Annotated in this window: 50 protein-coding genes and 3 pseudogenes (1 of these 53 running past the window's edge); 32 read left to right on the forward strand and 21 right to left on the reverse strand. The window is 41.2% G+C overall.

What is annotated here, in order from left to right:
- The first annotated feature begins 440 nt into the window (after window positions 1-440).
- Window positions 441-638, forward strand: a complete 198-nt coding sequence (locus V7K89_RS01105; protein WP_335183906.1) for a hypothetical protein — start codon at window positions 441-443, stop codon at window positions 636-638.
- A gap of 5 nt (window positions 639-643) precedes the next feature.
- On the opposite strand, the gene V7K89_RS01110 is transcribed toward V7K89_RS01105, so the two are convergent.
- Window positions 644-1,441, reverse strand: coding sequence for a hypothetical protein (locus V7K89_RS01110; protein WP_335183907.1), 798 nt, complete (start codon window positions 1,439-1,441; stop codon window positions 644-646).
- A gap of 353 nt (window positions 1,442-1,794) precedes the next feature.
- Between V7K89_RS01110 and V7K89_RS01115 the strand changes: the two genes are divergently transcribed.
- Window positions 1,795-2,241 (forward strand): TOBE domain-containing protein, encoded by a 447-nt coding sequence (locus tag V7K89_RS01115; RefSeq protein ID WP_335183908.1) that lies wholly within the window; start codon window positions 1,795-1,797, stop codon window positions 2,239-2,241.
- Between the two features lie 267 nt (window positions 2,242-2,508).
- Here V7K89_RS01115 and V7K89_RS01120 read toward each other — a convergent pair whose 3' ends face one another.
- Window positions 2,509-2,805: a hypothetical protein gene (locus tag V7K89_RS01120; protein WP_335183909.1), complete on the reverse strand. Its 297-nt coding sequence runs from the start codon at window positions 2,803-2,805 to the stop codon at window positions 2,509-2,511.
- A 228-nt stretch (window positions 2,806-3,033) separates the two neighbouring features.
- Between V7K89_RS01120 and V7K89_RS01125 the strand changes: the two genes are divergently transcribed.
- A complete protein-coding gene (locus tag V7K89_RS01125) occupies window positions 3,034-3,279 on the forward strand; it encodes a hypothetical protein (protein WP_335183910.1) in 246 nt (81 codons plus the stop codon).
- Between the two features lie 103 nt (window positions 3,280-3,382).
- On the opposite strand, the gene shc is transcribed toward V7K89_RS01125, so the two are convergent.
- Window positions 3,383-5,299 (reverse strand): squalene--hopene cyclase, encoded by a 1,917-nt coding sequence (gene shc, locus V7K89_RS01130; RefSeq protein WP_335183911.1) that lies wholly within the window; start codon window positions 5,297-5,299, stop codon window positions 3,383-3,385.
- 124 nt (window positions 5,300-5,423) lie between these two features.
- Here shc and V7K89_RS01135 point away from each other — a divergent pair, with 124 nt between their 5' ends.
- The 4 genes from V7K89_RS01135 (at window position 5,424) to V7K89_RS01150 (ending at window position 8,917) form a co-directional block, all read left to right on the forward strand.
- Window positions 5,424-6,647 (forward strand): glycosyltransferase, encoded by a 1,224-nt coding sequence (locus tag V7K89_RS01135; RefSeq protein ID WP_335183912.1) that lies wholly within the window; start codon window positions 5,424-5,426, stop codon window positions 6,645-6,647.
- Window positions 6,648-6,799: 152 nt separating this feature from the next.
- The gene (locus tag V7K89_RS01140; RefSeq protein ID WP_335183913.1) at window positions 6,800-7,510 is read left to right on the forward strand and encodes a TonB family protein; all 711 of its coding nucleotides are present in this window, start codon (window positions 6,800-6,802) and stop codon (window positions 7,508-7,510) included.
- A gap of 394 nt (window positions 7,511-7,904) precedes the next feature.
- The gene (locus V7K89_RS01145; protein WP_335183914.1) at window positions 7,905-8,141 is read left to right on the forward strand and encodes a hypothetical protein; all 237 of its coding nucleotides are present in this window, start codon (window positions 7,905-7,907) and stop codon (window positions 8,139-8,141) included.
- Entirely contained in the window at window positions 8,138-8,917 is a 780-nt protein-coding gene (locus tag V7K89_RS01150; RefSeq protein WP_335183915.1) for a nucleotidyl transferase AbiEii/AbiGii toxin family protein, read from the forward strand. Before V7K89_RS01145 ends, V7K89_RS01150 begins: the two co-directional genes overlap by 4 nt.
- A gap of 38 nt (window positions 8,918-8,955) precedes the next feature.
- Here the strand turns inward: V7K89_RS01150 and V7K89_RS01155 are convergent, their stop codons facing one another.
- Window positions 8,956-9,306: an ArsR/SmtB family transcription factor gene (locus V7K89_RS01155; RefSeq protein ID WP_335183916.1), complete on the reverse strand. Its 351-nt coding sequence runs from the start codon at window positions 9,304-9,306 to the stop codon at window positions 8,956-8,958.
- 80 nt (window positions 9,307-9,386) lie between these two features.
- Between V7K89_RS01155 and trxA the strand changes: the two genes are divergently transcribed.
- The 6 genes from trxA (at window position 9,387) to V7K89_RS01185 (ending at window position 14,730) form a co-directional block, all read left to right on the forward strand.
- On the forward strand, window positions 9,387-9,710 hold the full coding sequence (gene trxA, locus V7K89_RS01160; protein ID WP_335183917.1) for a thioredoxin: 324 nt from the start codon (window positions 9,387-9,389) through the stop codon (window positions 9,708-9,710).
- Window positions 9,711-9,847: 137 nt separating this feature from the next.
- Window positions 9,848-10,642: an SDR family NAD(P)-dependent oxidoreductase gene (locus V7K89_RS01165; protein ID WP_335183918.1), complete on the forward strand. Its 795-nt coding sequence runs from the start codon at window positions 9,848-9,850 to the stop codon at window positions 10,640-10,642.
- A 183-nt stretch (window positions 10,643-10,825) separates the two neighbouring features.
- The gene (locus tag V7K89_RS01170) at window positions 10,826-11,938 is read left to right on the forward strand and encodes an alkene reductase (protein WP_335183919.1); all 1,113 of its coding nucleotides are present in this window, start codon (window positions 10,826-10,828) and stop codon (window positions 11,936-11,938) included.
- Between the two features lie 118 nt (window positions 11,939-12,056).
- The gene (locus V7K89_RS01175; RefSeq protein ID WP_335183920.1) at window positions 12,057-12,488 is read left to right on the forward strand and encodes a YybH family protein; all 432 of its coding nucleotides are present in this window, start codon (window positions 12,057-12,059) and stop codon (window positions 12,486-12,488) included.
- 98 nt (window positions 12,489-12,586) lie between these two features.
- Window positions 12,587-13,252, forward strand: a complete 666-nt coding sequence (locus V7K89_RS01180; protein WP_335183921.1) for a nitroreductase family protein — start codon at window positions 12,587-12,589, stop codon at window positions 13,250-13,252.
- A gap of 188 nt (window positions 13,253-13,440) precedes the next feature.
- The gene (locus tag V7K89_RS01185) at window positions 13,441-14,730 is read left to right on the forward strand and encodes an MFS transporter (RefSeq protein WP_335183922.1); all 1,290 of its coding nucleotides are present in this window, start codon (window positions 13,441-13,443) and stop codon (window positions 14,728-14,730) included.
- Between the two features lie 771 nt (window positions 14,731-15,501).
- Here V7K89_RS01185 and V7K89_RS01190 read toward each other — a convergent pair.
- Window positions 15,502-16,608, reverse strand: a complete 1,107-nt coding sequence (locus V7K89_RS01190; protein ID WP_335183923.1) for a T3SS effector HopA1 family protein — start codon at window positions 16,606-16,608, stop codon at window positions 15,502-15,504.
- A 36-nt stretch (window positions 16,609-16,644) separates the two neighbouring features.
- Window positions 16,645-17,778 carry an aminoglycoside phosphotransferase family protein gene (locus V7K89_RS01195; RefSeq protein ID WP_335183925.1) on the reverse strand — a complete coding sequence of 378 codons (1,134 nt, stop codon included), beginning with the start codon at window positions 17,776-17,778 and terminating at the stop codon, window positions 16,645-16,647.
- 232 nt (window positions 17,779-18,010) lie between these two features.
- Here V7K89_RS01195 and V7K89_RS01200 point away from each other — a divergent pair, with 232 nt between their 5' ends.
- The gene (locus V7K89_RS01200) at window positions 18,011-18,898 is read left to right on the forward strand and encodes an NAD(P)-dependent oxidoreductase (RefSeq protein ID WP_335183926.1); all 888 of its coding nucleotides are present in this window, start codon (window positions 18,011-18,013) and stop codon (window positions 18,896-18,898) included.
- Between the two features lie 131 nt (window positions 18,899-19,029).
- On the opposite strand, the gene V7K89_RS01205 is transcribed toward V7K89_RS01200, so the two are convergent.
- On the reverse strand, window positions 19,030-21,717 hold the full coding sequence (locus V7K89_RS01205; protein WP_335183927.1) for a PAS domain S-box protein: 2,688 nt from the start codon (window positions 21,715-21,717) through the stop codon (window positions 19,030-19,032).
- A gap of 560 nt (window positions 21,718-22,277) precedes the next feature.
- Here V7K89_RS01205 and V7K89_RS01210 point away from each other — a divergent pair.
- From V7K89_RS01210 to V7K89_RS01225, 4 genes are read left to right on the forward strand one after another with little or no spacing between them, the layout of a single operon-like run.
- Window positions 22,278-23,858, forward strand: a complete 1,581-nt coding sequence (locus V7K89_RS01210; protein ID WP_335183928.1) for a DEAD/DEAH box helicase — start codon at window positions 22,278-22,280, stop codon at window positions 23,856-23,858.
- Window positions 23,788-25,002: a DUF790 family protein gene (locus V7K89_RS01215; RefSeq protein WP_335183929.1), complete on the forward strand. Its 1,215-nt coding sequence runs from the start codon at window positions 23,788-23,790 to the stop codon at window positions 25,000-25,002. Before V7K89_RS01210 ends, V7K89_RS01215 begins: the two co-directional genes overlap by 71 nt.
- Window positions 25,003-25,017: 15 nt before the next feature.
- Complete coding sequence (locus tag V7K89_RS01220) at window positions 25,018-25,260, forward strand: hypothetical protein (protein WP_335183930.1); 243 nt, start codon at window positions 25,018-25,020, stop codon at window positions 25,258-25,260.
- A complete protein-coding gene (locus tag V7K89_RS01225; protein ID WP_335183931.1) occupies window positions 25,241-25,693 on the forward strand; it encodes a type II toxin-antitoxin system VapC family toxin in 453 nt (150 codons plus the stop codon). Before V7K89_RS01220 ends, V7K89_RS01225 begins: the two co-directional genes overlap by 20 nt.
- A gap of 187 nt (window positions 25,694-25,880) precedes the next feature.
- Here V7K89_RS01225 and V7K89_RS01230 read toward each other — a convergent pair whose 3' ends face one another.
- Window positions 25,881-26,570, reverse strand: a complete 690-nt coding sequence (locus tag V7K89_RS01230; protein WP_335183932.1) for a PD-(D/E)XK nuclease family protein — start codon at window positions 26,568-26,570, stop codon at window positions 25,881-25,883.
- Between the two features lie 98 nt (window positions 26,571-26,668).
- Here V7K89_RS01230 and V7K89_RS01235 point away from each other — a divergent pair, with 98 nt between their 5' ends.
- Window positions 26,669-27,103 carry a hypothetical protein gene (locus tag V7K89_RS01235; protein WP_335183934.1) on the forward strand — a complete coding sequence of 145 codons (435 nt, stop codon included), beginning with the start codon at window positions 26,669-26,671 and terminating at the stop codon, window positions 27,101-27,103.
- Between the two features lie 75 nt (window positions 27,104-27,178).
- Window positions 27,179-29,254, forward strand: coding sequence for a tetratricopeptide repeat protein (locus V7K89_RS01240; RefSeq protein WP_335183969.1), 2,076 nt, complete (start codon window positions 27,179-27,181; stop codon window positions 29,252-29,254).
- Window positions 29,255-29,908: 654 nt separating this feature from the next.
- Here the strand turns inward: V7K89_RS01240 and V7K89_RS01245 are convergent.
- From V7K89_RS01245 to V7K89_RS01260, 4 genes and pseudogenes are all read right to left on the reverse strand, one after another.
- Window positions 29,909-30,208, reverse strand: a complete 300-nt coding sequence (locus V7K89_RS01245) for a type II toxin-antitoxin system HicB family antitoxin (RefSeq protein ID WP_335183935.1) — start codon at window positions 30,206-30,208, stop codon at window positions 29,909-29,911.
- Window positions 30,209-30,330: 122 nt separating this feature from the next.
- Window positions 30,331-30,719: pseudogene (locus V7K89_RS01250) on the reverse strand (PIN domain-containing protein).
- Window positions 30,706-30,951 carry an AbrB/MazE/SpoVT family DNA-binding domain-containing protein gene (locus tag V7K89_RS01255; protein WP_334819823.1) on the reverse strand — a complete coding sequence of 82 codons (246 nt, stop codon included), beginning with the start codon at window positions 30,949-30,951 and terminating at the stop codon, window positions 30,706-30,708. Before V7K89_RS01255 ends, V7K89_RS01250 begins: the two are co-directional and overlap by 14 nt.
- A 398-nt stretch (window positions 30,952-31,349) precedes the next feature.
- On the reverse strand, window positions 31,350-33,113 hold the full coding sequence (locus tag V7K89_RS01260; protein WP_335183936.1) for a Rieske (2Fe-2S) protein: 1,764 nt from the start codon (window positions 33,111-33,113) through the stop codon (window positions 31,350-31,352).
- 501 nt (window positions 33,114-33,614) lie between these two features.
- On the opposite strand from V7K89_RS01260, the gene V7K89_RS01265 reads away from it, so the two are divergent.
- Window positions 33,615-33,752 carry a Y-family DNA polymerase gene (locus V7K89_RS01265; RefSeq protein WP_335183937.1) on the forward strand — a complete coding sequence of 46 codons (138 nt, stop codon included), beginning with the start codon at window positions 33,615-33,617 and terminating at the stop codon, window positions 33,750-33,752.
- Window positions 33,753-33,984: 232 nt separating this feature from the next.
- Here V7K89_RS01265 and V7K89_RS01270 read toward each other — a convergent pair whose 3' ends face one another.
- Together V7K89_RS01270 and V7K89_RS01275 are read right to left on the reverse strand one after the other, a co-directional pair.
- Window positions 33,985-34,392 (reverse strand): hypothetical protein, encoded by a 408-nt coding sequence (locus V7K89_RS01270; protein ID WP_335183938.1) that lies wholly within the window; start codon window positions 34,390-34,392, stop codon window positions 33,985-33,987.
- 325 nt (window positions 34,393-34,717) lie between these two features.
- On the reverse strand, window positions 34,718-37,171 hold the full coding sequence (locus V7K89_RS01275; RefSeq protein ID WP_335183970.1) for an ATP-dependent Clp protease ATP-binding subunit: 2,454 nt from the start codon (window positions 37,169-37,171) through the stop codon (window positions 34,718-34,720).
- Window positions 37,172-37,477: 306 nt separating this feature from the next.
- Here V7K89_RS01275 and V7K89_RS01280 point away from each other — a divergent pair, with 306 nt between their 5' ends.
- Window positions 37,478-37,774: a DUF3288 family protein gene (locus V7K89_RS01280; protein WP_094353136.1), complete on the forward strand. Its 297-nt coding sequence runs from the start codon at window positions 37,478-37,480 to the stop codon at window positions 37,772-37,774.
- A gap of 253 nt (window positions 37,775-38,027) precedes the next feature.
- Here the strand turns inward: V7K89_RS01280 and V7K89_RS01285 are convergent, their stop codons facing one another.
- Complete coding sequence (locus V7K89_RS01285; protein ID WP_335183939.1) at window positions 38,028-38,249, reverse strand: neutral zinc metallopeptidase; 222 nt, start codon at window positions 38,247-38,249, stop codon at window positions 38,028-38,030.
- 784 nt (window positions 38,250-39,033) lie between these two features.
- Between V7K89_RS01285 and V7K89_RS01290 the strand changes: the two genes are divergently transcribed.
- On the forward strand, window positions 39,034-39,996 hold the full coding sequence (locus V7K89_RS01290) for a hypothetical protein (RefSeq protein ID WP_335183940.1): 963 nt from the start codon (window positions 39,034-39,036) through the stop codon (window positions 39,994-39,996).
- Window positions 39,997-40,452: 456 nt separating this feature from the next.
- Here V7K89_RS01290 and V7K89_RS01295 read toward each other — a convergent pair whose 3' ends face one another.
- Window positions 40,453-41,967 carry an MlaD family protein gene (locus tag V7K89_RS01295; RefSeq protein WP_335183941.1) on the reverse strand — a complete coding sequence of 505 codons (1,515 nt, stop codon included), beginning with the start codon at window positions 41,965-41,967 and terminating at the stop codon, window positions 40,453-40,455.
- An 84-nt stretch (window positions 41,968-42,051) separates the two neighbouring features.
- Window positions 42,052-42,834 carry an ABC transporter ATP-binding protein gene (locus tag V7K89_RS01300; protein ID WP_335183942.1) on the reverse strand — a complete coding sequence of 261 codons (783 nt, stop codon included), beginning with the start codon at window positions 42,832-42,834 and terminating at the stop codon, window positions 42,052-42,054.
- A gap of 664 nt (window positions 42,835-43,498) precedes the next feature.
- Between V7K89_RS01300 and V7K89_RS01305 the strand changes: the two genes are divergently transcribed.
- From V7K89_RS01305 to V7K89_RS01315, 3 genes are all read left to right on the forward strand, one after another.
- A complete protein-coding gene (locus V7K89_RS01305) occupies window positions 43,499-44,536 on the forward strand; it encodes a threonine aldolase family protein (RefSeq protein WP_335183943.1) in 1,038 nt (345 codons plus the stop codon).
- A gap of 176 nt (window positions 44,537-44,712) precedes the next feature.
- Window positions 44,713-47,097 (forward strand): single-stranded-DNA-specific exonuclease RecJ, encoded by a 2,385-nt coding sequence (gene recJ / locus V7K89_RS01310; protein ID WP_335183944.1) that lies wholly within the window; start codon window positions 44,713-44,715, stop codon window positions 47,095-47,097.
- Entirely contained in the window at window positions 47,042-47,209 is a 168-nt protein-coding gene (locus V7K89_RS01315) for a hypothetical protein (protein WP_335183945.1), read from the forward strand. Before recJ ends, V7K89_RS01315 begins: the two co-directional genes overlap by 56 nt.
- A 24-nt stretch (window positions 47,210-47,233) precedes the next feature.
- Here V7K89_RS01315 and V7K89_RS01320 read toward each other — a convergent pair whose 3' ends face one another.
- On the reverse strand, window positions 47,234-48,580 hold the full coding sequence (locus tag V7K89_RS01320) for an NAD(P)/FAD-dependent oxidoreductase (protein WP_335183946.1): 1,347 nt from the start codon (window positions 48,578-48,580) through the stop codon (window positions 47,234-47,236).
- A 189-nt stretch (window positions 48,581-48,769) separates the two neighbouring features.
- On the opposite strand from V7K89_RS01320, the gene V7K89_RS01325 reads away from it, so the two are divergent.
- The gene (locus V7K89_RS01325; RefSeq protein WP_335183947.1) at window positions 48,770-49,024 is read left to right on the forward strand and encodes a GlsB/YeaQ/YmgE family stress response membrane protein; all 255 of its coding nucleotides are present in this window, start codon (window positions 48,770-48,772) and stop codon (window positions 49,022-49,024) included.
- A 318-nt stretch (window positions 49,025-49,342) separates the two neighbouring features.
- Here the strand turns inward: V7K89_RS01325 and V7K89_RS01330 are convergent, their stop codons facing one another.
- Window positions 49,343-50,581 (reverse strand): nucleotide-binding protein, encoded by a 1,239-nt coding sequence (locus V7K89_RS01330; RefSeq protein WP_335183948.1) that lies wholly within the window; start codon window positions 50,579-50,581, stop codon window positions 49,343-49,345.
- Between the two features lie 158 nt (window positions 50,582-50,739).
- Here V7K89_RS01330 and V7K89_RS01335 point away from each other — a divergent pair, with 158 nt between their 5' ends.
- Both V7K89_RS01335 and V7K89_RS01340 read left to right on the forward strand, forming a co-directional pair.
- Window positions 50,740-51,570 carry a metallophosphoesterase gene (locus V7K89_RS01335; protein WP_335183949.1) on the forward strand — a complete coding sequence of 277 codons (831 nt, stop codon included), beginning with the start codon at window positions 50,740-50,742 and terminating at the stop codon, window positions 51,568-51,570.
- A 220-nt stretch (window positions 51,571-51,790) separates the two neighbouring features.
- Window positions 51,791-52,624 carry a metallophosphoesterase gene (locus tag V7K89_RS01340; protein ID WP_335183951.1) on the forward strand — a complete coding sequence of 278 codons (834 nt, stop codon included), beginning with the start codon at window positions 51,791-51,793 and terminating at the stop codon, window positions 52,622-52,624.
- A 613-nt stretch (window positions 52,625-53,237) separates the two neighbouring features.
- On the opposite strand, the gene V7K89_RS01345 is transcribed toward V7K89_RS01340, so the two are convergent.
- Window positions 53,238-53,993 carry a hypothetical protein gene (locus tag V7K89_RS01345; protein ID WP_335183952.1) on the reverse strand — a complete coding sequence of 252 codons (756 nt, stop codon included), beginning with the start codon at window positions 53,991-53,993 and terminating at the stop codon, window positions 53,238-53,240.
- 775 nt (window positions 53,994-54,768) lie between these two features.
- On the opposite strand from V7K89_RS01345, the pseudogene V7K89_RS01355 reads away from it, so the two are divergent.
- The 3 genes and pseudogenes from V7K89_RS01355 to V7K89_RS01365 all read left to right on the forward strand — a co-directional run.
- Window positions 54,769-55,188, forward strand: a pseudogene (locus V7K89_RS01355) (ABC transporter substrate-binding protein); the annotation flags it as partial.
- A gap of 160 nt (window positions 55,189-55,348) precedes the next feature.
- Window positions 55,349-56,437 carry an iron ABC transporter permease gene (locus V7K89_RS01360; RefSeq protein ID WP_335183953.1) on the forward strand — a complete coding sequence of 363 codons (1,089 nt, stop codon included), beginning with the start codon at window positions 55,349-55,351 and terminating at the stop codon, window positions 56,435-56,437.
- A pseudogene (locus tag V7K89_RS01365) lies at window positions 56,434-56,844 on the forward strand (ATP-binding cassette domain-containing protein); the annotation flags it as partial. The gene V7K89_RS01360 and the pseudogene V7K89_RS01365, both read left to right, overlap by 4 nt.
- A gap of 187 nt (window positions 56,845-57,031) precedes the next feature.
- Here the strand turns inward: V7K89_RS01365 and V7K89_RS01370 are convergent.
- Window positions 57,032-57,671: the 3' end of an ATP-binding protein gene (locus tag V7K89_RS01370; RefSeq protein ID WP_335183954.1), read on the reverse strand. The gene runs 2,189 nt beyond the window's last position; 640 of the gene's 2,829 nt are visible here — the last part of the coding sequence; its start codon lies beyond the right edge, outside the window; the stop codon is at window positions 57,032-57,034.

Consider the following 57,671-nt stretch of genomic DNA (forward strand, 5'->3'; position numbering starts at 1 on the left):
TGAATTTACTACTTATTCCTTTCTTTCTTCTGCCTTCTGCCTTCTGCCCTCTGCCTTCCCCTAACCTAGATCACCAAAAGTTGCCAAGAACCAATAGTTGCTTCAAAATTGCGTAGGCGAACGCGAGTGCGTCTCCAAGAGTTGCCAGTCGTAGACATTGCAGATTGAAGTATTGTCTCTGAGTCAATTAGAGGATTTAAGAGGTTGTTTGAAAAGTGCTTTCTGTGACTTTAGGCACTTTTAGATTCCCCCTAACCCACTTTAAAAAGGGGCGAACCAGAATCAAAGTTCCCCTTTTTAAATGGGATTTAGAGAGCTAAAACTTTTGATAACGACAACAGAACTTTTCAAACATCCTCTAAGCTCGACTTTATTCAAAATTAAGAACTTGGTTCTCCTTATAGAGTAAAAACCCTAGCTTTTTAGCAAAAACTTTTTCTATGTCACTGATTCATGGTGAAATCGAAAAAGTAAAACTAAGACTCCATACAGGTTTTAGCCTTAGCGTTCGTGCAACGACTCCGCAGGGGTATCGCGTTGCGAAAAAAATGGATAAAGTTAAGCTAAGTGAGGCGCTATTAGATTTATCGACAGTAGCGGATTTGATCGGCTGGTTCAATAGTGTTAAAGAAAGCTGACCAATTTACTCAACTTCTTCACAATGAATTAACAGCTTTTCCATCGCTTCTGCTAGAGAAATCAATTCTGTCCAAGAGGAACCACTAACTAAATTTTGGGCGTGAGCTAATCGGTTTCGCAACTGTTCAGCAGACTTGAGGAAACGTTCGCCAAATCGCTTTGATTTTAGTCCTAGTTGCTGGAGAAGTTCTGGTTGATTTAAAATCAACTCTCGCTTATCACAGAATTGCAGATAATCTAACAAATCGGTGGCTTCGTTTCTTTCCTGACTTTCTCGCCATAGTCGTTGAGCAACTTCTAAGCGCTCAGGTTTAAGGACTTTTTGCCAAGAATCTTGGGGATAGTAAATCCGCACCAGCCGCAGCAAATTCATTTCTAGCAGCGTTACTAAGCCAAACAGTAGCATTCGCACGGGTGCTTTCTGCAAATCACCACAAGTAACAATACCACTGACCTGATTGCAATCTAAGACAAACAATCGCGGAGTTTGTTGCAAAATGGGTAGCAACTTTATCAGTGGGGTGGAAATGGTAATTAGTTCTTTGGGATGAAACACCCGTTGATAGTCGCTACATTTACCTTTTTTGTCTGGAATCAAACTAGAGCGTTCTACATAACCGCTAATAATATCTCCCGTCTCAATGCCGATAACATCAAAATTTTGTGCTTGCATCCAATGCAGCACTTCTTTCGCCTCCGCATCAGCTGACATAGCTTTCAGGGGTTCTGCCACGTATTCAATGGTGATATTGTTCTCAAATAAACTCCGCAGGTCTTGAGAACGTGATTTTAGGTGTTTCATCCCCCAGATGTGAACTCACGTTAAATAATCCTATGGCACTGACGCGATCACCAGTGGAATTTTCTGCTAGATTATCCTTGCATAGCCATCGCTATCCCAACAAATACCATAAACTTCACGTTATACCATCTTAGTTGGTAATAATTTAGTGATGATTTAGACAATTTCAAGTAACAAAATATTTCGCATATAGAAAAAAATAAATATATATGTAGTTTACTATATGAGATTAATTGATTAATTTGCGATTAAAATGCCGAAAACCCTGACAAAAAAATGTTATTACTAAAACGACGTAACGAATTGATACTTGGTAGAATTTTACCAAGATAACCAAAATTGATAATATTATTATGCCAAGAAAAGAACAAGGATGGGTTACATTTCAAACCTCAGAGGACGAGCGGAAGATTCTAGAGGAGTTCTGCGAACAGTCTCAACGCACTAAGACTGAGATTCTGCGGGAACTTGTGCGTAGTCTCACTCAGCATTCCTCAACATCAATATCACCAGCAACTCAGCAGGAACAACAGGAAGATATTGACTACACTCAAAAGCTTAATATAGAAAGTAGTATTCAAAAGAAATCATTAAAAGTTAGCTCTCGCAATATTCTTAAAGGTGTGGTTAAACGAGTTGTTTATGGAGCAGTTAATAGTGAGGTTACTTTGGAAATTATTCACAAAGTAGAATTAACTTCGATTATCACCAGAGCTTCCGCAGAAGAATTGGAATTATCTGAAGGAAAAGAAGCTTATGCAGTTATTAAATCTAACGATATTGTTATTGCTAGAGAATAGAAATACATTGATTTTGGGTGTTAAATATTAAGAGAATAAGTTTTTTTTACTAAGATTTTGAAGAATTGAGTATATATAGTTGATGCGATCGCTGATGTAATAGCTATTTTTGTGTAAATGTAATACAGCATAGGATATCATAGCTGTGCTGACCTACTGAAGTTGACACAGATAATTGTCCTCCATAGCCCAATACATTTGAGTTAAGCATTTTTTCTTTTCTTTCTGTTTCGTGCCAGTTGCTTCTCCCAAGGGGTGACGCTCTTGCTAGCTTGCTTCCCCGGAGGGGTACAAGTCGGGGAACCACAAGGGCGCACTGTCTTCTCTGCGCCTTTGCGATAGCCTACGGCAAGCCCTCCGAGTGACGCTCCTGCGTCGAAGAGGCTGCGCTAACAGCAGTCGCTTATTGCTGACTAAGCTGTTGAATGTGTCATTATTAATGACAAAGCTATTAGTGCCATCTAGAGATGAGGGTTTGAGGCTGCCACCAATGCCGATATTCGTCCCTCCAAACACCACATAACTTGTCCCATATCCCCCAATAATTAAATCGTCAATGCGCACTTTTATATGAAATTTCTTAATCAGGATAAGTGCGATGTCTATGACAGGCTATGACGCTTTTGCGTCCCTAACGCTATGCTATTGGTGACGCTAATTATCTACTAGCTATATTTCCGCTGATTAGTTTATATCGCTTTTCCAACTGTTACAATCAGCTTTTTCATAACTTTATGAAAACAATATACATTATCTATACAAAAAACATTCTGTAATAATACTAGTTTAAAAATGTTTGCGACAGATACCCCACCTGCGCTAACACGCACCCTCCCTTTACCAACTACGGTGTACAACACACAAATCTCTTGCCCTGCAATGGCATTGCATCGACTAACAATGGCATTGCATCGATTGACAATGGCATTGCATCGACTAACAATGGCATTGTATCGATTGACAATGGCATTGCATCGACTAACAATAGCATTACATCGACTGACAATGTTATTTCTCTCGTTCCCATACTTTGTATGAGAATGAGTCAAGCCTTATCAAGCTAGATTTTTAGAACTTGTGTGTTAACCGTAGCTCTTACCAAGGGGAGGGTTAGGGAGGTAGGGCAAACGCATAATTACTCTTAACCTTTTTGAATCGCTGCTTGATAGCGACCTAGCGCAATTAAAGGAAAGTATTGTTGATACAGATGATACTTAAGATAAAAATGGCAAGGGAAGCCAGTACCTGTAAAGTCAGCCTCAAACCAAGTACCATCTGGCTTTTGAGTTGCCACTAGGTAGCCAATTCCCCGTTCAACGCCCTCAAGAGCTAATTTACCTGTTGCTTCAGCTGCTGCTATTAACCCAATTAAAGCCCAAGCAGTTTGAGATGCAGTACTATTTCCTTTTCCTTTGAGACTAGGATCGTTGTAGCTACGGCAAGTCTCGCCCCAACCACCATCTGGGTTTTGACATCCAACTAACCAAGCTGCTCCCCGTTCTATACTGAGTTTATGTCTTTGAGGATCGATTAACGCCAAAGCTGATAAAACGCCACTGGTGCCGTAAATATAATTTACACCCCAACGACCAAACCAACAGCCTTCAGTTTCTTGTTCGCGCAAAAGATAAGTAAGCGATCGCTCTAAATTATCACTATCAATTGTCAAATCACAAGCACCCAGCATTTCTAGTACTCTAGCCGTAACATCTGCGGTGTTAGGATCGATCATTGCTTTCAAATCGCCATAAGGAATCGAGTTGAGCCAATCTTGATCGTTATCTAAATCAAAAGCAGCCCAACCGCCTGGTTTACATTGCATAGATGCAATCCAATTTAAGGCACGCGCGATCGCAGCCTGCTTAATTTTTTCATTCGGGAGTTTTACCAAATGTAGAGCCATCACCACCACCGCCGAGTCGTCTACATCGGGATAAAAGCGATTCTCAAACTCAAACGCCCAAGCCCCTGGTTTTCCTTGACGATTTTTGACAGCCCAATCTCCGTAATCTAAAATTTGTTTTTGCAACAACCATTCTCCAGCTTTTACCACAGATGGATGATCTGCTGTAAAGCCAGATTCTATCAAAGCACGCATCGCCCAAGCTGTATCCCAAATGGGTGAAATACAAGGCTGAATTCGATAACTATCCTCTGTTTCAATGGCAAAGTTATCAATTGCTTGCAAACCACGTTCTACAATGGGATCGCTTTGGTCATAATCTAGAGACCGCAAAGCCAGCATCGAATTCAACATCGCCGGAATAATGCCGCCCCAGTCGCCTGTAGCTTCTTGGCGCTCTAAAATCCATTTTTCGGCAGCTTTGATGCCTTCTTGGCGGAAGGGTACTAAATTCAGGCTTTCTGCTAACTTGAACCCCCGATCTAGAGTGAGGAATAAATCTGTCCAATCGCCACTTTGCGGTAATTCCCACCGGACTTGATCGATACCTTCAGTGTATAGCTCATCTAGGTTGATAGTTGGGTTGGTGATATAAACAGGTTTGCGATCGCATACAATCAATAATGGTACGGTGCTGGAACGTGCCCAGCTAGACATCTCGTAGATATTCACAGGGAAAGCATTTGGCAACAACATCACCCAAGCTGGTAGTGAGGGAATACCGCGCCAGTTGTAGCAGCCAATCAAGGCTAAGTGTAACTTGGTAAAAATCCGAGTTTTGCTGATACCACCTCGTTGGAGAATAAAAGCTTGCGCCCGAATCATCGCCGGATCGGTTGCTGGTACACCTAGCAGTCTTAGCGCCATGTAGGCTTCAACCGAGGTGCTAAGTTCTCCGCCATCACCGTAGTAAAGTTCCCAGCCGCCATGCTGCCGTTGCTCTTGACGCAAATATGTTTCAACTTTGTGTAAAGGTCTGGTTTGGTCTGTTCCCCAAATTTTATGCAGGAGGACAACTTCAGCAGTAATTGTGACATTAGATTCTAACTCTGCCCACCAATAACCTGCGGGATTTTGAATCGAAAGCAGATATTCTTGGCTAGCTGCGATCGCATCTGCGACTTGATTGACTTTTACTCTATCTTGTGTTTGCATGAAAAACTATTTAACCTCAACACCCAACTCTAGATATGAATACTGTGTTACAACAAAAAAATTTTTTTTCCTCTATCAATAGACATAGTATTCTGTCTGAGTCACTGATAATTTGCAATAGGTCATGGATGTAATTGTATTAGGATTTATGCTCTTATCCTTGACAATTTGGTTGGGATTACTGGGTTTTTGGGGACAGTTTTGGCGGACAGACCAGCAATTGGAGTTTACAGAAACTCAGCTAGAATCGTTACCTGTAGTTTGTGCTGTAGTTCCAGCCCGTAACGAAGCCCAATTGCTACCAACTACACTGCGATCGCTCCTACTCCAAGATTATCCTGGTTCTTTCAACGTGTTTTTGGTAGACGATCGCAGCACAGACCAAACAGCAAATTTTGCTGAAGGGATTGCTCACGCTGTCGGTAAACCCCAACAATTGCATATTATCTCAGGTGAATCACTGCCTCCCGGTTGGTCGGGTAAACTTTGGGCAGTTGAGCAAGGCATAAAGAGCGCAAGTTTATTTGCACCCGATTATTTTTTGCTGACTGACGCAGATATCGAACACGATCCTGCTAATCTCCGCCGACTTGTGAAAAAAGCTATGCAGGAAGATTTAGATTTGGTTTCGGTAATGGTGCGACTCAGGTGTGAGAGCTTTTGGGAAAAATTGTTGATTCCAGCTTTCGTCTTTTTCTTCCAAAAACTCTATCCTTTTCGCTGGGTAAATAATCCCAACAATCCCATAGCCGCAGCCGCTGGGGGATCTATTTTGATTCGTAGAGAAGCTTTAGAACGAATTGGGGGAATTCAAGTGATTTATCAAGCTTTAATTGACGATTGCGCCTTAGCTCAGGCTGTTAAGAAGAGCAGGAAAGACAAGGGGGACAAAAAAAACCATGCTCAATACCTAATCCCCAGTCAAGGGCGTATCTGGCTGGGATTGAGTAGCTTGACTCGTAGTTTGCGTCCATATAACTCGCTAGCGACGATTTGGGATATGGTTGCTCGTACTGCCTATACCCAACTGAATTATTCGCCATTAATACTATTGGGAACTTTGATAGGAATGCCTCTAATTTATTTAACTCCACCTGTATGTGTGATTCTAGGTGTAGTTTGGAGCAATTGGGCGATCGCATTTACAGGTTTATTAGGATGGCTGTTAATGACTTTCGCTTACTATCCGACGATCCGCTTTTATAAATGTTCTGTCTGGTTCGCGTTGAGCTTACCTGCGATCGCTTTTCTCTATACCCTGATGACTCTAGACTCAGCAATACGTCACTGGCAAGGGCGCGGCGGCGCTTGGAAAGGAAGAGTGTACACCAACCCAAATAATTTATAGTTGGGATGTGGGGGCTTATAAAGGCGATCACAGTATCAAAGGCAGCAGAGATGAGTAACAAAACTTTGACAAATAGCATTTATTGTATAATCAAGCAAATAAGCGTCAATATTTATACAATACTGTTTATTTGCTGCATTAGGTAATTAGACATGAAATATCGTCTATTGTATTTGCTTTTTTTTGGCTCTAGCTTACCACTATTATTTGCTCAACCTACATTTGCACAAGTCACCCAAATTACTGGAATTAAATATAGATTAACTGAGAAAGGTTTGGAAATTATTTTAGTTACTCCTAGTCCCAAAAATCTACTGAGTTTTCCCACAAGACAAGCTAAGACACGTATATTTAATATTCCCGAAGCTCAATTATCTTTACCTTGTGGCAAATTTTTTCGTCGAGAAAATCCAGTTCAAGGAGTTCAATCTATTAGTGTAACTTCTGAGAATACTAACCAAGTCAGTGTTGTGGTGCAGGGTGAAAAAAGCTTACCAAAAGTTATAGTATCTATAAGTCAAGCAAAAATTGATTGCATCAAATGCAGTTTTCAATATACAGAAGAATTAAGAAAAAAAGGTATTGAAGGGATAGCCGAGGTGGTTTTAGATATTGATGAACAAGGTAATGTCACTCAAATGAGCTTGGGTCGTTCAAGCGGTAATACTGAACTTGATAATGCTGTATTGACGCAAGTAAGAAAAATGAAGTTTATAGATAATGCCTGTGGACAAAAAAATATTTTCCTCAGAGCTAATTTTATAATACAGGGGTCACTACTTTATCAACAAGCAATTGAAGAATATAGAATGAGAGGACGACAAGAATCTCTTCGGCAACGGTTGAGAAAAGAAGGAGAATAGGTGCAGAAAATAAATCTTTCAATCAAGGTGCTTCAAGGAGCGCTCGTCCTATGTCATTCTCATAGAGTATTACTTTGCAGTTGTGCATCACCAAAAACAGTTTTTCATGAATACTCTACCAAGCTTTGACTGTCCCTTTAATTATTCCACCATCGACTTTTTCGCCATCTTCTAATACCAGTCTGATATCTAAGTTATTCTGTAAGATCCCATACTTTGTCTGAATTGATAAAAACAACAGAAGTCTAAAACAATTATGGCACATCGATAAAGGGAGAATCCGGATGAGAGTTGTTTAAAATTGGCTAGGGTATTGTGAGATAAAATCAAATTTCAAAATCGGTAGTGCTAATCTAAAATTAAAGTATGCCTCAAGTGGTTAATTAAAAGAGTTATGACAACCGCAACACCAACAAATAATCCTGTTATTATCCCCAAAAAACTGCCTTTTCTGGAGTCAATTTGTTGGCAAACTACTGATGTATATCGGTTTACTTCAGAACAAATGCTGAGTCGCTACGAGCGTGGTTGGCAATATCGCAGTCTATTTAATAATCTTGAGGGTGAAGAACTGAATTTCCTTAAGGAACTCGCCAGACGCTATAAATCCTGGTTACAAGTTTGCTTATGACCTTGAGGTTAGAACACTATAATCAAATTCTCACAGTTCTTGAATCCTTAGATTCTGACATACTTAGAAAGGGTTCTGCTTACTTCGGTGGCGGAACCCTTCTTGCACTTGATTTTGAAGAATATCGCTGGAGTAGAGATATCGATTTTATCGCTTCTGTCGGTACAGAAGGCTACAAATACCTGCGGACAGTGGTATTTGAAGGTGGGCATGAAGCATTATTTCATGATTTAAGTAAAATCCAAGTTGGACGTAGCACAACTGATCAATATGGAATTCGGATGATCGTTTTTGTAGATAATGTACCGATTAAAACGGAAATTATTGCCGAAACTCGTTTTCAACTAGACCCACCAAGATATCCAAAGTGGTCACTCGTTCCCTGCTTAAGCTTCAATGACTGTTTTACCTCTAAGTTGCTGTCAAATTCTGACCGTTATGCCGATGACAGCGTTGAGGCAAGAGATTTAATCGATCTAGCAATTCTTCGGCTGCAATCTCCAATCCCTCAAGCATCAATTGAGAAAGCTGAAAAAGCATATCAGGTTATGCGCCCTTTGAAAAGAGCGATCGCAGTATTTCAAGAAAGACCAGATTACAGGGAGAAATGCTTTCTCGGTCTACAAGTTGATCGAGCTCAGATACCCAAAATTATTGACGGTATTGATTTACTCTCTACAGATTTAGGTTTATCTCACACTCCAAGGACTTTTCGAGAACAACATGATATCTTTGCTGATTTAGAAACACTAATTGAAAAAAGAGAAGATTCTTAAACAAATAGCGATCGCCCCATGCCCTATACTCAATACCCCTAAATCCTTGAGGCTGTTTGTTTAGTACTGGCAGGTTCAACAGATAATGGTTGAGCAGCTTTCAATACCACATCCAACAACCCTGGAAACAGTACCTCTAAATCTTCACGCCGCAGGATGTTAATGTGGTGTGTCCCTTCTCTACGTGTCAAGACTATCCCCGACTCCCGCAAAATCTTGAAGTGATTGGACATAGTAGACTTAGCGATCGCAAAATCAAACCTCGCACAGCAGTGTTCCCCCTCAGTCGCCAACAGGCGCACAATCTCTAGCCGCACCGGATCGCCCAATGCATACAACACGCTTGGTAAAGAAATATTTTTTCTATCTGGATGATAAAGGAATCTCATAGTTGCATTATCTCATCAAGTGGCATATATTTTTATTATTCGATATTATCGAATAATAGAATTAAGTAGGAAGGCAATTTATGTCATCCATTACAAACGTCACAGAAGCCACATTCAAGCAAGAAGTCTTGGAAAGTGATATTCCGGTATTAGTGGACTTTTGGGCCCCGTGGTGTGGCCCTTGCCGGATGGTCGGCCCAGTCGTCGATGAAGTTGCTACTGAATACGAAGGACAGGTGAAATTTGTGAAGTTGAACACAGATCAAAATCCTACTGTCGCTAGCCACTATGGAATTCGCAGCATTCCGACGCTGATGGTTTTTAAAGGAGGTCGGCAGGTCGATACTGTCGTCGGGGCGGTTCCAAAAACTACCTTGAATAAGACCTTAGCACAGCATCTTTAATTTAAGTCATGGGCATGGGGAATTGGGCATCGGGCATCAGGCATTGGTTATTTCGCCTCTGCTCCCTTGCCCTTCTGCTCCCCAGTCCCAAATTCCAGATCGTTTTGTTTCAATTAACGGGGAGGGGAAAGAGCGAAATGGACTTGAAATTGCATGGTAAATCCGCCTTGGTAACTGGCTCAACCGCAGGTATTGGTTTGGCGATCGCTCTTGGGTTAGCTCAAGAGGGTGCATCAGTAATTGTCAACGGTCGTTCTGAAGAACGAGTAGCTCAAGCGATCGCCAAAATTAAGCATTCTACACCCGACGCGAAAGTTTCTGGTGTTGTTGCTGACGCAGGCACTGCATCAGGGGTAGAGAAACTCATTCAAGAAGTTCCTGACGTTAATATACTGATCAACAATGTGGGTATTTATGAGCCAAAAACCTTCTTTGATATTACTGATAAAGACTGGTTAAACATATTTGAGGTTAACGTCCTCAGTGGAGTCCGTTTGAGTCGGCAATATCTGCAAAAGCAGTTAGAGCAAAACTGGGGGCGGATAATTTTTATCTCCAGCGAATCTGCTATTCAGATCCCAGTGGAAATGATTCACTACGGCACAACTAAGACAGCGCAACTTGCCATTGCCCGAGGTCTAGCAGAAATGACTATCGGGACTGGAGTCACAGTAAACTCAGTCCTACCAGGGCCAACTCGTTCAGAAGGAGTTGAAGATTTTATCAACAACCTGGCGCAGGAACGCGGTATTACTCGCACTGACGTTGAGGCGGAATTTTTTCAAAATGTGCGTCCAAGTTCCCTAATCAAACGCTTTGCAACTAATGAAGAAGTAGCAGCGATCGTAGTTTATCTTTCTAGCCCCGTAGCTTCAGCAACTAATGGTGCAGCTTTGCGGGTAGATGGTGGCGTTATTCGGTCGATTGTTTAGTTTGTACGGGGGTGGGGATTGGGGGCTGGAGAGAAATAATTAATGACGCCAGTCGCCTCAAGTCGGGAAACCCTTTCGGCAATCGCTCATGGGGGAAACCCCCAAGACCGCGTTGCCTCACCACAGCGCTGGCTCCCCAATGCCCAATGACCAATGACTAAAATAATTTGGAGATAAAAACCAATGAGTACTGATATGAACTTATTCTCTCCTTACCAATTAGGGAATCTGGAATTACCTAACCGGATAGTGATGGCACCCTTAACCCGAAATAGGGCAGGTAAGGAAAACGTACCATATCAACTGAATGCTACCTACTACGTCCAACGTGCTTCTGCCGGACTGATTATTGCTGAAGCAACACAGGTAACTCCTGAAGGACAGGGCTATCCTGCTACACCAGGAATTCATTCACCAGAACAAGTGGAGGGATGGAAGTTAGTAACCGATGCCGTGCATCAGCAGGGAGGAAGAATTTTTCTGCAACTATGGCACGTAGGCAGGATTTCTCACCCTGATTTACAACCGAATGGAGCTTTACCTGTGGCACCTTCTGCGATTGCTCCTAAAGGTGAGGCTGCAACTTATGAGGGGCCAAAACCCTTTATTACTCCTCGTGCTTTAGAAACTTCGGAAATACCGCAGATAGTCGAACAGTACCGTCAGGGAGCAGCAAATGCCCTAGCGGCTGGGTTTGATGGCGTGGAAATTCACGCAGCTAATGGTTATTTAATAGATCAGTTTCTCCGGGATGGTGCGAATCAGCGCACAGATAAATATGGCGGTGACATTGAAAATCGTACCCAATTCCTGTTGGAGGTGACAGAGGCGGTAACTAGTGTGTGGGATTCTAACCGAGTTGGGGTACGTTTATCTCCTAGTGGGACTTTTAACGATATGCATGACTCCAATCCCCTGGAGACATTCGGTTATGCGGCTCAAGCGTTGAACCAGTTTAATTTGGCATATCTGCATATTTTTGAGGCAATAGAGGCAGACATTAGACATGGCGCGATAATTGTACCCACTAGTCATATACGCGATCGCTTTACAGGTACACTGATCGTCAATGGTGGTTATACTCGTGAAAAAGGCGATGCAGTACTGGCAAACAAAGCAGCAGATTTAGTTGCCTTTGGCACGTTATTTATATCAAACCCGGATTTACCGCGACGCTTGGCTTTGAATGCACCACTAAATCAAGCAGATCCAGCAAGCTTTTATGGTGGCGATGAAAAGGGATATACAGACTATCCATTTTGGTCAACTGCTAATGAGCCTGTAGCTAAGGCGTAATTCTTTTCATCTAAATAATTAAAACCCATTTTCCGCACTTTAAAGTATCAAATCTAACTTAGAAGTTTGAGATTTTTCCAAGATACAACAAAATGGTTGTGTAAATTGGTTGTGAACTATGAAAGATACTTTAGAAGAAGCGGAAATCAAAGAACGCGTTAACGATTGGCTAGCTGCGTTTAGTGCAGGCGACAAACCCTTTGATTTTTCTGTTTTAGACAATCTTTACTGGCAAGATGAACAATTGCTCGCCTTCGATACCCTCTCACCGCAGACCACTCGAATTCAAGGATGGCAATCCTATGAGGAAATATGGAAGCCCTTCATGACAGCAATAACCCAGTGGCAAGTTAAATCAGTTGGGGATATTCAGATTTTCACAAGTGATAACATTACCGTCTCTGCTTTGATTTTTCATAGTACAGTAACCACCACAGGGAATGAGGCGGTTGGAATTACGGCTCATGCGACGCTTGTATGGCAAAAGCGAGAGGGACAATGGCGCATTATCCACGAGCATATCTCTAACCCGGTTAACATTGCCAATTAGAGAGGAACATAATTACATTGCCCTGCTCTTTAAAGTTCTCAATCACTTTAGACATAAAATCCGAAACCCTCTTATAACTCAACTATCAGGAGAATCTCATGAGTTCCATCACTCAAACCCAACCTTTAGATGTACCCAGTGCGATCGCTAAACGTCGTGCCATCAAAACTTTTAAAACAGACCCCATCACCCCAGAACTGCTCAAGCAACTGGTAGAGTTAACCGTGGCTGCACCCAGCAGCTATAATCTCCAGGACTGGCAAATTATTCTTGTGCAAGATGAAGCGCAAAAGACAGCACTCTCAGCAGCATCTTTTAATCAACAGCAAATTGTCCAAGCACCTGTAACCTTTGTCTTTGCCGCCGATCCTAACGCAGGCGAACAAAACTTGGCCCCAATTCTAGAGCGGGGACTGGAAACTGGGGCATGGAATGAAGGCACAGTAAACTACTTTAAAACCGCCGTTCCACAATTTCAAGCAACGCTAGGCGACAAGCGACGCGAATATGCGATCAAAGATGCGATCATTGCCGCTACCCATTTGGTGTTAGCGGCAGAAAGTCTGGGATTATCTACTTGTTTTATGAACGGTTGGATTGAGGATCAGGTAAAACAAGTGATTGGTGCTGGGGAGAATTCAGATTTAGCGATCGCTGTTTTAGTTCCTGTTGGCTATGCAGCAGAATCACGCTTAAATCCAGGTCGTTTGCCATTCTCCTCCAACGTCTCTGTAGACAGAATTGGTAATTTTTATGCAGGGTAGCTTTCTCTAAATTGCGAATAGGGCATTGGGCATTGGGCATGAGTCTTTGATACTAGTGAACAAGTCTTTGATACTCGCCGACGAGTCTTTGATACTCGTGAATGAGTCTTTGAACTCCACTCCCCTGCTCCCCTGCTCCTCTGCCCCCTGCTCCCTGCTCCCTGCTCCCCCACTCCCCCCTCCAAACCATGTCCTTACCCTCCTTCCTAGCGCGTCGTTCGTTCCACTATGGCTGGATCGTCGCGGGTTTAACATTCCTAGCCTTGCTGGTGGCAGCCGGAATCCGCTCTGCTCCTGGAGTTTTTATAGTGCCTCTGGAACACGAGTTTGGCTGGAGTAGAGCAACTATATCTTTGGCAATCTCGATTAACTTAGTACTCTACGGGTTGATTGGGCCTTTTGCCGCCACAGTAATGGAGCGGTTTGGCATTCGCTGGATGATGGTGTTCTCACTTGCTGTCATTGCGCTTGGTGTCGGTTTAACCACTTTCATGTCAGCTTCCTGGCAGCTAGTTTTGTTGTGGGGTGTAGTTGTCGGTTCTGGTAGCGGAGTTATTGCCCTAGTTTTGGGTGCTATTGTCGTCAATCGCTGGTTTTTTGAGAAGCGGGGTTTAGTTTTGGGCATCTTAACTGCCAGTACAGCCACGGGGCAACTGGTATTTCTGCCGATGCTGGCCTCAATAGCCGATCGCTTTGGATGGCGAGCTGCGGCTCTGGCTCTGACTGGTGCAGCACTTCTAGTTATTCCTGCGATCGCAGCCTTTATGCGCGATCGTCCGGTAGATGTCGGTTTGCGAGCCTTTGGCGACAACAGCGAAACTGTAGAAGTGTTACAGCCGAAAGTCAATTCCATTACCTCCACTCTTAACGCTCTCTGGCTAGGAATGCGTAATCGAGACTTCTGGCTGTTATTTGGTAGCTTTTTTATCTGTGGCGCAAGCACAAATGGGTTAATTGGAACTCATCTAATTCCTGCTTGTATTGACCACAATATACCTGAAGTCAAAGCTGCTGGGCTTTTAGCAATTATGGGACTATTCGATTTTTTTGGAACTACTATGTCCGGCTGGCTATCTGACCGTTGGAACAATCGCTACTTATTGTTTTGGTACTACGGGTTGCGGGGTCTATCTTTGATTTTCTTGCCCTTCAGTTTTAACTTTTCCTTCTATGGACTTTCCATTTTCGCCGTCTTCTATGGACTTGATTGGATTGCTACCGTACCACCGACAGTACGTCTTGTTGCCAATGTCTTTGGTAAAGAAAATGTCGGCGTGATGTTCGGTTGGATTGTCGCAGGACACCAGCTTGGTGCAGCGACAGCAGCATTCGGAGCCGGAGTGTTGAGAACTTGGACAGGTAGTTATTTACAAGCGTTTATTTTATCAGGCGTTCTCTGTCTGATTGCCGCAGTTTGTGTACTACAAATTGGTCAAACTCCCACTAAGAGTAATTATTTTGTAGAGAAGAATTCGTAATTGTGCTCTCACCAAAAGCTTTGTCAGAGGGATAATAACCATTAATTGTATCAAAAGTAACCCTATATAGTAAGCGAATTAAAGGTTAGGACATAATGACAAGCGTGGATGTTAGGAATAGTAATGTTTTACCTCCTGCCTCCAGCAAAGCTGCCTTCTGCCTCCTGCTATAAATCAATTTTTGGTAATGGATGAAGCGATAAAAACCAAAAGTTAAACAACGCTTTATAGGCACAGAAGTTTGTCTAAGCCAATAAAGCGTTGTAAATTTAATAAGTTTATACTACGAGCATCTACACAAACAATGTACAAAAATTACCCATAAAAAGCAATGTAAAGCACACTCTAGTTACGAGATTGTGTATGCTTCGCTTATTCCTTTTTCTGACATCTCAATTCTTAAAACTGAACGACCGATATCTCTCCATGCAAATCCAATTTACCATCCACAGGCAAAGGTACTGGTGACTTGGTCGTATCTACCGAAACTCCACCAACAATTGCCATTGAACCCGCATCGTCCAGTTCCTCAAATAATTCCAAATCTCCAAAAAGCTCTTGTCCCTTGTTGCTTGCAGTTGTATTGGATACAGCCTTTTGTTAGTTATTAAACAACATGTGAGTTCTCCTGTGTTTCTTTGGTTAAATTTTGTATCTTTTTTATTCCTAATTAAAGTCTAGTGGGTAGACACTGCATTTCTATCTATCTTCGTTGGTAATTAATTACATAGTTTTTTCCACCCAAAGACAGTGAAAAACTTTCAACTACGATTAGAACAAGCTTGTATAGATATCAGTTGAGTTGGCATTCAAATGCACATGCGATAAGTCGATATTCAAACGAGAAAACTGCTCTAAGACAGCTTTTATACGCCCACTTGCTGTATCAATCCTTTGCTCAGTAGCTTCTAGCAACCCATTGGCGACAATTTGACAGCGATTCATTCCAAAGCTTTCTTTGACAGCAAATTTTTGATCTGGTTCTTCAGCCAATCCCAACCCTGGTGCTAGCTGCAAGGTGAATAGCGGCACTTCTGACTTAAAATGCGATTCGTTCTGTTTGTAAACAGTTGTGATTACTTGCCTAATTCGGTCATAATAATTTTTCTCAAAATACAAAACTCCGGAATCATAGCGATGGTAGTCTTTTGGATTGTATAAAACCTTAAAACTAAAAGGAATCGCCATCTGATTTAGCTGCTGCGTGAGACTTTCCATCACCGCAACAGCACCAGTTAAAGTCAAATTGAAATAAATTCGCACTAATGAGAGTTTACCTTGATCTGACCGACTTTTTAACCCCTGATTGCCAACCGCCATGTAAAAGCCATTTTGCACTCGATTCTTAGGTAAAAGGACAGCAACTGCATCACCCACACTCGCCGCGTGTTCATTCGGTTGAAGATGGCGCGATTTCTCGATATGCAGCCTCAAATTATTCTTAGTGACTGCTAATGTACCATCAGTTTCTTCTCTAACAACAGACCAACCATAGTCAAAGTAGCCTTCTCCAAAATTACTTTGATGCAATTGCTCATAAAAGTCCATATCTACCCCCAAATAAGTATTATTCTCCAAATCTAGGGGTAAATTATTTTTCTCTGCATCTAGTGCCAAAAATCGTCGCAGAGAACCGTTGTAATATATGCCGTAGAGAAAACCCCGCAATTGCAAACTCAGATATTTTTGCTGCATTTGCGGATTGAGTTTCTGAAAACGGGCAACTGCATCAACTGGCAATTCCAATGGTTTGTAATCGGGATGGCGAATCGAAAAATCCGCGCTCACTTCCACTTTATGAACAATATCTTCTAGAACAGACAGTAATTGCCCACTGACGCCAGCCTGAATTAAAGTTTGAGTAGAATCAGGATGCATAATTATTGGCAGAATTTTCTCAAAAAGCACGCAAGTTCAAGTTAATTCAACAGCAGTACCAAAAATCGTTGACATTGACTGTTGTGGATTGCATAATAACGTCTTTGCAACCTGCATCATAGCAATACCCGTATTGTTAAAAGATTTTTGATGCTGAATTCTGGCCTGAATCTGTTGAATCAAAGCAAAACCCACAAATTGCACAACTCGCTGCCAGAAATCGGGGCGATGTTCAAAAATTTCGGGAAACGTCTTCTCATAAGCACTAGCTAATGCAACAATTGAAGGCTGAAGCTGTTCCAAAGGCGTTATCGCCAAGCCTAAAGATTCCTCAAGACTCAAAGACTTACTGATAACTAAGCTACCCAGCCAGATAATTACATAGCTACAAATGAGAGTTCCTAAATCCATTGCTGGATCTCCCCAAGCACAACGTTCCCAATCAATCAACTGTATAATATTTGTACCGTGTTGCTGCCACTTGCTGTGCAAAAGGATATTATTCAGCTTCAGGTCATTGTGGGTAAGACAAGAGGAAGTAAAAGTGCTACCTAATTGGGCGATCGCTTGTCCCAAATCATCATACCGCTGATAGAGGGCAAAAAACCTCAACCCGTCATCTGGCACTGAACCAAAAATTTCCGGCGAAATCCTTTCCAACCTCTCGATAAAACTTTTTACAAAGTCAAAAGCAGATTTTTGAGAATTTTGCTCGAAAAAATCTTCATATTCTGAGCGGTTGAAAGTATCACGATGAATAGTTGCAAGAATTGTACCAATTGCCGTACCGATTTCACTGTTGAAGCTATTTTCCTTTTGGTAAAAATCAATTAAATCGCGATAGTCATCTCTGTAGGTTTGGACAATAATGGAATTCTCTCTGTCAAAATGCAGTACCTCTGGCAAAAATAAGCGTAGGTGATTCAGTTTTGAAAATTGCTGTAAAAATTCTTTCAGCAGCCACTCACCCAAAAACTCACCTGCTGCTTTCCCCTGTTTATGTCGCTCTTGCTTAACCAGAAGTTTACTACTGTTATGAAAACTTACTAATAAGTTAAAGTTCTTAGCGAAAACTGGCTCTATCTTACTGGTTGCTCGTTCGGAATTATTGCATAAGTTATGCTCAACTAAATACTCGAAAACATTATGAGATTTTAACAGGAATGGCATACGTTTTTCTAACAAGTGCTTTGGCAAAAACTAAAATATTTTCTTATTCGTAATAATAATACCGAGAGAGCATCCCAATGCATATAAAATAGACGGATATGCTGTACAGTAAGTATTGCTTAGTAAGCTTTCTGTCGGTGACTTTATCCTCGAACATCTAAAATAGAAGATGGATTTGAATACACATAGTCAGTTTCCTGTCAATGCATAAGTCTTAAATATAAAACTTTCCATGCCTATCCAAACTATTGGTATTTTAAGTCCGGGTGATATGGGACAAGCGATCGCAGCTGTTCTCAATCAACATGGATTAAAAACTATTGCCACCCTAAATGATCGCAGCGAACGAACTCGACAATTAGCAGCCGCAGCCAACATCCAAGATGTGGGTTCCCTCACACAATTGGTAATTGAATCTGATGTGGTGCTGTCAGTTCTAGTCCCCGCAGCGGCTACTCAAGCGGCGAAGCAAGTAGCTGAGGCGATCGGCAATGTGGGTAAATCTATTCTCTACGTTGACTGTAATGCGATCGCACCCCAAAAAGTGATAAATATCGGTCAACTCATTGAATCAGTTGGGGGAACATTCGTAGATGCATCAATTATTGGCCCACCACCACGAGTTCCCAATCGCACCCGCATTTACACTTCCGGAAAACAAGCAAGTCAACTCCTACAACTGCGAGATCATGGCTTAGATGTGCTGGTAATTAGTGATGAAATTGGTCAGGCTTCCGGGTTGAAAATGTCCTACGCCGCTTTGACAAAAGGACTTACAGCAATCGGCACAGAATTACTAATTGCAGCCCATCGTCTAGGTTTGGATAAGGAACTATGGGATGAAGTATCTAGTAGTCAAAAAGAACTTGCTAGCATCTTAACCCGTTCCATTCCATCGATGACACCGAAAGCGCATCGGTGGATAGGAGAAATGGAAGAAATTGCCGAAACCTTTAAAGAGTTGGGTCTAACTGAGCGCATTTTTGACGGAGTAGCTGACGTTTACCGTTTGGTAAAAGACACCTCCTTGGGTAAGGAAACACCAGAAGAGTCTAATCGCGATCGCCCCTTGGATGAAATCATTACAATCCTCTCCAACGAAGCAAGCTCGGACACTTAATCTTGAGTATTTTATCGATGGGGATTGGGGGAGATGAGAGAGCAAGGGAGCAGGGGAGCAGGGGAGAAGTTGCAGTAAGTTTTTCCCCTCCGCCCCTTTCCTCCTCTGCCCCTCTGCCTCCTGCCTCCATCCTAAATAGCTTTCATTGGCAGACTAACAACAAATGTCGCCCCCTTTCCAATTCCTGGACTTTCGACCGAGACTGTGCCACCGTGTAATTCTACCAAGTGACGGACGATCGCTAACCCTAATCCTAGTCCGCCATGCGATCGCGTGCTGGAACTGTCAGCTTGACGAAAGCGTTCAAATACATGGGGTAGGAATTCGGCAGCAATTCCCGCTCCCGTATCACTCACCCGAATTTGCACGTAAGATTCAATGCATTCTAATTGCACATCAACTCTGCCGCCCTTGGGTGTAAACCTGACAGCGTTGGAGAGCAAATTCCACACAACCTGTTGCAAGCGGTTGGCATCACCCACAACTACCTCTACTTTCAGGTCGAATTTACATTTGATGCTAATCTCTTTAGCCTGGGCTGCTAGGTACATAGTATCGATTGCCGCCTCGACAACTGATACAAGTTCTATCTGCTCCATACTTAAATGAAGTGTGCCTCTAATAATCCGCGAGACATCGAGGACATCTTCAATCAGTTGCGCCAGGGATCTAGTATTACGCTCAATTATCTCTAGTGCCTGGCCAGTAGTAGCCTGATCAAACTTGCGAGTTCTAAGTAACTGCGTCCAGCCCAGTATAGCGTTGAGGGGTGTACGGAGTTCGTGGGAAAGTGTGGCGAGAAACTCATCCTTCATGCGGTTTGCAGTTTCGGCATCAGCGCGTGCTGCTTGTTCGCGTTTAAGCAGTTCTTCGCGTTCTTGCTCTGCTTGCTTGCGATCGGTAATGTCAATCATGAATCCGTGTAGTAGCTGCGGTCCATGTTCATCCCGCACCACATTCACAATGTCATACAGCCAGACAACTCTGCCATCAGCAGCCAACATTCTGTATTCAAATTCGTAATTATTCAGTGATAGAGAAGATTCTTGGCAATACTCGATAGCCCACAGCTGATCTTCTGGATGCATGTATTTTGCCCAGAAATTATCGGTGTACCAGTCTGACAATGGATAGCCGAGAATCTCAACAGTTTGTGGCCCTACGTAGGTAAAATTCCCAGTAGTGGCATTTACTTCCCAAGGAATGACGCGGACTTTTTCAGTGAGTGTCTTTAAGCGTTTCTCGCTTTGTCTGAGCGCTACTTCTGCTAACTTGTGAAGTGTAATATCTGTGATTAAAGCAACAAATCCTTCAACTTTCCCCTCCTGACTGAACTGGGGAATGTAAGTGACATTCACGTAATGATTTGTACCATCTTTATGGGGTAACTGAGTTTCGTAAGTTACTTGCTCTCCTGAAAGTACCGCTTCTACATGAGGAAGAATCGACTGATAAACCGACTCTCCCAAAATTTCTCTAATGTGTTTACCAGAAATTTCGCAAGCAGGAAGCCCAAACCAGTCTTCATATTCTTTGTTATTAAAACGATAACGCTGCTTCCCATCAACATAGCAAATCCGTACGGGCACAGCATTTGTAATTAAGCGCAGTTCATCTTCTTGTTGGCGCAGTGCTGTTTCTGCTCGTTTGTCTTCTGTGATGTCGCGTTGAGTTCCCCACGCTCTCACTAAAAGCCCATTTTCAACAATTCCCACCAGATTATTCAAAAAATATTTGGAATTACCTTGCTTATCTATTTCATGAGACTCGGCATCAATTAGTCGGTAGTTAGAACGGATAAAGTTACGCAGGTATGCAATATTATGTGGATCGGAGGCAACAAGAAAGTCTCCTAGTCTGACACCGATAATATCTTCGGCACGAGAACAGCCATACATCTGCGCCATAACATTGTTGCATTCTGCCAGGTAAACATATTGGTAAAAATGTTGAATTTGTTCATCTTCTGGACAATCTGCTGAAATTGGTACTTCCAGTTCGATGCACCAAATACCTTCTGAACTCTGCTCTAAAAAAGTGCGGTAGCGTTCTTCGCTTTTGGAAAGGGCAAGCTCTGCTTGTTTGCGTTTGCTTAAATCAATTACAAAAGAGATAATATCACCTTGGTTATTTTCTAACAAAGCAGAACTTAACAGGATAGGAACGCGGCTGTGATCTTTGCGGATGTATTCGTTCTCAAAGGGTTGACACACACCTTTAGCTGTGAGTTCTGCGTAGGCGTAGCCCGCCGTAGGCATCGCACTGTTGTTAGTTTCAATATATTCTGGTGGAATCATGTCGCGCCATCTGACTCGCCCTGCTAGCAAATCCTCCTGTGAATAACCTACCATTTCTAAAAAAGCATCATTAGCTTCTGCGATCGCCCCGTCCATATTGGCTACAATTACCCCAATAATGTTGGACTCTACCAACCTTTTAAACCTGCCTTCGCTCACCTGTAGTTTCTGCAAACTCGTTTGAAGATGTTGTTTGGCAGTGCGTAATTCTAAGTTCAGCAAGTTAATAATTGTTGTCACCAGCACAAACAAGCCTAAGCGCACTATATTGTCTAGACTCGCAACCAAGAGCGAAAACACTGGTTCTAAGAAAAAGTAGCTGACGGCAAAAGTAGACAAAGCAGTAGCCAGTAACCCTGCTTCCATGCCGCCATACCAGGCACTAACCGCCACAGCAGCGAAAAACAGCAGGAAAATAGTTTGGTTCAGTAGTGGCTGTAGCAATAGTGTTAGTAGCAATACGCTACCAACAGTCAATAGTGCCACAGCATAGGGCGCTAGAAGGGAACGTATTCCTTTCAATGTAGCTTCTCCTTTTATGCAGCTAGCTAAAGGATTATTCCCAAAATCAGCTACAAAATACGTAGGTGTAGCCCTTCGTAGACATCGCTCATCAACATTTATTATGCATCGGAAAAATACACACTTAAGCAGTTACTTGCTGCGATATCTAAAATAGTCAAGTTTAGATTTAGCCAATCTTCAATAAACTGATAATTATCGCTCTAATTATATATGTTTTATTTTTAAGTCTTTGTCAAAAAGTTTCTACTACAATACTAATTTTAAAAGCGTATAACTTGCCTTCTAATTGTGAACTTATCCAAAGAAAAAAAGCAATTCAACTCAAGCCAGCTATCAATATAATCTACGTCTGGAATTGCCATCTAGTTGGGTTTTGTCGGAATTAGTTGGATCAATCATGCACTTTTTGCGTTATTAGTAATCAATAGACTAGGGAATAGGCATAGTGCATGGGACATGGCAAATAGAAATAATTACCAATGCCCAATCTTCAGTGCCCATTACCCCTTATCCCCAGAGGGGGCCCCACCTTCCCCAATGCCCAATGCCCAATAATCATGGCTCGTACTCCTACATTAAATTTTGATCGTGGCACATTAATTTTGCATCCACCACCACGCGGCAAAGGTTGGATGGACTATGCTACGTGGGATGATAGAGTTGAAAAATTCCGCATTCCAGCAATTAGATATCGATCGCTAGTGGAAGCACTACAAGCGGAAGATGTGAATTTTATCGATGAGGCAAAGCAATTTTATCCTGTAGATTTGGTTCCTACTCTGGAAATGGAACCCTATCCCCACCAGACGGAGGCGTTAGCGGCTTGGAAACTAGCGGGTAGACAAGGGGTGGTTGTACTTCCGACGGCAGCGGGAAAAACTTATTTAGCGCAAATGGCGATGCAGTCAACGCCACGCACGACGCTGATTGTAGTCCCAACTTTGGATTTAATGCATCAGTGGTATGCACATTTAGTAGCGGCTTTCCCCGATGCTGAGGTGGGATTGCTAGGGGGTGGTTCGCGGGATAGAACAGCCATTTTAGTTGCAACTTATGATAGTGCCGCAATCCATGCTGAGACGTTGGGAAATCAATATGGCTTGATTGTTTTTGATGAATGTCATCATTTACCGACAGATTTTAATCGGGTAATTGCTGAATATGCGATCGCACCTTATCGCTTGGGACTCTCCGCGACACCAGAACGCACCGATGGTAAACACGCTGACTTAAATATCCTCATTGGTCAAGAAGTATATCGCAAACGCGCTGAAGATTTGGCGGGGAAAGCGTTAGCAGAACATGAAATTGTTCAAATTAAGGTTAAGTTATCGCAACTTGAGCGGGAAAGATACAATCAGCTCATTCAAACTCGCAATGATTTTTTGAAGCAATCAAAGATTTCTTTGAGGAGTTTGCAAGGTTGGCAAATGTTCGTGCAAATGAGTGCGCGATCACAATTTGGACGTAGAGCAATGTTAGCGCATCGAGAAGCGAAAGATATCGCTTTGGGTACTGATGGAAAATTACGAATTCTAATTGATTTATTGGCAGAACATTATCCATCACGAATTTTGATTTTTACAGCAGATAATGCAACAGTTTACCGCATTTCTCAAGAGTTGTTAATTCCGGCAATTACTCATCAAACTCCTGTAAAAGAACGGCATGAGATATTAACCAAGTTTCGGGAGGGTAAATATAATACTTTAGTTGCTTCTCATGTGTTGAATGAAGGGGTTGATGTGCCTGCGGCTTCTGTGGCAATTATTTTATCGGGGACGGGTTCGGCTAGGGAGTATACTCAGCGCTTGGGGAGGGTTTTACGGAAGGGGAATATCGAGAATAAGCAGGCGATTTTATATGAGGTAGTAGCGGAGGATACGAGTGAGGAGGGGACTTCGGCTAGGAGAAGAGGACAAGGGGACAAGGGGACAAAGGGGCAAGGGGAAAGGAAAGGGAAGTTACAGGTTGTGTATGGGAGTGGGAAGGAAAGGAGTTTGAAAGCTGCAGAACAGTTAGAAATTAATTATTCAACCGGAACAAAATTTAAAATCCAAAATTTAGATGTTACCGACAGATTTACTGATGCATCGCCAAAACGGGGAGGAGATCATTCCGAAGAGACTGAAGATTGATAATAAAACTTCAGAGTTGGCGATTGAGTTAATTAATTATTTTCTATCAGCAGTGGGGAAAACTCAAGGTGTGCTTGAGCGACAACTGACTGATTTTGAAGGAGATTCTACAGATTATCGGCTGAAGCGAGGGTTAGCTTATATTCTCAAAAGCAGTTTTTGTACTTTTGAGGTGGTAAGTCCTCTGGAACCACAAATGTTAAGAGAACGAGTGTTTTCGTTGGCTGCAAAGTCTGTTTCTAGTCGAGAATCAACACAAGTTACTTTGAGTAAAATTGCTGATGAGTTAACTCAAGAACTTGAACGGGAAGTTTTATTGGAACAGGTTCGCAATGGACTATATGCTGATTTATCTGAAAATAAAATTTTGACTGTTTTTGATGCACCAACAGCGCCAGATTTATTAAATAGGTATAACTTATCTCAAGTACAGGGTGTGTTTTATAAAGCCAGTCAACTTGTATTAAATGCTCACCGGAATGTTCCGGGAGAGTATAAGTTGTTATTTCGCTATCTGAAATTGTTTCAATTGATGGCTTATATTGAGGGCGATGCTGACCACGGGTTTACAATTACGATAGATGGGCCGACGAGTTTGTTTAATCCTAGTACGCGATATGGGTTAGCGATCGCTAAACTTATTCCGGCTTTACTTCACGTTACTAAATGGAGTCTTTCTTCGATTCTCCAAACTCGTGATGCTTATACAAATACTTGGAAAACTGGGCGTTTTACTCTCAATTCTGAATGTGGTTTGGTATCCCACTATCCACCAGGAAAGCCCTACGATAGTATGTTAGAAGCATCCTTTGCTGATAAGTGGGATGCGTTAAAAAGTGGTTGGGCGTTAGAGCGAGAAGTTGATTTGATCCCAATTCCTGGTAGTGTGATGATCCCTGATTTTCGCTTAGTGCATCCTGATGGACGCACCTTCTTATTAGAAATTGTTGGTTATTGGCGACCTGAATATTTACAAAAGAAGTTTTCTCAGGTGCGGCGGGCTGGACGTGACGACTTAATTTTGGCAATTTCCGAGCGACTTAATTTAGAAAAGGCGGGAGTAAAATTAAATGATGTTCCCGCCAGAATTGTTTGGTTTAAAGATAAGTTATTGCCGAAAGCTGTGTTAGCTGTAATGGATTAATTAAGGAGAAATAAGATGAAAAGTATAGAAACAATTGCAATAGTTACTAAAGATGGTAAAATTACAGCGCAAATACCATTGGATATTCCAGAGGGTGAACATCAGGTGGTAATAGTAATTGATGAAAAGCCATTGGCACAGAAAGTAGAGAATAAAGAAAAGCGTCCTCCTCTAAACTTTCCTGTAGATAATTATGGTTATTGGCCTGAGAATCTTTCTCTGAGACGTGAGGATATGTATGGTGATTGGGGTCGCTAACTCTGTATTTCTGGATACGAATATTTTAGTTTATGCAAATGTGTCCGAATCTCCCTTTCACCAAGCAGCACTACAGGCTATTGAAAGCCTTTATGACGCAGGAATTGAATTATGGATTAGTCGCCAGGTATTGCGGGAATTCTTAATGACTCTCAGTCGTCCACAAGCATTGATGAATCCCCGACCTGTTGCGCTCATAATTGACCGTACCCGATTTTTTCAAGCTCAATTTCAAGTAGCTGACGATACCGCTCAAGTGACAGAAAGACTTTTATCTCTAATGGAGCAAATTACTATTGGTGGTAAGCAAGTTCATGATGCAAATATTGTCGCCACGATGCTAGTTTATGGTATTCCTCAATTACTAACTCACAACACAGGTGATTTTGCGAGATTTTCTGGGTTAATTACTGTGTTGCCGTTACAAAATTAGACTGCTTGCTGTAGAAGAAAATTGTAGGTTGGGTTAAACGAAGTGAAACCCAACAAATCGCGAAGAATGTTGGGTTTCGTTCCTCAACCCAACCTACGCTCTTTAAGGTTTTTGACTAAATTTATTTATGGGGATTAAAAATGTTTGACTTTTGACTTTTGACTTTTGACTTTCCCAAAGGGGCTGATTAACCCCAAACACTTCTGTGTTCCCAAAACTGGGTGACTCTTTTTTCCCACTGCTCCCAATAATCTTTGATGACTGCTGATTCAAACCAAAATACCTCTGCTGGCATTTCTGGAATCGCTACAACCAAGAGAGCGTGCTTTAGCTGAATGCCATAATCTTGATAATACTCGTTAGCTGCTCCTATGTACGCCGTAAGTTGCAGTGGATGTTCATATAAATGCTCAATTGAACCTTTAGGTTTATCTGCTGTTTTCCACTCGCAAATACAGGGAATACCTTGATAGCTGGCAATACAATCAACTTTGCCAGAATAACCCAAATTATTATGGAAAACTGAGCCTTCCACGAGTCTAACTGTGTCGATTTGTTTTAAAACTGGCTTGATACTCTCCCAATAAGGGCGACTTGCTTCGGGACAAACAGGGTTTTGACCAAGGAGGTAGCGCTCAATTTGCTTGTGTGTATGGGTTCCCCGACGACTAGCAGATGTAGTAATGCGGGTAGCTTCTTCTGTACCAACACGCGCTTTCCAGTTTAATAATCTGTCTCTATCTGCTTGTGATTTGGTGGCATTAAGTATTGTAGTCACGCTGGGAAAGCGATTTCCCTTGGCATCTACATAATATTGTTTACCATTTTCTCTCTTGGATGTGGCATTAATACGTGGTAGCAGTTGGGTATCATGCATCAGTTGGTGTGTTGACTTTAATGTGTGTGATATATTTCCGAAATAGACAGAACTGCATTTGTATTTCCCAGTATGATGTCGTATTTTATTACTAAATTATGGAACCTGTAACATTAACAGCAGTTGCAACAGCGATCGCTACTATAGTTTTAACTAAAGCTTTAGAAAAAACTGGCGAAAAGCTTGGGGAAGCAGGGTTAGAAGCAAGCGGTAAATTAATCGTACAGCTACGTAATAAAAATAAATTGCCTTTGTTAGCAGAGGCAACACCAGAAAATACACAGCCGCCGTTAGATTATGGCAAAGCTGTACTAGAGTTGAAAGCCGCAGCAGACGCAGATACCGAAATTGCTCAATCAGTGCGGGACGTTGAAGCAGCAGTAAACGCCGATCCTCAAGTAGCGCCAAAAGTCCAAGTTTTAGCAAATGGGCTGAACTCGCAACCAGCAACTATCATTAATTCTACAAAGTTAGCTGACTCTATTAAAAACGTCTTTCAAGGAAATGTTTTCACTGGTACTAATATTTTCTGATTGCATTCGCCTGGAGGAGAACAGGTAAAGTCAAATCTCGCTAGCGAAATACCGCAAAATTTGCCCTTAAGTGGGGTGGTGAAGTTTGTTGGACGTGAAGTTGAATTGCGAAATCTCCACCAAATGTTACAGGAAAATGAACAGGTGAGTATAGCTGCTGTTGCTGGCATGGGTGGACTGGGTAAAACAGAACTGGCCTTACAATATGCAAAGGCTCACCGTGAAATTTACAAAGGTGGAATTTGCTGGTTGCTGGCAAAGGCTGGAGATGTGGGTATTCAAGTTGTGCAGTTTGCCAGAACGCAGCTTGACTTAAACCCACCAGAAGATTTGGATTTACCCGCGCAAGTGCAATACTGCTTTCGGCTTTGGCGCGAAGGTAATGTGCTGCTAGTATTAGACGATGTTGGAGAATATCAACAAGTTAAGCCTTATCTACCTTCGCCATCTTCTCGATTTAAAGTGTTGATTACCACGCGCCAACACTTAGGAGCATCTATAAAGGAATTATCTTTAGATGTATTGCAACCAAAAGCAGCGCTGGAGTTATTAAAGTCATTTTTTAAAGAAACACCACAGCGAATTGAGCAAGAATTGGCTGTTGCAAATCAATTGTGTGAGTGGTTGGGATATTTGCCTTTGGGTTTGGAATTAGTCGGGCGATATTTGGCGCGAAAACAAGACCTTTCTTTCACAGAAATGTTGCGGCGGTTGGAGAAAAAGCGACTAGAACAACCCGCCCTTATTAAACCAGAAGGCGACATGACAGCACAACGGGGTGTGTTAGCAGCCTTTGAGTTGAGTTGGCAGGAATTACAAGACAGCGATAAGCAGCTTGGCTGTTTGCTGAGTTTATTTGCCGCCGCACCTATATCTTGGAAGTTGGTGGAACAGTGTTTACCAAAGGAAGACGAGGAAGAGTTAGAGGAAATTAGAGATGATACCTTGCTAAAACTGCATTTGCTACAGCGTAAAGGTGAGGGAATTTACCAACTGCATCCACTGTTAAGGGAGTTTTTCCAATATAAGCTTACAGGTTTAGAGCAGGCAGAAGAATTAAAGCGATCGCTTTGTCGGGTAATGGTAGCAGTTGCCAAAGATATTCCTGAAACACCTACCCTTAAGAAAATCACCAATGTTTCTCCCGCCATTCCTCATATAGCTGAAGTAGCGAACAATCTCATTCAATGCGTTAGCGATGATGATTTAATTTGGGCTTTCCTCGGTAACGCTACATTTTATGATGGTCAAGGTTTATATAACCAAGCTTTACCTTGGTATGAGAAGTGTCTAGAAGTCACTAAAAAGTGCTTGGGAGAAGAACATCCATCTGTCGCCCAAAGCCTCAACAACCTAGCGCAACTCTACTACTCCCAAGGCAGATACAGCGAAGCCGAACCTCTTTGCATCCAAGCTTTGGTAATCAGGCGCAAGCTGCTGGGAGAAGAACATCCAGATATTGCATTTAGCCTCAACAACCTAGCGTTACTCTACCGTTCCCAAGGCAGATACAGCGAAGCCGAACCTCTTTGCATCCAAGCTTTAGCACTCAGCCGTAAACTACTGGGAGAAGAACATCCAGATGTTGCATTTAGCCTCAACAACCTAGCGTTACTCTACCGTTCCCAAGGCAGATACAGCGAAGCCGAACCTCTTTGCATCCAAGCTTTGGCACTCAGGCGCAAGCTGCTGGGAGAAGAACATCCAGATGTTGCATTTAGCCTCAACAACCTAGCAGTACTCTACCGTTCCCAAGGCAGATACAGCGAAGCCGAACCTCTTTGCATCCAAGCTTTGGTAATCAGGCGCAAGCTGCTGGGAGAAGAACATCCAGATGTTGCATTTAGCCTCAACAACCTAGCGTCACTCTACCGTTCCCAAGGCAGGTACAGCGAAGCCGAACCCCTTTACATCCAAGCTTTAGCACTCAGGCGTAAACTGCTGGGAGAAGAACATCCTGATGTCGCCAATATCCTCAACAACCTAGCGGTACTCTATCATGACCAAGGCAGATACAGCGAAGCCGAACCCCTTTACATCCAAGCTTTGGATATTCTTGAGCGACAGTTAGGGGTGAATCATCCCGATACTGTTCATGTCCGTAATGGTTTAGCATATCTACGCGATCGCCTCCCCTCAAATCAAGAATAGACGGTTTTGTGCAAAGCGTACCGTGATAAAACTGAAAAGTGCGATCGCCTAAACTAAAATTCATATTAAACTAAGTAAAAATGCCTGATTACTTACTCAAAATGGCATTTGACTTATTCAAAATCAGCTTTTGCTTTCTCAAAAGCAGCTTTTACTTTCTCATTTTGGTGTTTTCCGCAAGCAAAAGCAGCTTTTACTTACTCAAACCCCAGTTTGCTTTCTCATTTTAGTGTTTTCCGCAAGTAAAATCAGCTTTTACTTTCTCAAAAGCAGCTTTTACTTACTCAAACCCCAGTTTGCTTTCTCATTTTGGTGTTTTCCGCAAGTAAAATCAGCTTTTACTTTCTCAAACTCCAGTTTGCTTACTCATTTGAGTAATTCACGCATTATTTTTGGTATATCATTGAGCCGAAAGCCGTCGTAGAAATCGCTTGTCGGCAAATCTTAAACGCTATTCCATTCTTCTAGCGTGATTTCCCGCTCTAGAATAACCTCAACTTCCTGACTCATCATCCGCAATTGCGGTACAGAATACTCATCATTAGAAAGAATAAGTTAGGCGATATTGCCCCGTAAACCATAAACTGATGTCTTGTTCCAGAAAAAGGGCCATCAAAGCCAAGCCATCGTAATTTGTTCACAAAATCCCGACGCTTACAGGGTATCCATCAGCTCAAGAGTCGGCTCCTTGTTGAGGTCAATATTATCAATTACTGGTAGAGAATGTCCCAGCTTTAGCCCAAGCAAAATCCAGTCTTCCAGTGTTGAGCGTAATTCATCCTCACACTCGCGCAAAGTTGATGCAAAAGCTATCACTCCTTTGCAAACAGGAATTCTACCTGCAAATGTACCATCTTCTAACTTGTCATAAATTGCTTGAGCGTAGACGCAAAGCGGCTTGTCGTCAGACATCGCTCGATCAACATAGTCGCTCAAAATAAACCTTATCGCCATGAAATCTCACGTTGTACTACCAGTTTAATCTTATGTTAAATGATGGTGTTTCGCCGATGAAGCGTCTACGCTCTACTTTCAAGTCTAAATCGACAAGCGATCGCTTGGTTTAGAAATGAGCATTACTCAAATAAATCAAATCCCTTTTCGTTTCTCAGCTTTCTGTCAAAAGTTGCTGTTAAACTACAACCATAATCTTGAGCAATCGTACCAATTAAATAATCAGAAAAATCTGCACTTCCCTGCTTAAATCGTTGTAATGCTTGATAAATTACAGAACGATTTTCTAACTCAAACACTGAACATTGCAGCATCAAGTCTATGGTGTTACTAATTTCTTCTTTACTAAATTGATAAGGGTTCCCGCGCAAAACCCAGACTAATTCACAAAGAACTATATTAGCAACAAAACATTGCTCTTCCCTTTCGATAATTTCAGCAGCTTGCTTCCACTGCTTTTATCATCTTTTGTCAAGTAACGTACTAAAATATTTGTATCAAGTCCAATCACTTGAACCTTCTTGGATTGCTACTTCCATTTCTTCTAAAGTTGCGCTTTTCATTCCCGGACGGTGTAAAAGTCCTGATAAGCTTTGAATAGGAACATTTAAAGGAATCAGTTTGACAATTCCATTTTCATCGATGACAAAATCAACCTTGCTACCAGTATCCAAATTAAGATAATCCCTAATTTCTTGAGGGATAGTTATTTGTCCTTTGCTCGTGATAGTCGCACTAGCCATGACTCAAGTTTTTTACTTGATTATACAGCAGTTTGCAAGACTCAACATCAGATGAATCAATTCAAAATTCACGCATTCAAAATTCACGCATTAAATACAGCCACGCCACTTGCGGGTGGGGTATCTAAGAGCCTTATGAGACAAGGATTCTTTCGCCCACAAGGGGCGAGGTTTTGAACCTATTTTTTTTGATAAAAAGAGTTTCTACCTCTTGCCTCCTGCCTCATCCCAACTACAAATATTTACGCTGTTCTACTTCAAACACGCTTTATATCTCAATACAGTTCAGAATCAACAACAAAATCCTGATCTAGAGACGCGATAAATCGCGTCTTGAAAGACCAACGATCTACACCTTGGGATGTAATAAGATACAGTTCAAATTCTCCACTTTCCGGTCATGATTCCTCAAATAAGCGATCGCCTTGATGTAAACGTTCCGCAATTTGATAAGTTTGTCCTTGAGATCGCATTGTCGGAGAATGAGCAGCTAAATACCGAGATGCGGCCACTAGTACATGAATTCCAGCCGAAGTTTTACCAAGGAAAGAATACTGACGAAAAGCGGCTTCCATTTCTTGAACGACATGAAAATCACGGTTTTCTCGCAGCATCAATTTCCCCAGTTTTGCCATCAGTCTTTCAGGACTACCACCACTGTATAAATAATTAGCAACTAATTGCCCTGTCTGGTTTACTTGCTGCTGACGGTTTAATAAATCTGGTAGCTGCTGGAGCAATTGTTCGGGATTTTCTACGATGTCTTTGGGTTCTGGCAGCCTTGCTGGTGGGACATTCAAAAAACGATTTAAATATACACTCATCGCCGCATCAAACACACCTCTTAGTAGTTCGACTGTTGGTACTCTTCGTAAAGCTTGATGTACGGCATTTGCATACGTAAATGGATGGTGGGCTGAATTCCAATCTCCAAAGTCATTAATCGTGTGGAAACGAGCTACTCGTAATGCTGCTGTATAAGTAACTACACCAGCTAATTGTTCTTCAGTACAACCTGCTTTCAGTGCATTCAATAGCGAGTCTGCGATCGCTTGTGGGTCTTCACCCAATAAGATTGGTACTAGTTCATCTGTTTGTGACCAATTTCCTTGTCGAGATTTTCCTACACTTAATACAGTCGGTAATTGCTCAAAAGCTGACTCTAATATTGCCACCAAATCTACAGGGTAGCGCCAGGAATTGGATTCTTCCATCCGGGAAGCATTGGCTAAACCCGAAACTAGGCTAGCCAGAATTGATTCTGCTGCTTGCCAAGCTATAGTATCAAGTGCTTCTAATGCTTTATTGATGAAATCAACTGTATGCCCAACATCAAGATAGCGACGATCTGTAGCAGCACAGAACAGCATATCTGCTATTTGCTTTGAATTAGCTCCAGAACGAATAGCAGATACTAAACATCTTTGTGCTGCTTCCGCATCCCGTACCTGAATAAATTGGCGAAACCAGTTTTTGAGAGTTGCAAAATCTACTTTAGCATTGGGTAATGGGTGAACGACAAACTCTGGTGGCGCACCCGCACTATCATTAGCTACTGCCGACAGTCCGTGAAATAAAGCACGAGGTTTGTCTTCGACATCAAGATAAGGTAGTAGATTCATCATACAGGTGTGGATAGTCAAACCTGAACTCCAACCCGCTTTGTTATAACGAGTGCCAAATTCTAGCCCCATAAGAAATGGTTCTGTCGCTTTCACTCCTATATCTAAAAGTGCCAGCGTTGATTTCGCAATCACTAAAGAAATATTCTGCTCTAAACCGTCTAGCAGACGTTGGCGGTGGTGAGCATAAGGGTTAACTGGTGGTGCTAAATTTATCCAAACTTCACCATCACGGATTTCTACTGGGAAACAAGGAACATCATCTGCCCACGAGTCAAACGTTCCACCACTAGCAAGATCAAAGCGGGCATAATGCCAAGGACAGGTAACAATACCATCTTTGCAAGTGCTTCCTTGTAAGGGAAAGCCCATGTGAGGACAACGGTTATCAATTGCGTAAACAGTATTATTTGAGTAAAACAAAGCAATCGTATGCTTTTCCTTGTGGACTAACAAACTGCCTGCTGCCTGAACTTCTGCAAGTTTAGCAACACGGATATAATTGTCTGTTTTCGTCGCATCTTCAAATATTTGAGTCACGTCGCTTCGCTCCAAATTCAAAATTCAAAATTCAAAATTCAAAATTAATCATCCCCATAAATAAATTCAGGGGCTTGTATCCTTTTCGTTTTCGGTCATTTAATTACACATAGGTAAATGTCAAAACCCTTATTTCTACTCTGGCAAAGTTTTTCAAATTTGAGCATTTGTGCATTCTAATTTTTGTTAACTAATATCAATTCAAAAAATGTTTACGACAGATAACTCCACCCCAGGCAGCCGCATCATGTCAATAAACAAAGCATATTCTCAATAAAGTCAATACCTTATTGGTTGGAGATTTTTAAAATATAAAGCCGAATCACTGATTTTTCTGAAGAGTAGTTGCAGGCTATTAAATGTCTGATGCCTCAATAAAGCAGGTGATAAAAGATTATCTATATTGATATGGATGCCTTTTATGCATTAGTAGAGCAGCGAAACAATCCTAGTTACTGAGCCAAACCGTTAGTAGTCGATGGTAGCCCCAATCAAACAGGTGTGCTTACAGCAGCTAGTTACGAAGCCAGAAAATTTGGTATTCACTCTGGAATGCCTTCAAGAACAGCGATCGCAAAATGTCCTTGGCTTATCTTTATCAGACTGAGATTCGATGTATACAGGGAAATTTCTACCTAAATCCACGCTTCCTTATATGATGGCACTTTCAAAATTTTTAGTTATTTTTGCATAAAACACAAGACTTTAGCTGAAGAATGTTACATACCAAACTTAGTATATGTAAAACACAGACAAGATTTTAAAAATCCCTTATTTAATCTCCTTTTTCAAGCAATGCCCTGGCACAAGTCCAGGGCAGTTTTTATTGCACGCAATAAAAATCAGATATTATCCGTAAATCTAGCGATTATTAATTTTTGCCATTGGTCAGAATATGAATAGCTGCTCCTGCGACTGCACCATCGACTGCATCCCCCAGGGTATCTTTGCGACCACGAGTCACAGCACCTGTAACTGTGCTGGCTGCTGCCCCGACTCCAACATCTTGGCCTAAATTTCGATGCTTTCTATGATACCTAGACCTCGTACCATTGACAGCATTAACAGCTGCCCCAGCAGCAGCTCCTTTTACGGCATTATTCAGTAACGAACCACGTCTCCTTACTGTCCCAGATAATACTCCTGCACCTGCTCCAATACCCACATCTCGCAGGATGTGTTCATCCGCAGATGCTTGCCCTGCCGGAACTAAGCTGACACTGACTAAGCTTACAGCCATCATGCTGGAAATCAATGCACCTGAAATAATTCGGTTCATACTAACACCTTCACCTTTTTAAAACTGAAAACCAATCAAATAATTATAAACAAGCATTATCCTTCACCTACTTATAGCAATAGTTTCAGATTATCAAGCCTTATATTCCACTATCGTTGATAGTTTATTAAGTGGCACATCAAGTGAGAATAAATTATTCAACAAAGAATCACATAAAAAACCCCTAGTATAAATGCTAGGGGTGATAAATAATACCATTTCACTTGATGTTTGTCTGAGATGACCCTGTTTGTGTCTCTGCTCTACGACGCAAGAGGCTAGAGTGTTTCTCAAATATTACAGTAAAAAGCGATCAGGTATAAAATTAGCCAACATTTGCCAAGAGCAATTCTCGTTTTTCTGATTTTTGTACTCTCACTTGAGAGTCATCATCAACATCAATAAGGGCTGTATCTCCATCTGTAATTTCACCAGACAGCATTGCCTCGGCAAGAGAATCTTCTAGGAGGCGCATAATTGCCCGACGTAATGGCCTAGCGCCGTAGCTGGGGTTATAACCTTCTTGTACCACAAGCTCTTTGAAGCGATCACTAACTTCTAAGATAATTCCCTTTTCTGTCAAGCGGTTAGCAACATCGCGGAGCATAATTTCAGCGATTTGCTTAACTTCATCCTTGGAAAGCTGGGTGAAGACGATAATCTCATCAAGACGGTTGAGGAACTCAGGACGGAAGTAAGCTTTCAATTCCTCATTTACCAAGGTGCGGATGCGGTTATAACTAGCGTCGGCTTGAGTATCGAAGTCAAAGCCTAAACCACTACCACCTTTTTCAATCACCTTGGAACCGATGTTTGAAGTCAAAATGATCAGCGTGTTCTTGAAGTCCACTTTCCGGCCTTTGGAATCAGTAAGTTGACCGTCATCCAAAAGTTGTAGCAGCATATTGAATACATCGGGGTGTGCTTTTTCGATTTCGTCGAATAGCAGCACTGTGTAAGGTTTCCGGCGCACAGCTTCTGTAAGTTGTCCACCTTCGTCGTATCCGACATAACCAGGAGGTGAACCAATCAGCTTGGCGACGGTGTGGCTTTCCATGTATTCAGACATATCTAGCCGAATCATCGAGTCTTCCGAACCGAAGAAGTAGGCAGCTAGTGCCTTCGCCAATTCTGTTTTACCAACGCCAGTCGGTCCAGAGAAGATAAAGCTAGCAATGGGACGATTGGGATTTTTTAATCCAACACGAGCGCGACGGATACCGCGAGATACAGCCGAGACTGCTTGCTCTTGACCGATGAGCCGTTGGTGCAGAGTGTCTTCTAGGTGCAGGAGCAACTCTGACTCAGATTCAGTTAGCTTGTTGACTGGTACGCCAGTCCAAGAGGCAACGATTTGGGCGATGTCTTCTTCGTCAACTACAGTCGAGTTGACAGGTTGATCGTTTTGCGTAGACGTTGCTTGCAGTTGTTCTGCAAGTTTTAACTCTTGGTCGCGCAGTTGTGTAGCTTTGTCAAAATCTTGGACTCTGACTGCTGCTTCTTTTTCTTTAGTAACGCCAGCGAGTTCGCGCTTGAGTTCTTTATTCGGAGAACTTTGGGAGTTCCGCAGACGAACGCGAGAACCAGCTTCATCAATCAAATCTATTGCCTTATCTGGCAAGAAGCGATCACTAATATAGCGGTCTGATAATTGTGCTGCTGCAACAAGTGCCGCATCCAAAATTGTGACTTTGTGGTGTTGTTCATAAGCGCCGCGCAAGCCGTAAAGAATTTGTACGGTTTCCTCAACTGAGGGTTCACCGACCATAATCGGTTGGAAACGACGCTCTAGGGCGGCATCACGCTCGATATGCTTACGATACTCATCAAGGGTAGTTGCACCGATGCACTGGAGTTCACCTCGTGCTAAGGCAGGTTTAAGAATGTTGGCTGCATCCAAGCCACCTTCTGTTCCACCAGCGCCAACTAGGGTGTGAATCTCATCAATCACCAAGATGATATTGCCCACAGTGCGGACTTCTTCCACAACTTTTTTGATACGTTCTTCAAAATCGCCACGGAAGCGAGTTCCAGCTACCAATGACCCCATATCGAGACTGACAACTTGTTTGTCTTGCAAACTTTCGGGAACATCCTGGTTGACAATCCGTTGAGCTAGACCTTCGGCAATCGCGGTTTTGCCAACTCCTGGTTCCCCAATCAACACTGGGTTATTCTTAGTGCGGCGACCGAGAATTTGGATCGCCCGCTCAATTTCCTGCTGGCGACCAACTACGGGGTCAAGTCTACCTTCTTGGGCTAATCTGGTCAAATTTCTGCCAAACTCTTCCATTGTTAGCGGTTGGGTGCGCTTTTGACTACCACTACCAGCAAAAGCTGGTGCATTTTCACCCAAACGGCGAACTATGGCACTACGGACACTCTTGAAGTCAACCCCTAGATTTTGCAGTACTTTGGCGGCGACACCTTCACCAGCCTCGGTTAATCCTAAGAGTAAGTGTTCAGTGTTAATGTAATTCTGTCCCAAACTATGAGCTTCTTTAAACGATTGCTCGAAGAGGCTTTTCACCTTCGGAGTAAAAGGAATTTCTGGTGGTACAAAGCCAGAACCCCTACCAATAATTTTTTCTACCTCGCGACGTGCGTCTTTGAGGGTAACGCCTAACTCGGCCAGCACTTTAGCAGCAACCCCAGTTCCTTCTCCCATCAAACCCAGGAGAATTTGTTCAGTTCCTACGAAATTGTGTCCCAGGCGACGTGCTTCCTCCTGAGCTAACATAATTACTCTAATGGCTTCGGAAGTGAAGTGTTCAAACATAATGGGTTCTTGCTCCCTCGCTGCTTGGACTTTGGGTGAAATAAAATTCACCCTCATCTAAAGTTTTTTGTATTTTCTTAAGAACAATGTAACTTTATTTAAAGTTAAGTGGCAGTGGTGAGAGCCGTAAGACATCAGGTGTACTTGCCGTCTACTAGGAGTGACGCGATTAATTACGTCTGTACAAGAGTTGCAAAGTTGACAGTTAAGCTTTCGGTATTTGACAATTTTCTTTTGTCTGTTTTGTTTTGCACTGTCAGCTAAACTTAAAATTCAGGACTTAGCACTCTAAACTCAGGACTGACAATGACTGAAGCAACGGCCGGTAAAGACCAACAACATCCACTTTATAACCGCGATCGCCCCCTTATTGATATTTTACTCGCTCAAGAGGCGACAGACTATAACTTAGCAGAATTGGCTAGACTACGAATGCGCTATCAAGGGTTTCCAGGGGCGAGAGACATCCAAAAAGACCTAGATAAAGTCTTGCAACAGTGGGGTTTGACCGAAGCTGAGCTTTTTGAGAAAACTCGTCAAATTCATGATTTGGGTGGAATTTACAAAAGCCGTGGCAAGAAAGATGAACAGGATTGGAATTAGTTATGGGGAATAGGGCATTGGGTATTGGGTTCTTTTGCATTCCTAATTCCTGACTCAGCCCTGGAATGGCGATCGCTAATTCTGCGCCTTTGCCTAATTCAGATTTTACTGTGAGTTGTCTACAATCTATCGGAAAGTGGCTAATCCTAAAATAGTACCTTTACTTACTGGTTTAGTAATAAATAAATAACCAAATAGTTTTTGTAATCTTAAAATAAATCTTGCGATCGCTATTTTGTTTCCAGAAATTTACTTAGTTCTGCAAGGTTTGAACTTGCTGCAAAATCCCAAGTAAATTTTGGATATGATGCCCAATTTTATGAGCAATCACGTATGCTTGAGCAAAATCTCTAAGTGCCTGATATTGAGTCTTCAAATCGCGATAAAAACTCAAGTCAATATACACCTTTTGATCGCGCGGACAATAAAACGGTTGAACTGCTGAACGTGCAAATCCACAAGCTGACAAAGCCATGAGAATTTAGGATATCAACACAGGGGAATATCATTATGTCTGCGTTGGACACACACATGTAGTTGAGGCTGTCCCTTGTCACTCACTAACGGAACTTAAACATTTTTGAGAGAGAAACAAGCTTCAAACCCATGCAGGGTAAGGGAAATACACCAAATACTCAAAAAGGGGCTAAACCCAGATATATCAATAAACTAAGCCTAACGATGTCAAAGTCTCTCTGTATATAGATTTAATGCTTTTTTCTGGTTGTTTTTTGTCTAAGTCCCACTAAATAATAACTCTGTATCAGTTAGAGGTCTTTTCGTCTTGGTGTATTCACTTTTTGCTACTTATAATTAGACTTCTTGCATGAATCCTTACCGTCACCCTAAATCCCTCTCCCAAGCTTGGGAGAGGGACTTTAAAATTGACTCCTCTTCTCCCAAAATTGGGAGAAGGGGTTGGGGGATGAGGGCAAGTTTTGCATTCGTGCAAGAGATCTATTAATTATAATAATTATTCCACCTGTATCGCTTGCCCTGCTTGGGCAGCAATAAATGCAGCATTCAAAGAAATGTTACGAATACTGCTACCCGCTACATTTAATATCTGTATAAGAATGGTTATTGTTTAGCAAAATGACTTGTACCGTTGAGGGTGTTCTTGCCTACCTAATGAGCGAGAGAATATATTTTATTACTAAGGATAGTTTTCAGTGGAACCAACTCGTATTTAATATAACAAATACTGAAGAATCAACTTTGTCAGTGATTAATCTTTTCCCTATAACCAAGGAGTAATAATGGTTTTAAGTCAATATCAACGCGCTGTAGGCGTATTTACTCATCGGATAGATGCAGAGCAGGCAATACATGAGTTGAGAGATTCTGGCTTGGCGATGGAGAAAGTATCTGTAGTTGTACAGAATTCAGATCACAATCATGAGATTGCCGATAATGAAATTAAAGAGGACACTGGTGATAAAGCTGATGAAGGTGCAACAGTAGGAGGGCTTTCAGGGGGCGCTGTTGGTGGGTTAACTGGTTTATTAGTGGGTCTTGGGACTTTAGCAATCCCTGGAGTTGGCCCAATAATGCTGGCTGGGGCAGCAGCAACTGCTTTGGTTACAACCCTTGTTGGAGCAAGTATTGGTGCTGCCACTGGGACTTTTGCTGGTGCATTAGTTGGTTGGGGAATGTCGTCAGAACAAGCTAGAGCATATAACGAGCGAGTAGAGGATGGACACTATTTAATAATCGTAGATTGTACATCTTTTGAAATTGCTAAAGTAGAAGAAATACTACGGCGTTGGGGTATTGAAGAGTTTGGCATTTACGAGCATCTCAACAGTGAATATGAAACTACAAATTATCTGACCACAACGACTTCTGCTACTGCCATTCCTAATAAAAGTGGGATGATGTCTAAGTATGGTGTTAGTTGCTTTAATAGCATAGAGAATGCTGAAACGGCAATTAAGGATATGTGTATTGCAGGTTTTTCATTAAACCAGATTTCCTTAATTTGCAAAGACTTTTCTCAATTGGTTGGGTCAACAGGCATTAATTTAAGTGAACGCTTTGACGCTATGAGGTTAGGAATAGCAGATGAGTGGGCACGCTTTTACAATGAGCAAATAGAGCAAGGCAATTACATACTTATCGTTAGTGGGACAGATAATGAGCAAGATATAGCTAGCTCTATTCTGTGCAATTATGGGGTTCAAGAGTGTCAAATTTATGACCCAATGTTAATTCGTTCTTAAAAGCGGGTGCTGTCATTAATGGGAGCAAACTTATTTAAGTTTTGGAAGATAAGCTGTTCCACATTTAACTTACCATAACAGCGTTACCTTTTAACTTAATTCCTGTTTCCTCCATCATGTAGGTAGCTAATTTCGCTGCTGTCCACCTACCAAAATATAAGTGGTATTCCACCTACTAACTAAATTTACTATATTTTCCATCCCCTTTAGGGGAAGTGGTTATGGAAAAAGTTGCCTTCTGTAACCCTTATTAAGCAAGGCTTTGAGATATCCAAATCGACGCCACTTTTAAAATTGTCAACAACCATCAACTAATTATCAATAAGCAATGGGTTTTGCAGCCTGAAAACCTTACTGTGCAAATAATCGACACCAGTCAACAAAATAATGCGGTTTTCAAGGTTATGGCGAATGGTGTCGATGAGCTTCAACATATTTACCTGACAGTAAAATATCTTACTTAAAATTCTCAACAGTTCGGCTTCGCTCAGGGTCAGCAGTGAGCGAAGCTGAAGGGTCAAGCTGTATTGACTCTTTCTCCGTCTCCAGTTGCTGTCGTTGCTTGCTATACTCACGCAGCTGCTTCAAAAGGTTTTCTTGGGATGAGTTCGAGATAGACGGACTGGGACTTGGTTGAAGGTCAGTGTCGGTACTTGCAAAATTAGCCGCTGAGGGATTAATTTCGTTGACTGGTAGCGACTTGTCATTAAACATCGCCTGTTGGTTTGGTGCTGAGGTAAAAATTAGATTCTTTGGTTTACTCACAGCAGCTTTTACCGAGTCTAGAGTAGTAGCAACTTGCACTTGTTGCTGCATCTGTTGTGTAGAAGATACTAAACCACTTAGACCATTTACCAATTGCCGCAGATTTTTACGGAAATTAGGATCGCCTGTCAATTCATCTAAATCAGATGTAATTTTTTGGGTATTTTCAAAGGTGACTCGTGCTGAATCTAAAGTTTGTTGCAACAGCAGCACATTCTTGGGATCTTTTAAGGTTTTAGAAGCATCGCGTAAATTAGCTGAAGCTTGGGCTGCATTTGCTGAAAGCGTTTCTAAATTGTTGAGTAATTCTCCTTTAGTCAATCGATTCACAGATGGTGATAAGCTACTGACTGTAACCCGCAATTGGTTACTGGTTTCGGTGATATTATTCAAAGTACCAACCAGGGCCGAACGATTTGTTGTCAACAGATTATCCAGGTTATTCAGCAATCGATTTGCTTGAGTTGCAGTTGCATCAAATTTGTTTAGTGTTTGATTTGCGGATGCATTAAGTTGATTTGTCGCCCGTTGCACTGAATTAGCCGTGGCAGAAAAGGTATTAAGTTGTAATCGTAAGCTTTTGGTCAAACCTTGTAAATCCTGACTTAGCTGAGTAAAACTAGATGCTGCGCCTGTGGTAGTCTCTAGAACCCTATTGACATTTCGATAAAATTTGGGGTCATTGTATGCACTGGCTAGTTCAGTTGAACTGCGAATTAGATCATCAACACTGATGCCAAGCTGACCTTTTAACCGAGAGCCATTGCAGACGATGAGGCTGGTATCACAATTTTTATCTAGGGGTTTAGCAAGCACAACCCCAGCAGGTAATGTTGCTTTTGGTGTAATGTCGATAATACTTTCGCTGATTAATCCGCTTTGATTAGCTTCCACCACTACATCGCGAGGGATAATTAGGTTAGGTTGGGGAATTTCAATCTCTACATCAATGGCATTTGGCCCTGGTCGAACTTGGAAAATAGTTCCTACCTTAAAGCCACGATAGCGAACTGGTGATCCCTTTTGCATTCCGCCAGCATTAGCAAATTCTACAATAATTTTGTATGAACGACCAGCAGCAGTCAATCTATTTAACCACAAAAAGAGTAATCCAAATACCCCTAGTCCTAGCAGGAGTAATAACCCCACAGAACCTTCTCTAAATGTTCGCCCAGAGGCGAAGCGGCTTGTCATAAGACCTCGCATTGTTTTGCCTCCACCAACAACCAATAACCAATTAGGAGTTAAAAGTTAGGAGTTAGTAACTCTTTACTCCTCATTTTTAAGTTTCTAGCCGGCGACTTTAATCGGGCCTTCAACAGTTCCACTCATAAATTGTCTGATCAAGGGATGTTCTGTGTTGTATATTTCAGTAACTGTACCTTGCCACTGCACTTTACCTTCATAAAGAAATATAAGTCTATCAGATGTACGGCGGATAGTGCTGTCCTGGTGGGTAACAACGGCATAAGTACCACAAACTCCATGTAAACATTGCAAGTTACGGATTAAATCTTCGATTACCGTTGAGGCAATGGGATCGAGTCCGGCTGTTGGCTCGTCGTATAGTAGAACTTCTGGGGCTTCACTGGGAATATCGGGATTAGAGATAATCGCACGGGCAAAACTCACCCGTTTTCGCATTCCCCCGGAAAGTTCGGCTGGGTATTGGTCGCCTACTTCTGGCAAACCTACCATCTCCAATTTTTCTTGTACCAAATCTCGGATGCGCGATCGCGGCAGCTTTGAATTTTCATAAAGTAAAAATCCTACATTCTCGTCCACTGTCAGCGAATCAAATAGTGCCGCCTGCTGAAACACCATACTAATGCCAACCTGCTGACCGTCATCCTCAATCAAACCCTCTCGCCGCACTCCTTTGACATAAATTTCTCCTTCATCGGGATTAGTTAACCCTGCTATTACTCGTAAGATAGTTGATTTCCCAGTCCCTGATGGCCCAATAATCCCCAGTGATTCTCCCCGGTTAATAGTCAAGTCTATATTATCTAGAACTTTATGGTTACCAAAGGACTTAGAAACACCTTTCAGTTCAATCAATGGTTCAGTCATTAGTTATTAGTCATTGGTCATTGGTCATTGGTCATTAGTCAGTAGAAAATAAACAAATGATTACTGAGAACTAACAAAGGACAAATATGCCAAATAGTGATTTCATAGTTATTGGTAGGACATTGTATAGTGTATTATAAATACATAATTAGCATTTTGATTAGCAAACTTTATTTTTTTAGCATAATATTTAGTTATTTGCGATGTTTAACGTCTCAAAATACCCTCAACGCAAGGCTGACCAAGACACCGTAGTAATTAAACATCTCAGTGATGTGAAAATAAGATTTCAGTTTTCTCGAGACGTCAGTAAACTCATTTAATACTATTACTATACTACTTGAATTTATAACTACTTCAGAGAAAAGTTACAGCAAAAAAAATCATTAAGTAAGTTAATACAAGGTGTAACAATCAAATTTAATTTATAAAAATCAAAATATTCAAATTTTTAATTTTTTATATTAACTCAAAAATATATTTTTATAAATGATTAAGATGGCTATAAAAAATTATTTTGCTCTCATCCAAAGTTATTGGAATTAGCATAACTACTAGATCAAGTGAGAGATTAATAGTATTATTTGTCAATCTGATAGTTGGCAAACTTACAAATTATTTACTATTATTGGAATAATAACTGTTAAAAATAAAAATCTAAATTATGAGTAGCCAATTAGAACAGTTTGCAAGTGATAATTCCTCTGGTATTTGTCCTGAAGCACTGGAATACATGATTAGGGCAAATCAAGGTAGTGTTCCAGCTTATGGAAATGATGAATGGACTCAAAAAGCAACAGATTATTTTCGTGAACTCTTTGAAATTGATTGTGAAGTATTTTTTACCTTTAACGGTACAGCTGCAAATTCTTTATCTTTAGCTGCTCTTTGTCAGTCATATCACAGCGTCATTTGCCATGAGACATCTCACATCGAAACAGATGAATGTGGCGCACCTGAATTTGCATCTAATGGCTCAAAACTACTACTTGCTCAAGGCAAAAATGGCAAATTAACATCAGAAGCTATAAAGGCAATTGTCACTAAACGCACTGATATTCATTATCCTAAACCTAAAGTTATTAGCATTACACAATCAACTGAATTAGGAACTTTATATTCTATTGAAGAACTTTTAAGTATTAAAGAAGTTGCAAACAAATATAACTTAAAGATTCACATGGACGGCGCTCGTTTTGCAAATGCAGTTGCTGCTATGAATAAAAGCCCTGCTGAAATTACTTGGAAAACTGGAGTGGATGTATTATGCTTTTGTGGTACTAAGAATGGAATGGCATTAGGTGAAGCCATTCTTTTCTTCAACAAAGCGCTAGCAGAGGATTTTGATTATCGATGCAAGCAAGCAGGCCAGCTAGCTTCAAAAATGCGGTTTATTTCTGCTCCCTGGTTGGGTTTATTAGAAACTGGTGCTTGGCTAAAAAATGCCAGACACGCTAATCAATGTGCTGAATATTTAGAAAATCAACTATTAAACATAGAAGGCGTTGACTTGATGTTTCCTAGAGAAGCAAACGCCGTATTTGTAAAACTACCTGAAGAAGTCATTCACAGCTTAAAAGCAAAGAACTGGCAGTTTTATACATTTATTGGTGTGGGAGGAGTACGTTTTATGTGTTCTTGGAATACTACTCAATCAAGGATTGATGAATTAGTTGGTGATATTAAAAATGCAAAAAAGTAAGTAATTTATACCACTTTTCTAAAACTAAAATTCATTAGTACGATTAAATTTAAGTCAGATGATTTTAATGATTTTACTTTCTGAAGATATTTTTAATTCCGTATTAGCCATCTTCAATGCTTTAACACAGCTTTATATTTTAATAGTTTTCACTCCTAACTCCTCACTTTATTTATATGTCAGAACAACAGTGGATTATAGCAACAACTGAACAACCACCAGAGTGGTTTATCCAAGCAGTAAAACAGTATACACCTGCATCAAGTGGACTATATGCAGCACAGTTATTGTGGCAACGAGGTATTAAAGATCGCCAAAAATTAACAGCTTTTATCAATTATGAAGCTTATCAACCAGCAAGTCCCTTTGAGTTTGGGCAAGAAATGCATCTGGCGATCGCACGCTTGCGACTAGCATATAATACTAAAGAAAAAATTGCCATTTGGGGAGATTTCGATGCCGATGGGATTACCGCTACATCAGTACTTTGGGATGGATTGGGGCAGTTTTTCGCTCAAAATACTCAGTTAATTTACTATATTCCCAATCGCCTGAAAGAATCCCACGGACTTAATAATCAAGGCATTGATAATTTAGCAAAACAAGGTTGCAAATTAATAGTTACTTGCGATACGGGTAGTACAAATATTGAGGAAATTATTTATGCTAAACAGTTAGGCATAGATGTAATAGTTACAGACCATCACACCTTACCACCTGAACGCCCACCCCTCGCAGCGATTATCAATCCCCGTTATTTACTAAAGGAACATCAGTTATTTAATCTTTCTGGGGTGGCGGTAGCTTATAAGTTGGTGGAAGCACTATATCAAAGCCTGCCCAATGTTGCCAAATATCCCTTAGAAGATTTATTAGATTTAGTCGCAGTCGGATTAATTGCCGACTTAGTGCAGTTAAGTGGAGATTGCCGCTACTTGGCACAGATGGGAATTCAACGATTGCAAGAAGATTTTAAACAGCCAGCAGCAGCGCGGCGGCGGCCAGGGGTAGGAAGATTATTAGAATTATGCCAGAAAAGTGGCGATCGCCCCACAGATATTTCTTTTGGTTTGGGCCCAAGAATTAACGCCGTTAGCCGCATCCAAGGTGATGCCTGTTTCTGCGTGGAATTATTAACTAGTCGGGATGTCAAACGTTGTAACGAACTAGCCGAAGTTACAGAACTCGCCAACGCCCGTCGCAAATCTTTACAAAAAGATGTGCAAGCACAAGTGGCGCAAAAACTTACTCAATTAGACTTATCAACCACCAGCGTCATTGTCTTAGAAGATGCCCAATGGCCCACGGGAGTATTGGGCTTAGTCGCCGGACAGATAGCACAAGAAACAGGTCGCCCGACGATTTTGTTGAGTACAGAAGGAGCAGAGGAGCAGGGGAGCAATTTTTCTTCTTTGCTTGCAAGGGGTTCCGCCCGTTCGGTGAATTCTGTCGATTTATATCAATTGGTGAAAGACCAAGCACATTTATTACATCGCTTTGGGGGACATCCCTTTGCAGCGGGTTTAAGTTTGTTGGTGGAGAACATTCCTTTATTTACAGTGGCGATTAATCAGCAGTTGCGGCAATCTTTAGGTAGTACAACTCTAACGCCAACCGTGCAAGCAGACTTGACAGTAACAGTTGCAGACTTGGGGAAAGAGTTATTTTTGGAACTGAAACTGCTAGAACCTTGTGGAATGGGTAATCCTGTTCCAAAATTGCTAATTCAAAACTGTTGGTTTGAAAATTCTTGGCATCGCAATCAGCAGGATTGGCAAGGGAAAAAGGTACAGTACATTAAAACTGAGTTTGATACTCGGGATGATTCCACCAGAAGTGCTTTTCCTGGCTTATGGTGGGGACACTATAAAGATGAATTGCCCATAGGAAGATGTGATTGCATAGCAGAATTAGACTACAACACCTTCAAAAAACGTTATGAGATTAGATTAATTGCCGTGCGTTCTTCTGTTAACTCAGCACTTAACACTCAGCAGTGGCTCAACGCCCCGCTATCGCTAACACCATTTATTCTAGACTTAAGGAATCAGGAACACTCAGCACCCAGCACTCAGCCTTCAGCACTAATTATTGAAGATTGTCCCACGAATTGGGATGATTTACGCATGTGGTTGCGGCGATGTTTGGCGACAAGCCGCTCTAAGTCTGGGCTTGACAATCAGCAACAATTAGCGCTCGCATGGTCTAAACCTCAGCACCAACCACCCAATCAAATTTGGCTGACGCTTGTTGGAATTGCTAAATATCTCAGTCGCACAAATCAACTAGTTACCCGTGGACAACTTTTAGAGAAAATCGGCATCAGCGACCAAACCTTACTTGTCGGAATCAAAGCTTTAAAATACTTAGGGTTCACAGTTCAACGACAAGACCGTTCTTTACAAATTACCTGGCATCCAAGCGATAGTGCCGAAAACCTTGCTGATGAAGCAGTTGCAAGATTTTTAGCTGCTGTCCGAGAAGAACAATTTCAGCAACAGTATTTTGCGGAAGTTCCTTTATCTACGATTGTGGCGATCGCCAGCTACGACAGTAAATAATTTACAGGGTTTATGGCGTTCGCTACACCAACAAAATAGGGATTTTCAACCAAGTCCCATTTTATGTAGTGCGATCGCGATCGCACTAAATGACAGCAGTTTGCAAGTATAGAAATTACTTAGCTGATCCCTGAAGTTACAGAGCTGTCCCAGAAGGCTGTTGCACCCTATTGTTGATAGTTTTTGTTTCTACAAAAGCTTCTCGACCTGTAATCAATCTAGAGCGACGATTACGAGTGATATAATTCCACCCCCACTGAATTGCTACTACTATTTTAGTGTCAAACTCGATTAAGAAATAGATGTGAATTACTAGCCAAAAGGCCCAAGCAATGAAACCTTTGAGTTTGATTAAGCCTAAATCTACAACAGCTAAATTTTGCCCAATCATCGCCAAAGTACCCACGTCATTGTAACGAAATTGTGGTAATGTCTCACCTTGAAGCCTGCGTTTAATGAGTTTAGCTACATACTCTCCTTGTTGTTTGGCTACAGGTGCAACACCAGGTAAGGGTTTACCATTTTGATGGGAAAAGTTACCTAAATCTCCCACTACAAAAATGTTTTTATAACCCTTGATAGACAAGTCTGGTTCTACAATCACCCGTCCGTCGCGATCGCACTCTACACCTGTGCTTTTTGCTAGGGCTTTCCCCATAGGCGAACCTTGAACACCGGCTGCCCACAATATAGTTTTTGCGGTAATTTCTGTTAATTCATCGCCTTGCTTGAAAGTAACGATGTTATTTTCAATATTTGTGACTCTGGTGTTAGTGTAGACAGCCACACCCAACTTTTGCAAAGATTCTGCTCCTACTTTCGATAACTCTGGCGCAATGTGTGGCAGGATGCGATCGCCCCCTTGCAATAGTAAAATTCTCGCTTCTGAGGTGTTGATGCTGCGGAAATCTTCTGTGAGAGTTTGGTATGCCAATTCCGCGATCGCCCCCGATAATTCTACACCGGTGGGGCCACCTCCCACAATCACAAAAGTCAACAAAGCACGGCGAATTTCTGGATCGGTTTCTTTTTCTGCCGCTTCAAATGCCGAAAATATCTGACGACGCATTTCTATGGCATCTTCAACAGTTTTCAAGCCAGGAGCAAATTCTTTCCAGTTATCTTTACCAAAATAGGAATGGTTAGCACCTGTGGCGACAATTAATGTATCATAAGGTACTACTTCATCACCCAGAATAACTTCTTGCGCTTTTGGATCGATATCATTTACTTCTCCTAACAACACTTTTGTATTCTTGCTTTTGCTGAATACAGATCGCAATGGTGCAGAAATATCAGCAGGTGATAGCGTACCTGTGGCAACTTGATATAAAAGCGGCTGAAATAGGTGAAAGTTACGTTTATCAATGAGAGTCACATTTACATTTGCTGTCTTCAAAGCTTTTGCTGTATACAGTCCACCAAAGCCGCCACCAACGATAACAACCCGATGTGGTGCATTCTTTTCAAGTGAGACTACCATAATCAATATTTCCTTGTGTTAAGAAGTTGTAACTATTCTTAACAAAGATGTAACAGCATTATGATGATGGTTGCTGTTTATTTAGAACAGTTGAAAAAATGATGAAAGTAATCAAAGTTAGTCTTTATATCCTCAAGTCGGCTCTATGCCAATTATGTTCTTGTCAGGTCGCTGGGTGTACAAAAGTATGTGAATCCCTGCACCACCAGCTTTTGCAAGCAACTTCATCAGCGCAGTCTCAATGCGATCGTAAAAGCTATCTATCCTGGTCATCAAGGTGGCGGAATTATAGGAACCATATTGTTAGGAATCATCGGTGCTTTTGTTGGCGGTAATTTAGGTGTATTTTTCAGTACACGAACCTTAACCCTAACCGCTACTAGTTTTACTATTCCGGGTATTGCAGTAGCCGTACTTGGTGCAATTGTCGCAGTTTTCTTGTAGAACTTGTTAACCAACCACAGCACTGTATAAAAAATTGTGGTGAATCAAAGAGATAGATTTAGCACATTCATTTAACTGTTTTTAACTGTGAATTAAATTAAAAAATAACGTCACCAGAAAATTACAGGTAGGCGTTATTTTTTTGATTATTTTGCAATCAAATAGTCAAACTTAGCATTAATAAGGGGTATTGTGGCTTAAAAGGGGTTTGAAAAATCCATTAGGTAGTAAGAAAAGCCCTCAGTTTCAGCATAGGTATTGCTAAAAATTATATAGGAAGACTAGCGATCGCTAAATGCAAACTTATCTTAACAAGTCTTAATTAGCTCTAAGAATTCCTATACCAGCTTCTCTTTCAATATAATCTGCTAAGTTGATAAAATCTTCACGCGGGTAACATCTTCCGCCAACTAGATCAAAGGCTAATCTACTGGCAGGATTTTCTGGATTTTCGAGTATATGTATACCCCAGTAGTAAAGTAAGTCGCTACTCCGAATACAAACTTCTTCTGGATCTATACAATGAAATTTTTTATCTATTTTACTAGTTTCTTTATAAGCATTAGAATAAACTTCTTTTATCAGCCTTAAGCGCTTAATACCAGGGTCTTTAAAGTTATTAACTAATACAAATAAATGAGCTAACTTATTGATTTCACGTATTTCTTTAACTGTATTTTGAATAACCTTACCGTGCTTACTTATTCCCAATGGATTGAAGGTTGTTGGGATAATACAATAATCTAATCGCTTAACTAGGTCTGAGGGATTACGCTCTAATGCTGGTGAGCAATCGCAAATTACTATTTGACAGTCACGGGCAGCATCTTCATTCCAATCATTTCCATCAAATACTTGAATAGTTGTACCTACCCCTTTAGGATTGGGAACAAAAACCCCATCACCTACTAATTTTTGCAGATTTTGTTCTGGGTCTAAATCCACCAGTGCTACATTAAATCCTTGCAGTGCTAATGCTCCTGCTAAATGACCTGCTACAGTTGTTTTTCCTACTCCGCCTTTACAGGTAAAAACTCCAAAGTAAACTTTTTTTGGCGTAGTTCCTCTGGAACATTCAGGATTCCCTCTGCCCCCAATGACGTCATCACCATCAATCCCAACCAGCTTATTTTCATGGGCAATCCCACAGCGAATTTTAGTATCTTTACCCCAGGTTCTCATTAATGCCAATGCTGGGCCGCCAAATCCTTTTGTAGTTATGAACCAACCAAAATTAAATTTTTTGCCTTCATCAGAATCTAAAAAGTCAGCAAACTTTAAAAGCTGTGGTGCTGTGACATTACTTCTTAGCCATTTTACCTGAACAACACCAACTAGGTTTCCTTTTTTAACTACTAAATCATAGCCAGGTTGATTGGTCTTTGCGGTTTCAACTGTCCAATCTGCTTTATGGAGCAATTTTGCTACGTGCTGCTCAAAGTGGGTAAAATCCTGGATAAATTGTGGCTCTAATAATGACGACATAAACAGCTTTAAATGTTTTGGTTCAACGTGGTAGTATGTAATACAATATACTTTACCCAAATAAACTGACATAATTAACAGCAAAGTTACGTCTGATTTTAACTAAGTATAAATACACTAAAATATACAGCTTTCATAAAATTTTCAATAAGTTGCTCTGGTCGCTACACACAAACCAACAATGTTCAGTTAAGCTGTAAACGCTATGATTGAGCTTTATTAAACGTTTTATGCATTGGTTGTTATCTGGACCGTTGAGTATAGAGAAATTGACGGTTAACATTGCAGGGTTGCCTGCATCGTTACAAGGTAAAAAGCTGGTGCAGTTGTCAGATTTTCACTATGATGGTTTGCGGCTGTCGGAAGAGATGTTAGAAAAAGCGATCGCAGTTACTAACGAAGCTGAACCAGATTTAATTTTATTAACTGGTGACTACGTAACTGACGAACCGACGCCAATTCACCAACTGGTACTTCGACTCAAAAATCTGCAAAGTCGCAGTGGTATCTATGCTATTCTTGGCAATCACGATATTTATTATAAACAGGCAAAAGCCGAAGTTACAGAAGCCCTTACTAGTATTGGAATTCACGTCCTTTGGAATGAAATTGCCTATCCATTAGGAAAAGAATTACCACTCGTTGGACTTGCTGATTATTGGTCACGGGAATTCCACCCTGCACCAGTTATGAACCAGCTAAACTCTGACACACCCTGCATCGTTTTATCTCATAACCCAGATACTGCCGAGATATTACAAGCATGGCGAGTTGATTTACAATTATCTGGTCATACTCACGGTGGTCAAATCGTGATTCCCGGAATTGGTCCTGCGGCGTTGTTGTACGAAAAGCTTGTAAAAAAAATACCCAGAAAAGTGCGGCGTCGATTCCCATTTTTACAAGTAAATGTTTCTGTAGTCAAGCATTGGGAATGGGTGCAGGGTTTGCATCGGCTAGGTAAAAACCAGCTATATATCAATCGTGGTTTGGGAACTTACCTCCCAGGACGCTTATTTTGCCGCCCAGAAGTTACTATAATCACTTTACAAGATGAGTAGGTAATTCCAAATTCAAAATAAAAGAACGCAATCACAGCAGGTATTTTGGTTAATGAGTGTTTGCAAACTCAGTCATAACCTACTTACTTTCATCGGATAATTTAAAATCAATGAATTAATTTGTATCTGGAGTAGATGACATAAATTATTGCATTTTATCAAGTTACATTTTGATTTTTGGTAAGCTGTAAGCGCTGGTATGAGGAGTATCGGTTGACTTATGCATTGGTTATTTACAGGACATTTAAGAGTAGATAAAATAACGGTTAAGATTGCGGAACTTCCTGCATCTTTACAAGGTACAACGTTAGTACAGTTGTCAGATTTTCACTATGATGGTTTGCGACTGTCGGAAGAGATGTTAGAAAAAGCGATCGCACTTACTAATGAAGCTGAACCAGATTTAATTCTACTAACTGGTGACTACGTAACTGACGATCCCACACCAATCCATCAATTGGTGCTTCGACTCAAACATCTGCAAAGTCGCTGTGGTATCTACGCCGTACTTGGGAACCACGATATCTATTACAGTCACTCCAAAGCAGAAGTTACACAAGCGTTAACCAGCATTGGGGTTCACGTACTTTGGAATGAAATCGCCTATCCACTAGGAAAAGAATTACCACTGGTAGGACTAGCTGATTATTGGTCACAGGAATTTTACCCCGCACCAGTCATCAATCAACTAGACTCGCTTACACCGCGCATCGTTTTATCTCATAACCCAGATACAGCCAAGATATTGCAACAATGGCGCGTAGATTTGCAACTATCTGGTCATACCCACGGTGGTCACATCGTTATTCCGGGCATTGGCCCTGTAGTACTTTATTATAAAAAGCTCCTCAAACAAATTCCCAAAAAATTGCGGCGTTGGGTAATATTTTTCTTAGGAGACTGCTCGAAAGTAGTCCGATATTGGCAGTGGGCACAAGGGTTTCACAAGATAGAAGAAAATCAACTATATGTTAATCGTGGTTTAGGAACTTATAAACCAGGACGTTTATTTTGTCCACCTGAAGTGACTGTAATTACTTTAATTCGTCATTAGTCATTGGTCATTGGTCTAAATAACTGACATAGACGCGCCAGCGGCTTCCCGCAGGGTAGGACAAAGGACAAATGACAGCCTTCACTAGTCAAAGTGCAATTTAAATACATAAACTCAAAGCAGAAACCGCCTGAAGCTACGATAGATAAATCTCAATAGCTTGGGGCGGTTCCTTGAAGATTGAAGAATTCAGAAATAACTAACTTAATATTTGGTGGACAGTATTCGCGATCGCTTTACTCAGAATTGCACATCCTTATATTCCAACTAGGCAGGCATTTTCTGGCTGTGCGTTCTAAAACCTCCAAAACAACTCATTGAACTTAAGGCAAAAACACATTCATTCAACGGATGCCACAACCAAAAGAGCGATCACGATAAGATTAGAGCAGGAGGCACAGGCTCTAACTTGAAAGTTTTTGTTTAACTTTTAACCTGTTTGTACCTTGGTCTTAATCTAGCATTGTGTTTATTGAGCTACAAGACACCTTTACTAAACTTGAAGACCATTAATTTATCGCAATAATTCAGAAATATTCCTTAAAAATTGCCCCACTTGGTAATGTTGGCATTTACGCCAACATTACCAAGTGGACTGAAAGTTTAGAACCCGTTATTGAGCAGAATCGCCTGTGGTAGAAGAATCGCTATTAGATGTACTGTTTGACTTGTCTACTCCTTGAGGCGTAGTAGTTTTAGAAGTGTCACTTTTCGTACCAGGAGCAACAGTATTAATAGAACTATCGTTCTGCGAAGCCGGAGTATTAGTAGTTGAACTCGTCGCCGGACTTTGTGCTGCTTTAGGGGCTGGCTGGGTTACAGAAGGTGCTTTTTCTGCCGCAGGCTGCTGGGGTGGAATAGTAATGTTAATATCCGGTTGGCGAGGTGTAGACGGAGGTGTAGCTTGCTGTTGGGGAACAGGAACAGGAACAGGAACAGGAACAGGGACTTCCTTAGTTGTTTCGATTATTTTCGTTTGTGGTTGAGGAGATGCACTGGGAGTTGGATTACTCTTACTCGGTACAGGAACCGCGATCGGCACAGTATTGTTAACCGCTGCGTTATTCTGCTGGTTGAAGTACCAAACCCCACCTATAACTAAACCAAGCACGGAAGTAATGATAATACCCAACAGCAAACCACCACTAGCATTGTTTTCATCACGCTGGGCTAAATCTGCTTGCTGGTAGTTACGTTCAACATTTCGACCATGTACGTAACCGTTACTATAAGAGTTGGGATTAGCGGTGTTATTCTTGACTGTTTCAGTAGTTCGTGTCAAGTCAGTATGAGTATTACCATTAATATCAGTGTAAGATTCTTGCTTGACTTCACTGTTTTTGATTTCGCGTTCATTGGGAATAGACATAGCCGTTGATTTAACTCCTCAGATTAAGATATTGATGAACTAAAGCTTTGTAAAAACAAAAGGTTTTAATGAACTGAAAATATATGTTGCTGATAAATCTTGAGTCTTATTTGCTACTCAACTGTTGGTAATCTCAGAATAACCTCTGCCCTCAAACAAATGGCTCTATCTCCAGGGAGTTAATACTTAATCTTTAGAGAGTTAATACTTAATCAATAGAAAGAGTATCCCAAAGATGGATGTTATTAAACTGTCAGTTAATGGATTGATCGAAAAATCTAACAATTTGCTTCAATTTTCTAAATTTTTAATTTGTTGCTATGGCATCATGTAAAAATAAATTGAACAATTTACAAAAAAAGGGTATAGGGTGTAGGGTGTGGAGTACAGAAATAAAAAACTTCAGTTGCAGGGTCTAAAGCCCAGTAAAAAAAAGATGTATAACCAGTAGCGCAGCGCGAGAAATACAGAGTCATTGCTTCAATCTCACGTTTTCAAAGGTGGGTTCCCTAGACCCTACACCTTCTGAACAAATGGTTAGTTCATCAGAATGTAACCGAATCAAAGGCTTATATGTCTGATAATCATGTAGTAAAAAGCATTCAAGACAAGTATGATTCATTAAAGCCCTATTTGAACGAGAAAACACGGCGTATTTGGGCAGCAATCGAAGCCCGAAGCCTGGGATGCTCCCGGTGTGAGTCAGCTTGCGTAGGCGTAGCCCACCGTAGGCATCGTAACTGGACTATCCCAGACAGACTACAATCCATGCTAAAATACGGTTAAGATTTCTCATGCAATAGGCTTTGCAGTAGAGTATCATAAACATTACAAAATCGTCACAATAAAAAATCCTTGGCAGAATACCACTACTAAGTTTCAATATGTTTTAGTCCAATGTGGAACTCCCATGCCAAAAGGATTTAATCAAGCACAGGTAATTACAGTTCCCATTAATTCCATAGTTTCTCTATCTACTACTCATTTATCCCACCTAACCAAATTAGGTTTAGTTGATAAACTGATTGGTATTATTAATAGTAAACAAGTCAATACTTCTGACATAGTTGAGAGAATCAAAGCCGGGAATGTAACACAAGTAGGTGATAATTCCAATGTGAATATAGAGAAAGTACTAGAATTAAATCCTGACTTGGTAACAACTTTTGGTACTGAAAATTCCCAGACTGATAGTTAGACTAAACTCACAGAGGCGGGTTTGAAAGTGGAGGTAATGATTACTGGGAAGGTGGAATCAGTAATCCAGATATAGTTTTATCTGATTTGATTAAAATATTGTATCCAGAGATATTACCTAACGATAAATTATTTTACTACCACAAACTTATTTAATTATGTTAAAGGAAAAATATAAATTTAAAAATCTCCTATTAACCCAAAAAGCTCCAGTTTTCAAAACCATTATTTTTTTAATTATACTTATAAGTTTAATCTTGGCTTTTTTATTAGACTTGGCTTTAGGTTCAGTTGATATCCCTGTTAATGAAGTAATAAAGATTTTGCTCGGACAAGAAGCAGAAAAAGTGGCATGGACTCATATTATTCTCAAATTTCGCCTACCTAAAGCTTTAACTGCAATTTTAGCGGGTGCGGCTTTAGGTGTGAGTGGCTTACAAATGCAAACCCTATTTAAAAATCCCTTAGCGGGGCCTTTTGTATTGGGTATTAGTTCTGGTGCAAGTTTAGGTGTAGCGTTAGTTGTGTTGACAGCAAGTGTTACAACACCAACATTATTAGCAGATTTGGGAATAATTAGTGATTTTGGTTTAGTCATAGCAGCAAGTCTCGGTGCAGCGTCAGTTTTAGGGATGATGTTAGTTGTTTCTCGCCGAGTGCAAGACACAATGACACTATTAATCTTAGGTTTATTATTTGGCTATGCTACTAGTGCAATAGTCAGTATTTTGTTGCAGTTTAGCTCAAAAGAACGTATTCAAAGTTATATTATGTGGACTTTTGGTAGTTTTGCTGGGGTGACTTGGAAACAGTTAGTTGTTTTAATTCCAGTGATAGTTTTGAGTTTATTAGGAGCAGTGTTGCAATCAAAATCTTTGAATACACTTTTACTTGGTGAATCTTATGCACGTAGTCTAGGTTTAACTGTGCAAAAAACCAGATTTTCAATTATTACCAGTGCATCTATATTAGCTGGAGCAATTACTGCGTTTTGTGGTCCCATCGCATTTTTAGGTGTAGCAATTCCTCATCTATGCCGTGGTCTATTCAATACTTCCGATCATCGGATATTAATTCCTAGTGTAACAATGATGGGTGCAATCTTAGCATTGTTTGCAGATTTGTTTTCCCAACTTGCGGTAAGTCAGATGGTTTTACCTTTAAATGCTGTCACCGCTTTGATAGGAACTCCTGTTGTCACTTGGGTAATTCTGCGGCGTAATTCCCAAAAATCTTTTCCGTCATGAATGATGCGATTTTAACAACTCACAATTTGACTATTGGTTATAAAACATCCCGAAAAACTGTTCGGTGTGTTGCATCAGATATTTCTGTATCTCTGCAAGCTGGGGAACTGGTTTGCTTACTTGACCCCAATGGTGCGAGTAAATCTACATTACTGCGATCGCTTACCGGAATGCGATTCCCAATATCAGGTGTAGTGCGACTCTTGGGAGAAAATATTTACAAGTTAGCACCACAAGAATTAGCCAAACGTCTGAGTTTGGTACTTACCGAGAAAGTTGATGTAGGAATGCTATCAGCCTACACTTTGGTGACTCTGGGACGATATCCTTACACTGACAGGTGGGGAAATTTGACACCCGAAGATGAAGCAATAGTCAATTGGATAATCAAATCTGTAGAAGTATTGTATCCAAGGGAAATAGCAACAGTAGTAAATGCAAAAATTAGTTGATGTTCTGGTGGCAATCTTTGCAGTCGATTAGTATAAGCTATATCACTATTACTAATTTTGAGGAGCGACTTTTTCCCCTTTCGACCAAAGTTAGTCATTTTACTTCGGTTAAAAATTTCACTACGTAAGATGATGTTAACAATTAGACAGCTTGCTGGTTTAACGGAATTACAATTACAAATTCTGTCCCCTGACCAGGAGCAGAAATACATTGTAATTTTCCCCGATGTTTTTGAGTGATAATCTGGTAACTAATAGATAAACCTAATCCAGTACCTTTACCAATTGGTTTAGTAGTAAAGAATGGTTCAAATAAACGTTTTTGTACATCTTCTGGAATACCCAAACCATTGTCGCCAATGCGAATAACTACTTGCTTTTGGTTAGTGAGTTGAGTGTGAATGCGAATTTGTCCTACCCTGCGGGAAGCCGCTGGCACGTCTATGTCGGTTGCAAATGATGAATGACTAATGACTAATGACTCTTCTAAAGCATCGATCGCATTTGCGAGAAGATTCATAAATACTTGATTCAGCTGTCCTGCATAACATTCTACTAATGGCAGGTCGCCGTACTCTTTAATCACCTCAATTGCTAGATTGTTAGATTTAGGTTTGAGGCGATGTTCCAAAATCATCAATGTATTATCTATACCCTCATGGATATTCACAGCTTTCATTTCTGCATTATCTAACCGAGAAAAGTTTCGCAGAGATAAGACAATTTCTGTGATTCGTTCTGTACCAACTGTCATAGAAGTTAGCAAGTTGGGCAAGTCTGCA

This window comes from Nostoc sp., assembly GCF_036917515.1.
GTDB lineage: Bacteria > Cyanobacteriota > Cyanobacteriia > Cyanobacteriales > Nostocaceae > Nostoc.

What these genes read in the sequence shown, in the direction of transcription:
- V7K89_RS01105 (WP_335183906.1), top strand. Translation starts at nt 441, where the DNA reads ATGTCACTGATTCATGGTGAAATCGAAAAAGTAAAACTAAGACTCCAT.
- V7K89_RS01110 (WP_335183907.1), bottom strand. Translation starts at nt 1,441, where the DNA reads ATGAAACACCTAAAATCACGTTCTCAAGACCTGCGGAGTTTATTTGAG.
- V7K89_RS01115 (WP_335183908.1), top strand. Translation starts at nt 1,795, where the DNA reads ATGCCAAGAAAAGAACAAGGATGGGTTACATTTCAAACCTCAGAGGAC.
- V7K89_RS01125 (WP_335183910.1), top strand. Translation starts at nt 3,034, where the DNA reads ATGTTTGCGACAGATACCCCACCTGCGCTAACACGCACCCTCCCTTTA.
- shc (WP_335183911.1), bottom strand. Translation starts at nt 5,299, where the DNA reads ATGCAAACACAAGATAGAGTAAAAGTCAATCAAGTCGCAGATGCGATC.
- V7K89_RS01135 (WP_335183912.1), top strand. Translation starts at nt 5,424, where the DNA reads ATGGATGTAATTGTATTAGGATTTATGCTCTTATCCTTGACAATTTGG.
- V7K89_RS01140 (WP_335183913.1), top strand. Translation starts at nt 6,800, where the DNA reads ATGAAATATCGTCTATTGTATTTGCTTTTTTTTGGCTCTAGCTTACCA.
- V7K89_RS01145 (WP_335183914.1), top strand. Translation starts at nt 7,905, where the DNA reads ATGACAACCGCAACACCAACAAATAATCCTGTTATTATCCCCAAAAAA.
- V7K89_RS01150 (WP_335183915.1), top strand. Translation starts at nt 8,138, where the DNA reads ATGACCTTGAGGTTAGAACACTATAATCAAATTCTCACAGTTCTTGAA.
- V7K89_RS01155 (WP_335183916.1), bottom strand. Translation starts at nt 9,306, where the DNA reads ATGAGATTCCTTTATCATCCAGATAGAAAAAATATTTCTTTACCAAGC.
- trxA (WP_335183917.1), top strand. Translation starts at nt 9,387, where the DNA reads ATGTCATCCATTACAAACGTCACAGAAGCCACATTCAAGCAAGAAGTC.
- V7K89_RS01165 (WP_335183918.1), top strand. Translation starts at nt 9,848, where the DNA reads ATGGACTTGAAATTGCATGGTAAATCCGCCTTGGTAACTGGCTCAACC.
- V7K89_RS01170 (WP_335183919.1), top strand. Translation starts at nt 10,826, where the DNA reads ATGAGTACTGATATGAACTTATTCTCTCCTTACCAATTAGGGAATCTG.
- V7K89_RS01175 (WP_335183920.1), top strand. Translation starts at nt 12,057, where the DNA reads ATGAAAGATACTTTAGAAGAAGCGGAAATCAAAGAACGCGTTAACGAT.
- V7K89_RS01180 (WP_335183921.1), top strand. Translation starts at nt 12,587, where the DNA reads ATGAGTTCCATCACTCAAACCCAACCTTTAGATGTACCCAGTGCGATC.
- V7K89_RS01185 (WP_335183922.1), top strand. Translation starts at nt 13,441, where the DNA reads ATGTCCTTACCCTCCTTCCTAGCGCGTCGTTCGTTCCACTATGGCTGG.
- V7K89_RS01190 (WP_335183923.1), bottom strand. Translation starts at nt 16,608, where the DNA reads ATGCATCCTGATTCTACTCAAACTTTAATTCAGGCTGGCGTCAGTGGG.
- V7K89_RS01195 (WP_335183925.1), bottom strand. Translation starts at nt 17,778, where the DNA reads ATGCCATTCCTGTTAAAATCTCATAATGTTTTCGAGTATTTAGTTGAG.
- V7K89_RS01200 (WP_335183926.1), top strand. Translation starts at nt 18,011, where the DNA reads ATGCCTATCCAAACTATTGGTATTTTAAGTCCGGGTGATATGGGACAA.
- V7K89_RS01210 (WP_335183928.1), top strand. Translation starts at nt 22,278, where the DNA reads ATGGCTCGTACTCCTACATTAAATTTTGATCGTGGCACATTAATTTTG.
- V7K89_RS01215 (WP_335183929.1), top strand. Translation starts at nt 23,788, where the DNA reads ATGTTACCGACAGATTTACTGATGCATCGCCAAAACGGGGAGGAGATC.
- V7K89_RS01220 (WP_335183930.1), top strand. Translation starts at nt 25,018, where the DNA reads ATGAAAAGTATAGAAACAATTGCAATAGTTACTAAAGATGGTAAAATT.
- V7K89_RS01225 (WP_335183931.1), top strand. Translation starts at nt 25,241, where the DNA reads ATGGTGATTGGGGTCGCTAACTCTGTATTTCTGGATACGAATATTTTA.
- V7K89_RS01230 (WP_335183932.1), bottom strand. Translation starts at nt 26,570, where the DNA reads ATGCATGATACCCAACTGCTACCACGTATTAATGCCACATCCAAGAGA.
- V7K89_RS01235 (WP_335183934.1), top strand. Translation starts at nt 26,669, where the DNA reads ATGGAACCTGTAACATTAACAGCAGTTGCAACAGCGATCGCTACTATA.
- V7K89_RS01245 (WP_335183935.1), bottom strand. Translation starts at nt 30,208, where the DNA reads ATGGCGATAAGGTTTATTTTGAGCGACTATGTTGATCGAGCGATGTCT.
- V7K89_RS01255 (WP_334819823.1), bottom strand. Translation starts at nt 30,951, where the DNA reads ATGGCTAGTGCGACTATCACGAGCAAAGGACAAATAACTATCCCTCAA.
- V7K89_RS01270 (WP_335183938.1), bottom strand. Translation starts at nt 34,392, where the DNA reads ATGAACCGAATTATTTCAGGTGCATTGATTTCCAGCATGATGGCTGTA.
- V7K89_RS01275 (WP_335183970.1), bottom strand. Translation starts at nt 37,171, where the DNA reads ATGTTTGAACACTTCACTTCCGAAGCCATTAGAGTAATTATGTTAGCT.
- V7K89_RS01280 (WP_094353136.1), top strand. Translation starts at nt 37,478, where the DNA reads ATGACTGAAGCAACGGCCGGTAAAGACCAACAACATCCACTTTATAAC.
- V7K89_RS01285 (WP_335183939.1), bottom strand. Translation starts at nt 38,249, where the DNA reads ATGGCTTTGTCAGCTTGTGGATTTGCACGTTCAGCAGTTCAACCGTTT.
- V7K89_RS01290 (WP_335183940.1), top strand. Translation starts at nt 39,034, where the DNA reads ATGGTTTTAAGTCAATATCAACGCGCTGTAGGCGTATTTACTCATCGG.
- V7K89_RS01295 (WP_335183941.1), bottom strand. Translation starts at nt 41,967, where the DNA reads ATGCGAGGTCTTATGACAAGCCGCTTCGCCTCTGGGCGAACATTTAGA.
- V7K89_RS01300 (WP_335183942.1), bottom strand. Translation starts at nt 42,834, where the DNA reads ATGACTGAACCATTGATTGAACTGAAAGGTGTTTCTAAGTCCTTTGGT.
- V7K89_RS01305 (WP_335183943.1), top strand. Translation starts at nt 43,499, where the DNA reads ATGAGTAGCCAATTAGAACAGTTTGCAAGTGATAATTCCTCTGGTATT.
- recJ (WP_335183944.1), top strand. Translation starts at nt 44,713, where the DNA reads ATGTCAGAACAACAGTGGATTATAGCAACAACTGAACAACCACCAGAG.
- V7K89_RS01320 (WP_335183946.1), bottom strand. Translation starts at nt 48,580, where the DNA reads ATGGTAGTCTCACTTGAAAAGAATGCACCACATCGGGTTGTTATCGTT.
- V7K89_RS01330 (WP_335183948.1), bottom strand. Translation starts at nt 50,581, where the DNA reads ATGTCAGTTTATTTGGGTAAAGTATATTGTATTACATACTACCACGTT.
- V7K89_RS01335 (WP_335183949.1), top strand. Translation starts at nt 50,740, where the DNA reads ATGCATTGGTTGTTATCTGGACCGTTGAGTATAGAGAAATTGACGGTT.
- V7K89_RS01340 (WP_335183951.1), top strand. Translation starts at nt 51,791, where the DNA reads ATGCATTGGTTATTTACAGGACATTTAAGAGTAGATAAAATAACGGTT.
- V7K89_RS01345 (WP_335183952.1), bottom strand. Translation starts at nt 53,993, where the DNA reads ATGTCTATTCCCAATGAACGCGAAATCAAAAACAGTGAAGTCAAGCAA.
- V7K89_RS01360 (WP_335183953.1), top strand. Translation starts at nt 55,349, where the DNA reads ATGTTAAAGGAAAAATATAAATTTAAAAATCTCCTATTAACCCAAAAA.